This window comes from Pseudomonas sp. LAMO17WK12:I10 (assembly GCF_900215185.1).
GTDB lineage: Bacteria > Pseudomonadota > Gammaproteobacteria > Pseudomonadales > Pseudomonadaceae > Aquipseudomonas > Aquipseudomonas chlororaphis.
The window spans coordinates 1-56,365 of the sequence record NZ_OBDX01000006.1 but is presented as its reverse complement, the minus strand read 5'-3'; the positions used below and the strand labels follow the sequence as shown (position 1 = coordinate 56,365).

Genomic DNA, 56,365 nt, shown 5'->3' with positions numbered 1-56,365 from the left:
CCGGCCACCTCCTCGGCAAAGGCCCGGGCATTGGAGGTGACGACCCCGCGACCGCAGGCATTGGCCCAGGACAGGGCGCCGCTGGTGCCGCGCATCTGGCCGAGCCAGGCGAGTTTTTTCGATTCCCGGTACGGCAGCACCATCACATGGTGGGCCTGGATGGTGCGGGCGATCTCGGCGGACGGCAGGTCCAGTTGCCAGTCCACCACATCGTCCAGCTGCAATTCGCGAATGCGCTGGCGCAGGCCGTCGAGGTAGTTGCCGGCCGGGTCGAAGGTCATTTCCGGGGCGGTGCCGCCGGCCAGGGTCAGGCGGACCTGGCCACGGCACTGGGGGTTGGCGGCCAGGGTGCGGGCCAGGGCTTCGATCAGGTCCTCGATGCCCTTGCCGCGGTAGATGAAGCCGAAGTACAGCAGGCGCAACGGCACCAGCGGCGGCAGTTCGGCCGCGGGGATCGGCAGGTTGCCGTGGGCGATCACCGCCACCTGTTGCGGTCGCAGGCCCATGCGCTGGCGCAGGCAGTCGCCGCCCAGCCGGGTCAGGGTTATCAGCCGGCGCATGCCACGGGCCAGGCGCCGTTCTTCGCGCAGGGTCAGCGGGTCGGCGAGCAGCGCCGCGGCTTGCGGCAGCGGGTGCGGCAGGCGTTCGAGCAGGGTCAGTGGCCAGAACAGCCGGGCGCGCCGCCAGATCAGGCGTTCCGGGTCATGCACGGTGGCCGTGCGCGGGATCCGTGGTTGTTCGCTGCTCAGGTAGTCGAGCGCCTGGAACTCGCCGAAGCGACCACCGCCGAGTTCAGCGTGCACCAGGTCGACGCTCGTCCAATCGAAGGCGCGCAGGCGCGTCAGTTGCTCCGCGGGATCGTGACAGCCAGCCAGCGGCGTCAGCACTTCGATGCCGAGGCCGCGCAGTGCATTGCTGAAATGCGCGGCGTAGTCGGCGATACCGGTCTGTTCCGGCGGCAGCGGGGCCAGCAAGGCGATACGCATCAGGCGGCACCGCGCCAGCTGTTGATCCGCTCCAGCACCCTGGACGGTACTTCGAAGCGGCGACGGTTGAGGATCAGCCCGTCGACCTTGCCGAAGGCGGTAGTCAGCAACGACAGCGCATTTTCGATCATCGGCACGGTGCTGGTCCGGGCCTCGATCACCAGGGCGATCAGGTCGGCGCGGCGCAGGATCAGGAAGGCCTCCTGGTTCGACAGCAGGGCCGAGGCATCCAGCAGCAGGACTTCACCGGGCTGGGCCGGCGCGCTGTCGTTGACCCGCACGCGCTGGCCGCGCTCTTCCAGCAGGCGGCGCAGGCGTTCGAGGATGAAACTCACGCCTTCGCCATGGCGCGCCGAGGTCAGGCCCAGGGTCAGGCCCTGGCTCTCGATGCGGTCCATGGGCAACAGGCTGTAGAGCCGGTAGATGCTCGCGGTCATGGCGGCGGGCGTGGCGTCCTCGAGGTCCGGCACGCTGCCCCACAGCGGCACCTGGAACAGCTCCGGCAGGCGCGAGGCGTCGTGGATGCGCTGGTCCAGCAGGTAGCAGACATAGATGGTCAGCAGACCCACGGCGATGCCCGCGGGAATGGCGAACAGCAGGATCAGCAGGCTCTTGGGGAAGACTCGCGCCGGGTTGAAGGTGGCGTGCTCGATGATCGCGATGTTGCTGATCTGGCTGCTGTCGAGCTCGTGGTCGATACGCGCCTGTTCCAGGTTTTCCGAGTACAGCGCGTAGCTCTTTTCCGCGGTGCGCAACTGCTGGGTCAAGCGGTTGAGTTCGGGCTCGTCGGTCAGTACCCGGTCGCGCTCGGTACGCAGGGCAGCCAGGGTCTTGTCGTAGTTCTCGATCTGCCCGGTCAGCCGGCGCTGTTGCAGCTGGGCGTCGATGACCTGCTGCTTGACGTTGGTCACCAGGCTATTGGGCGCAATGTTCTTCGAGCGTTCCAGGCGGGTCTCTTCCTGTTCGCTGAGGGCCTGCAGGTCGTGGATGTTCTGTTCGATCTGCTTGACCGCCGGCGCCTCGGGCAAATAGGTGCGCAGCAAGCGCGCGCGCTCCACCTGCAGGGTGTTGAGCTGGCGTTTGAGGTCGAGCTGGGTCGGGTTGAGGCTGGTCTCGCGACTGGTCACCACTTCGACAGGCTGATCCTGGATCTGCTGGCGGGCGTTGATCAGGAAGCTGCTGATCCCGGACAGCTGGTTCTGCGCATTGACCCGGGCATCGGTCAGCCGGTCGATCTGGCTGGTGAGGTTTTCCAGGCGGGCATCGACGCTGATCGAATCGATCTGCTTCAGGCGGCCCTGCAACTGTTCCTTGAGGCTGAGGATCTGCGCGGCCACCTTGTTGCCTTCGCCTTCATAGAAGGCATAGAGGCTCTTGCGACCGAGCACCCGGGCGCGCTCCTCGAGGAAGGTGTCGACCCAGATCTTCACCACCTGCTGTGCGACTTCCGGGTCGTCCCAGGTAAAGCTGATATCGATCACCGACGAACCCGCTTCGTGGCTGGCCTGGAAGTTCTTTTCCAGGCGGGTCGCCAGGCGGTCCAGCGGGCTCTGCGGCTCCGACAGACCGACCAGTTGCAGCAGGCTGCGCAGCGCATCGATGGCCGTGCCCATGGCCTTTTTGGCGTAGAACTTGAGGGTTTTCCAGAAACCCTGGGGTTCGGCGGCCGCGCTCAGTTCCAGGTAGCGCTGGGCGACGATGTGCACGATGGGTCGACCGGTGAGCATCTTCTCCTCATCGACGATCGGGTCGTGCTGGGTGCTGGGCGAGATCAGCGTCTGGCGATTGCCGGCTTCGATCGGCACCGTGGTGCTGTCGCGCCCGGGCTTGACCAGCAGGCGCGCGTCCGACTCGTAGCGCGTCGGCAGCAGGAAGGCGCCCAGCACCGCGACCACGATAGTGGTGATGACCGCCAGCTTGAACTCGCGGCGGAAGATGAAGAACAGACGCAACAGGTCGCGTAGAGAGCGTATTTCGATCACGGGATCACTCCGTTGAAAGTACTTGTAGCAGTGGCTGATGGAGGCCGATCAAACGTATCGATCCTGTTTAGCGCCCCGTCCCGGTACCGGTGGAACTGCTGGTGAAGTTGTTGATGGTGTTACCGCTGTTTTTCACGTCCTGGCTGTTGAGGTCATAGTTGAAGCCGACACCAATCCCCTTGTTGATCGGGAACAGCTTGGTGAAGTACATGTCCACCGCTTCCACTGTGCTGCCGATGGTCGATTGCGGCACGTAGATCAGGTCGCCGCGCTGCAGGGCGACCAGCGGATGATCGGGGTTGCTGAGCATGTTGCTGAGGTCGACGAAGTACATCTTGTACTTGCCGTCGGGACCGGTCCTGAGCAGGGCGATGTTGGAGCTGTCGGCCGACGGCAGCACGCCGCCGGAGCTGAGCAGGGCCTGCTCCACCGACACGGTGCCGGCGAGGTTGAAGAACGACGGGTTGGCCACCGCGCCGCCGATGAACACCCGGTTGCTCGGGGCAATGGCGATGTTCACGGTCACTTCGGGCTCGCGGTAGACACGGGTGTAGCGTTTGGTGATTTCCTTGCCCAGGTCTTCCGGGGTCAGCAGCGCGGCCTTGATCCGGCCGATGTTGGGCATCGAGATGAAACCGTCCGGTCGCACCACGAACATCGTCATGTCGTCGGAGCTGGCCGGCTCCTGGGCATCGCGCACGATGCGCAGGGTGTCGCCGCTCTGGATCAGCACCTGGGCGGGCGGCAGGTCGGCCAGGGTCAGTGCCGCCGCGTGGCGGGCCTTGAGGGTGTCGCTGTCGGGGAGCGCGACATGGGCGGGGGTCGAGCAGCCGCCCAGCCACAGGGTGGCGGTCAGGATGCTCAACAGACAAAGCCGGGAAGGTCGGTTAATAGTCATCATGACAGCTCAGGTCCAGTAGTTTGAGAACATGCTCAAGCGACGCTTGAGCGGTGTCGGCAGATGCTGTTCGGCGTGGCCGAGGCGATAGCCCAACAGTTTCAGCGCGCTGCGCAGCAGCACTTCGGGTACACGTTGCAACTGGCCGGCGTCACGCAAGGCGCGCAACTCGGCCTGGACGTAACGCTTGCCTTCTCCGCCCGCGCTGCCAAAGGCTTCGCGGATCCAGGGCTCGCGGCCATAAAACACGCCGATATCGAAATAACGGCGGAACTCCTGCATCAGACTGTAGCTGTGCGAATGCTGTACGCACGCGCTGGCGGCGTAGCGCACCAGATAACCGTTGAGCAGCATGCGTGCCGCGACGTGGGCGTCCTCGCTGCCGATGACGTCCTCAGGAAAGCCGCCCACCGCTTGCAGGGCGCTGCGCCGGTAGACGGAAAACGAGTCCGAACTGAAGCAGGTCTTGATCCCCAGCTCCCCGGCGTCGGCCAGGCTTTTGCTGCGGCTCTGGGGGCTGTAGTTGAAGTGGCGCGACTGCGCCTCGAGAATCCCGGCGCCGGGATGCGGCAGTTGACGACCATAGGCGAGGCCGATCCGTGGGTCTTCTTCCAGTTCCTGGATCAGGTTGGCGAAGGTCTGGGGCGTGGCCGGAATCGCATCCTGGGTCAGCAGGATCAGCGCGTCGGCATCCACTTGCTCGCTCGCCCAGCGGCGGGTGCCGCCATGGTTGAACTGCTGGGCGGCGATGACCTCCACCCGGGCACCGAACTGCCGGAAGCGGCTGACGGTGTCGTCCGTCGAGCTGCTGTCGACCACCAGCACCGTGTCCGGTTGCAGCGTCTGCGCGGCCAGCGCCGGGAGCAACCGATCGAGGTGCGGTGCGGCGTTGCGGGCGGGAATGATCAGCGCCACTTTCATCATGGTTTTACCTGCGCCGGGGCACGGCCGTAGACGTCTTCGAAACGCACGATGTCGTCTTCGCCCAGGTACTCGCCGCTTTGCACTTCGATCATCACCAGGTCGATGATCCCGGGGTTGCTCAGGCGGTGTTTATGGCCGGCGGGGATATAGGTGGATTCGTTGCTGTTGAGCAGGACCTCCAGGTCGCCGTTGGTGATCAGGGCCGCGCCGCTGACCACTATCCAGTGCTCGCTGCGGTGATGATGCATCTGCAACGACAGCGATTCCTTGGGCTTGACCATGATGCGCTTGATCTTGAAGCGGCTGCTTTCCTCCAGCACGGTGTAGGTCCCCCAAGGGCGGGTGACCGTGCGGTGCAGGCTGTAGGCACTGTGGCCCAGGCGCTTGAGCTCGGTGACGATATGGCGCACGTCCTGGGTCCGCGAGGCATCGGCCACCAGCAGCGCGTCGGGGGTGTCGACGATGATCAGGTCGCTGACGCCGACGGCCCCCAGAACCCGCTTGGGCGAATCGATATAGCAATTGCGCACGTCATGCAGGATGGCTTCGCCGTTGACCTGGTTACCGGCGGCGTCGCTCGGGGTCAGCTGGCGCAGCGCATCCCAGGAGCCGATGTCACTCCAGCCGAGGTCGCAGGGCACCACGGCGACCCGCTCGGAGCGCTCCATCAGGGCCACGTCGATCGAAATGTCCGGGGCGAGGGCCAGGCTGTCGGCGTCGAGTTCACGCTGGCGGCAGTGCTTGTTGTCCAGGGTCATGCCTTGTTCCAGGCAGGCCTGGGCGGCGCTCAGCACCTCGGGAGCATGCAGGGTCAGCTCTTGCAGCAGGGTATCGGCGCGGAAGCAGAACATACCGGCGTTCCACAAGTAGTTGCCGCTGTCGACGTAGGCCTGGGCGGTGGCCAGGTTGGGTTTCTCGACGAAGCGCGCGACCTGGAAACCTTCCTTCAGCGCCGGGCCCTGTTCGATGTAGCCAAAACCGGTCTCGGGTTTGTCGGGCTGAATGCCGAAGGTCGCCAGATAACCTGCTTCGGCAAGGCTGCGCGCCTTGCCCACGGCTGCGGCGAAGGCCTCCTGGTCGAGGATCAGGTGGTCGGCCGGAAGGATCAGCAACTGCGCCTCGTCGCCCCAGTACTCGCGCACATGCAGGGCCGCCACGGCGATGGCCACGGCGGTGTTGCGCCCGAACGGCTCGAGCAGCAGGTCGAGCCCCAGCTTGCCCTGATTGACATTGCGGTACTCGTCCAGCGAGCGGAACAGCAGCTCGCGGTTGGTCACCGTGACCACGCAGCTGACGTCCGCCAGGCTGCTGGCGCGAACGAAGGTCTTTTGCAGCAGGCTCTGCCCATCGCGCATGCGGATGAATGGCTTGGGCATGTTCTGCCGAGAGACGGGCCACAGGCGCGAGCCGGAGCCGCCGGAAATAATGCAGGGGATCAATCCAGTGAATGCGCTCATCAGTAGACTTCCTTCGTCGAGAGGACGGCCGGAACCGTCATGAAAACGATGTACAGATCCAGCCAGACCGACCACTTGGAGATGTAATCGAGGTCGTACTCCACTCGTTTCTGGATTTTCTGCAGGGTGTCGGTTTCTCCCCGGTAGCCATTGATCTGCGCCCAGCCGGTGATCCCGGGCTTGACCCGATGGCGCGAGCTGTATTCGCGCACCGCCTGTTCGAACGGCACTCCCGCCGCCTTGGTGGCGGTGGCGTGTGGGCGAGGCCCGACAATCGACATGTTGCCCATCAGCACGTTGAACAGCTGGGGCAGCTCATCGATGCTGGTCTTGCGAATGAAGCGTCCGACCCGGGTGATCCTCGGGTCTTCCCGGGTGGTCTGCCGTTCGGCGTTGAGGTCCGCTTGCTCGACATACATCGAGCGGAACTTGAACACGCGGATCAGCCGGTCGTTGTAGCCGTAGCGCTTTTGCCGGAACAGCACGGGGCCCTTGGAGTCGAGTTTCACCGCCACGGCAGTGGCCAGCAGCACAGGGGACAACAGGACCAGGCCCAGCAGGGCGAGCACGATGTCCTCGCAGCGCTTGATCAGCGGCGCCCAGCCGCGCAATGGCAGCTCGGACGTGTTGAACATCAGGATGCCGCCGACATCGGTCATGCGGTTGTGGCCAAAGCGCAGGGTGGTGATGTCGGGCACCAGGGCGACATTCACCGACAACTGCCGCAGCCGTTGCACCAGCTCGCCGATGCGCGCGTGCGCGGCCCAGGGCAGGGCGATCAGGACCTGATTGACCTGCTCGGAACGGATCAGCTCTTCCAGGTTCTGGGTATTGCCCAGAAAGGGCAGGTCGCAGAAGGCCTTGGGCACGCGGTCGCTGCGATCGTCGATGAAACCGATCAGGCCGGAGCGGATATCGCCGTGGCGCTGCATGTGTTCGGCAAGGAACAGCGCGCTCTCGCTGAAGCCGAGGATCACCGTGCGTTGCAGGTATTTGCCCCTGGCCATCCACGAATGGAACAGGCGCAGCAGAAACAGACGCTCGATGCCAAACAGCACGAGGCTGGCGATGAACCAGACAGCCAGGTCCCGCAGGCTGAAGACCGGCAGCAGATGCAGCCCCAGGTACATGACCAGCAGGATGCAGAAGGCGGAGGTCCAGGCCACCAGCATCGTGCGCAGGCGCAGGCGATTGCTGAAGAACTCTTCGGAGTAGACCCCCTGGGCCTGGAACAGGATGACGGTGATGACGGCAAAGAACAGCAGCAGGCCAAGTACGGTTGGCCAGATATCCGCACTGGCGGATTCAAGACTCAGGAGCAGCAGGATTCCAGGCAGGGCGGCGGACAGGGCGTGCGTCAGTTTTACCCCCGAAATGAAGAGTTCCATGAATCCGGTTCGGGTCAGGAACCTGCTATCAATCGATTTCGTAAGCATCGAATCCCGTCGTTGCCAGGTAAAGACCCAGCTCTGTTAAGGGTAAAGCCACTACAGAGGCAGGCTGAAAAACTAAGGCTTACTGCAAAAAAGTCTGTTTTTTGGCGGCCTGTGATGGCCAAACAATACTATTCTTCTGCTTTGATGGTCAACTAATTGACTAATTCTGTCAGGTTAACCTTTTTTTTGCATTATGCATCGGTTTTTTGACGGTTTGGCGCATCCAGGACGAACGGAAGCCTGGGCGTGTGTCACGAAGTTGGCTCATTCGTGAGCGGGGGCGTGACGGATAAATGGAGTGTTGTTCAGGGGTCGACTCTTGTCCAACCGGTGGCGATTTATTCCCTTTCGCCCGTGATTGCGGGGTTCTTGATGGCTGGCGCGGCCCTCGGGCGAGGCGCTCTGGCGGTGTAGACTGGACGCTGCGAACTTACCGAAGGAAGGGGAAGAAGCTGTGAAGTATTGGTCATTGCTGTTGCTGGGTTGCGTGCCATTGCTGGCGCACGCGGTGGAGGTTGGCGAGCGTCTGGCGCCCTGGACCTTGCTCGATCAATTCGATCAGGCCTATAGCCTCGACGGGCAGGCACGGACGCTGCTGGTGGCGCGCAGCATGGACGGCGCCAAGCTGGTCAACACCGCCTTGCAGGATCGTCCTGCGGGGTATCTGGAAGCGCGACACACGGTATTTGTCGCGGACATCCAGCGCATGCCGGCGGTGATCGCCAGGATGTTCGCGGTGCCGGCGATGCGTGATTATGGCTACCGGGTCATGCTCGACCGTGATGGGCGGGTGGCGCCACGCTACGCCGGGGCTGTGGATAAAGTCCTGTGGCTGCAGCTCGACGATGGCCGGTTGGTGGCTCAACGGGAGTACGGCACGGCTGCCGAACTGCGCGCAGCGCTGGAGCAGGCGCAACCATGATCAGTGCCGCGCTGCTGTCGCCGCTCACTCTCGGCGTCGGCTGGCTGATCTATGTGCCAGTGCTGGTCTGGGCCGCCTGGCGCGCGCCCTGGGTCGAGCTGTTCAGCGACAGCCGGCGTCAGCATCTGCTGTTCGGTACGGTGTTCGCGTTGTTCATGTTGTGGCTGGTGCGCCGGGATTTCGATACCGGGGTGTCCTATCACTTCATCGGCATGACGGCAGTGACCCTGTTGCTGGACTGGCCGCTGGCGATCATCGGCGGCCTGATTGCCCAGGTAGGGCTGGTCGCGCTGGGCCGCCAGGACCTGGCGGCGGTCGGCATCAACGGCGCCTTGCTGATCCTGCTGCCGGTGCTGGTCACCGAATGCTGCGCGATCCTGGTGGAGCGCGCGCAGCCGCGTAATCCCTTTGTGTATATCTTCTGTTCCGGTTTTTTTGCTGCCGCCCTGTCGGCCTTGTTGTGCCTGCTGGTGGGCCTGGGGCTGCTGTGGTTCGACGGGCGTTTTGCCATGCCGGAATGGCTGGAGGACTTCATCGGCTACCTGTGGCTGATCATCTTCCCCGAGGCCTTCATCAACGGCATGGTGGTCAGCGCCCTGGTGGTGTTCTGCCCCGAATGGCTGGAAACCTTCAACCGCACCCGTTACCTGTCGGCGCCGTGGAAGGATGACGATCCGCGTTCTTGATCCATATCAAACACGTTCGGCAGGCACGGTCCCATGCTCGGCAAAAACCGTTCGGGAGCAGGGTCATGAGTGTGTATGAATGGGCGCGGCAGGAAGTACGCAAGAGTCTGGATACTGCGCAGCAAGAGGGTTTCGAACCGGGCTTGAGCCTGCGCGCCCTGCTCAGCGCGGTGGTGCAGGAGAGTCGGCGGGTACGCAGCGGCGAGGATCTGGCCGACGAGTTGCAGTTTCTCGCGGAGAACCTCGACGATACGCAGGACTACGGTTTCATGCGGCCTTGAGGCTATTAGTGGGCGCGCGGCGGCAGATCGTCGGAAAACAGATCGTCCTCGGCATCCGGGCTGACCGGAATCTTGTGTTCTTCGGCAGCCCAGGCGCCGAGGTCGATCAGTTTGCAGCGGTCCGAGCAGAACGGACGGTTGACGTTGCTCGCGGTCCATTCCACGGGCGCACCGCAGGTTGGACATTCCACGGTCAGGGGTTGGCTCATGACTGGCCTCCACGCAAGGTAAGGTAAAAGTGATGCAGGCGTTCGACCTCGCTGTGCAGCCAGGCGAGATCGCGGTCGTTGACCAGCACATCGTCGGCATGGCTCAGGCGATCTTCGCGGGTCGCCTGAGCCTTGAGAATCGCCTGGATCTGCTGTTCGCTGATCCGGTCGCGTTGCAGGGTCCGCTCGATCTGCAGTTGCTGCGGCACATCGATCACCAGGATCCGCTGGGTCATCGCGTATTGCCCGGATTCGATCAACAGCGGTGACACCAGAATCGCGTAGGGCGACTCGGCGCGGGCCAGGTGGGCGGCGATTTCATCGGCAATCAACGGATGCAGCAAGGCTTCCAGCCAGAGGCGTTGTTGCGGCACCTCGAAGATCAGCTTGCGCAGCGCGGCGCGGTCCAGTTGGCCATCGGCCTGCAGCACGCTGTCGCCGAAATGTTCGGCAATGCGGGCCAGGGCCGGGCGGCCGGGTTCCACCACCCAGCGGGCGGCGTGATCGGCATCCACCACATGGATGCCCAGGTCGATGAAGTGCTGGGCCGCGGCACTTTTGCCACTGCCGATACCGCCGGTAAGGCCGAGGATCCAGGGTTTGAAAACAGGCTTGGTCATCTGAAACCGACAAACTGCAAATAGGAGTCGGTTATTTGACCACCCCAGAGCAAGGCAATCCAGCCGGCAATGGCCAGAAAGGGACCGAAAGGGATAGGCGTGGACATTTGCGCGCGGTTGCGGCGCAGCATGGCGACTCCGGCCACGGCTCCGGTCAGTGAGGCCAGCAGCAGGGTCATCGGCAGAATCTGCCAGCCGCCCCAGGCGCCGAACATGGCCAATAGCTTGAAATCGCCGTGCCCCATGCCTTCCTTGCCGGTCAGCAGCTTGAACAACCAGTACACCGACCACAGGCACAGGTAGCCGGCCACGGCGCCCCACAGCGCATCGTGGAGGCTGACGAACAGCTCGAAGCCATTGACGATCAGGCCCAGCCACAACAGGGGCAGCACCAGCACGTCGGGCAACAGTTGATGATCGGCATCGATCAGGCTCATCGCCAACAGGCCCCAGCTCAGGAACAGCATCAAGCCGGCCTGCCAGCCGAAGCCGAAATGCCAGGCCACGAATGCCGAGGCCAGGCTGCAGGTCAGCTCCACCAGAGGGTAGCGCCGGCCGATCGGGGCCTGGCACGCGGAGCAGCGTCCGCGCAGCAGCAGGTAGCTGAACAGCGGGATGTTTTCCCAGATGCGGATCGGGTGCGCGCAGTGCGGGCACTGGGAGTGCGGGAGCAACAGGTTATAGGTCGGCCCGGCAGGCTCGTCGGGCAGCCCGAGGATATCGCGGGCCTGGGCGTGCCAGTCGCGCTCGAGCATCTTTGGCAGCCGCCAGATCAGCACGTTGAGAAAGCTGCCGACAATCAGGCCCAGGACCAGCACCGATGCTACGAAGACCAGCGGGTAGCTGGCCAGGACCTCAGTCAATGACATGTTCAGATCGCTGTGCCGAGTTGGAAGATGGGTAAGTACATGGCGACCACCAGGCCGCCGACGAGGGTGCCCAAAACTACCATGATCACGGGTTCCATGAGACTGCTCAGGGTGTCGACCAGGGTATCGACCTCTTCCTCATAATGGATCGCGACCTTTTCCAGCATGCCGTCCAGGGCCCCGGACTCTTCGCCGATGGCGGTCATCTGGATGGCCATGCCGGGAAAGATGCCGGACGCGCGCATGGAAAAATGCAACTGCATGCCGGTCGCCACGTCCTGCCTGATGCGATTCACCGCTTGCTTGAACACCTGGTTGCCGGTGGCCCCGGCCACCGAGCTCAGGGCCTCCACCAGCGGCACTCCGGCGGCGAAGGTGGTGGACAAGGTGCGGGCGTAGCGGGCCACCGCGGACTTGTACATCAGTGGCGCTACCAACGGCAGTTTCAGCAGGCCCACGTCCAGCCAGTGGCGAAAGCGCGGTGAGCGCCGGCGGGCATGGCGCAGGCCGAACACACTGAGCAACAGTGCGCCCGCCAGCAGCCACCACCAGTGCTGCACGAATTCCGAGAGGGCGATGACCAGTTGCGTGAACATGGGCAATTGCGCGCCGAAGCCCTGGAACATCGACTGGAACTGCGGCACCACCTTGACCAGCAGGATCCCCGTGACCACCAGCGCCACGCAGATCACCGCCAGGGGATAGGTCATGGCCTTGCGGATTCGCGTCTTGAGGTTTTCGCTTTTTTCCTTGTAGGTCGCTACCCGCTCCAGCAGGGTTTCCAGGGCCCCGGCCTGTTCGCCGGCATCCACCAGGCTGCAGTACAGCTCGTCGAAGTACCGCGGCCTCTTGCGCAGCGCGCTGCTGAAGCTGCTGCCGGCGGCGATGTCCTGTTTCAGCTCGCCCATCAGTTTGCGCATGTTCGGGTTGTCGAAGCCCTCGGCAATGATGTCGAACGATTGCAGCAGCGGTACGCCGGCCTTGATCAGGGTCGCCAGTTGCCGGGTGAACAGGCTGATGTCGCGGGCTTTGATCGGGGGCGTGCGCTGCAACAGCGAGCTGGGTTTCTTCCTGACCCTGGCCGGGTTGATGCCTTGCTTGCGCAACTGGGCCCTGATCAGCGAGGGGGTATGGCCGCTCAATTCGCCGCGCAGTTTGCTGCCTTGCCTGTCGGTGCCTTCCCACAGGTAAACACTGACTTTTGCTGCTTTGACCGCCATGGTGTCGAGTCCCGGGTTGTGATGGATGTCCTCAGGGCCGGCAATGCCCTGTGCGTTAGCGAGTGGACCGCTGCGCGGGGCGCGGCGTCCGGCTCATAGAGTTTGAATGGCCCGATACGTTCCTTGGATGGGGCGGGCAGTGAATGCAATCGGTGATCGAATGATAGCGTAGCCCGTCACGACGACCGGCCGAGGGCACTTGGCTGACCAAAAGTGTCAGATAGTGCGACTTCTGGCGCTCACTACCGCAGCTTCGCGCCGCTAAAGCCCCGTTCGGCTGGGGCGCAGACGCTGGCACAGGCTGTGCTATGGCTGTGTGGTGAGTACCCAGACCCTTGGATATCCCCTGCTTGGAGCAGATAAATGAAGTATCAGAAAGGTTTTACCTTGATCGAGCTGTTGGTCGTCGTGGCGATCATCGGCATCCTGGCCACCTTTGCCATGCCGCTGTATTCCAAATACCAGGCGCGGGCCAAGGTCACCGCGGCGTTGGCCGAAGCCTCGGCGCTGAAGGTCAACTTCGAGGACGTCTTGAACCAGGGCAGCGATCCGACCCTGGAGCTGGTGGGGGGCAAGGCGGCGACGTCGAACTGCACCATGACCGCCGCGGGTTCGGCCTCGACCGGAGCGGGAACAATCGGCTGTACCATCCTCAATGCACCGGCGCCGGTGCTGAACAAGACCGTCACCCTGACCCGCACCACGGCCGATGGCTGGGTCTGCACCACCACAGTCCCCGCGGACTACTCCCCCAAAGGCTGCACCGCCAGCGGCAGCTGAGTCCGGTTCTCGCTTGCTTGGCGCGTGAAACGCCACGCGCCGGCGCGCCTTTGGGGAAAGTATCGAGAATTCAGGAAGTTAGCTCGCCGGGAAGTGCAACTTGCATGCAGGTTATTCGCCGGTCATGCATTTTGCATGACTGCGAGTGCTTGGATGATTTTGTAATTCATTGATATTTAAGGAGTTTATTGTTTTTCTGAACTTGGCATAACGCCTGCAATCTACTTAAGTAACCCTGCTGCCAGGACTTGGAGCAGGTTTTCCAGAAGAACAGGAGTTACTCGTATGAAGAAGTTCGCTATCGCTGCTGCAACTGCTACCGCTCTGACCCTGACCATGGCTAACGTCGCATTTGCCCAGACCACTCAAGCTACTCAGGCGCCAATGGTGCTCGCGGCGGGTGAAGTGACCAAGGCCAAGGAAGCCACTTCCGACACCTGGATCACCACCAAAGTCAAAGCGGATCTCGTAACTGAAAAAGGCATTCCTGGTACCGACATCAAGGTCGAAACCAACAAGGGGGTGGTTTCCCTGTCCTCCACCACTGCTCTGACCGCGGCGCAGAAAGAAACCGCAGTCAACATCGCCAAGCACATCAAAGGCGTGAAGGCAGTATCGGCTGACGGTTTGAAAACCGACTAAGCCTCAAGCTTCTTTCCTGGACAGGGAGAAGATGCGGTAGAGGATTCATCTACCGCTTCCTTGACGGTTCATGCGAATGGCCACAGGGAAGTGACTCCTTTGGTAAACAGAACAGGCCCCGGCACAGTGTGTCGGGGCCTGTTCTATTCATGGCAGGAAAACCGCCGGGCCGATCCGTTTCCGGGGCGGCGGGGAGGGTGGTTATTCGGCGTCCAGGTGCATGGGGGTAATGACCCGACCATCGCTTTCGGCCTGGCCAAGGTTGGCATCGATGAAGTAGACCCGATCGTCCGCCAGTTGACCCTTGTCCACCAGGAAGTCCTTGATGCTGCTGGCCCGTTCCTGGCCCAACTGGCGCAACAGCACATCGCTGCCACTCCAGAACTTGATCACGCCTTCACGCATTTTCGCGGTGCGCTCTTCCTTGCCCAGGTCCTTCCATTCGGCCGGTGGCTGGGTCTTGAGGCGCGTGCGATAAATGCCCTCCAGCAGCGGGGCTTTTTCTTTCTCCGGTACTTCCAGCAGCGACGCCTGGGCCGGCACCTTGTCGCCGCGGCGCTGGAGCATCTTGTAGTAGTTGTACTGGTATTCCCGCTCCAGGCGTTGCTCGGCGATCAGCGGGCCATCGCTGCTCTGCGCGGCGGTGCCTTCGATCTCCAGGCGCAGGGTCGGACGTTCCTTGAGCGCATTGGACAGCTTGACCAGCGCCGCTTCCGATTCCGGGCTCAAGTCACTCGAACCCGGGGCGAACGAGACACTGCCCAAGTCTTCCGAACCGCCACCCGCGACCAGCCCGCCAATCAGTTTGAACGGTGCCGCGGCAGCCTTGACGATCAGGTTGCGCAGGGTCTGCCAGACAATCGGCATGACGCTGAACTGCGGGTTGTTCAGATCGCCCGTCACCGGCAGTTCGATGGATATCTTGCCGTCGACATCCTTGAGCAAGGCGACCGCCAGTTTCAGTGGCAGGCTCACGGCATCCGGGCTGTCGACTTTTTCCCCCAGCTCCAGTTGTTCGACCACCACTTTGTTTTCGGCCTTGAGCTGGCCGTTGGTGATGACGTAGTGCAGGTCGAGGTTGAGCCGGCCCTTGCGGATGCGGTAGCCGGCGAACTTGCCGGAGTAGGGGGTCAGGTTGGTCAGTTCGACGCGTTTGAAGCTGGTGGCGATGTCCAGTGCGGCCATCGGATCGAAAGGGTTCACGCTGCCCTTGATGGTGACCGGCGCATAACGATCGACCTTGCCCTTGATATCGACGTTGGCCGGTTTTGCCTGGCGGCTGTCGATGGTGCCGATCTGGCCATTGAGTTGCTGGACGGCCGTGGCGAAATTGGGGGTCAAGCTGAAGTCGGCGAAGTTGGCCGAACCGTCGTTGATGGCGATCTGGCCGATATGGATGCCCAGGGGCTTTTCCTTGGCGGCCGGCTTGGCTGCGCCTTTCGGCGCGCTGTCGGCCGGTTGCGGGATCAGCAGGTCATCGATGTTGGTGGTGCGGTCATCGTTGATCATGAAGCGCGCATAGGGCTGCATCAGGTTGACCTTGTTGATCGTCAGGCTGTCGCCGTGCTGATAGTTCAGGCCTTCGAGCACCAGTTGCTGCCATTTCACGAAATCGCGGGTTTTCAGGGTGTCCAGGGTGTGCAACTGGTCGACCTGGGCGCGGCCAGTCACGCTGAATGTCAGGGGATCGATGTTTTTCAGGTCCACCGCCAGGTCGCTGCCGAGCATGCCGCTGCGCAGCTCCAGGCGAATGAACGGGCTGATGTAGGACTGGGCGACCCGCAGGTCGATGTCCTTGGTCTGCACCGCCAGCTTGGCGGTCACCGGTTGCAGGTTGACTACGCCGTTGGCGAGGATCTTGCCCTGTTTGCCCACTCCGGTGTCGAGCTTGAGGTTGAAAGGCGACTGGTTGAGGCTGTCGAAGTTCTGCACGTCGACGTTCAGCGGGCCGACCTCCAGGGCCACGGCCGGCTTGGCCTGACGGTCCGCCAGGTGCACCTGGTAATTGCGCAGTTGCACGTCCTTGAGCAGCACCTGCCAGGGTTTGCTCGGCGCCGGAGCGGGAGCCGGCGGAGTATCGGCGGCGGCCGGAGCGGGCTTGGCAGCCGGTTTGGCCGGCTGGCTGGCAAACAGTTTCTGCCAGTCCAGTTGGCCATCGGCCTCCAGGGCGGCCCAGGTTTCCAGTTTCTGGCTGCGGATCTTGCCGACCACCACTTGCTGCTTGGCCAGGTCGACCGTGGTTTCACTGACGTCCAGGCGCTCCAGGCGGGCCAGTGGCCGACCGTCGGGGGTCTTGATAGCGAAGGGCGCGACGCTGACCGAGGCATCGCTGAGCAGCAGCTCGGTTTCCTTGGCCAGGTTCAGCTTGTAGCGGGTGTTGAGGTTCAGTACGCCGTCTTCCAGGACCAGGGGCAGCGCGTCACGGACATAGGGCCACCAGACTTTCATCTTGCCGTCGGTGACTTTCAGGGTGCCTTCGGACGCGATGGGGACCAGGCTGAAGTTGCCGCTCCAGTCGATCTGGCCACCCTCGGGCCCGGCGGCGACCAGGGTCATGTCGGCATTGTCGTCGGGCAGGGTGCTGAGGTTCTTCAGTTCGAAATCGAGCTTGTCGTACAGGAACTCGATGGGCTCGCTGGGCCGCGCGTCCTGGAAGTGCACATAACCACCGGCCAGCTTGATGCGCTCGATACGCAGGGGGAACGGTTTGGCCTCGGGGTCGTCCGGAGTGGGTTCGCTGGCGGGCAGGTTGAACAGGCCCAGCAGGTTGAGCTTGCCGTCCTTGGCGAACAGGATCTCGCTCTTGGGTTTGTCCAGCTCGATATCGGCCAGGTGCAGTGCGCGGGTCCAGAGGCTGTCCAGTTGCAGGTTGGCGTAGAGACGCTCGAAGGCCACTTGCTCCTTGCCCGGCTCACCGATATTCAGGCCCCAGAGTGTCAGTTCAAGACTGAACGGGTTGAGTTCGATGCGCTGGATCTTTGCCGGTACCGTCGCGTAGTTGGCCAACTGTTGATTGGCCACTCGCAAGGCGATGCCCGGCAAAATCAGAAAGCCCAACAGGCTGTACAGGGCGAGAGCGGTCAACAAGGCGCCGATAGCGCGGATCAATCCTTTGGACATGCGAGGCTTCATCTATCTGAATCGGAAGTGCGTTGGAGTATGGCATGCGTTTCCGGTTCCGAAACAATCCCATCACGGTCGCAAACAGGATTGTTCAGATTCCTCGCGAGAGATCACAGATGCAGGATCAGGGTCTTGAGCGGCGGTTGCTGGTCCATGGACGGGAAGTCGCGAGCGGGTGTCAGCACCTGCCATTCGCGTACCGGGCGACCGGCTTTTTCGGCACAGCGCAGTACCTGTTCGCGCCAGTCGTCCAGCGTGACTTTCGCCAGGTTGTTGCAGCAGATCAGCACGCCATTGTCGGCGGTGGCCAGCAGGGCAGGCTTGAGCAGACTTTGATAGTCGCGCAGCAGGTCGACGGTGCCGAATGCGCTCTTGGCCCAGGCCGGCGGGTCGAGCAGCACCAGGTCGTACTGGCGCTGTTCCAGGCGTGGGTAGCTGGGCAGCTTTTGCCCACGGCGCTGGCTGATGGGCAGGCCGGCCAGTTGCCGGATCGCCGGGAAGTAATCCGATTGCACGAACTGCATGGCCGGCAATTGCGGGTTGAGCTGACCGTTCTCGCGGCCGACCGCCAGGTTGCCCTCGGCGAAATCCAGGTTGCATACCTCGCGGGCACCGCCTGCCGCGGCACTCAGGCCGACACCGCAGGTATAGGCGAATAGGTTCAGCACGCTCTTGTCGGCGCTGTGGGCCTTGACCCAGCCACGGGCGTTGCGCAGGTCGAGAAACAGCAGCGGGTCCTGGCCGGCATGGCGACCACGTACCCGGTAGTTCAAGCCCCATTCGTGGCCAACCAGGTCTTTGAGCGCCTCTTCTTCGGCGCGGTAAACCGAGTCCTCGCGGTCGATGCGTGAGTTGCCCCGGGAGCGGTCGTTGTAGACCAGCAGGGTGTCCAGGCCCAGTCGCTGCTGGACGGTCTCGTGCAATTGCAGCAAGGCATCGCGCTCCAGCGTCTGGTGAAAGCTTTGCACCAGCAGCTGCGGGCCGTAACGGTCGATGGTCAGGCCCCCGGCGCCTTCCTGGCTGCCATGGAACAGCCGATAGCAGTCGGTGCCTTGCTGATGCAGCTCGACGAGCAGGTCCTGGCGATGATCGAGGGCGGCGCGCAGCGCCTGATTCAAGGAAGACATGCGGGCGCCTTGCGGATGATTGGGCGGGGCAGTTTACCAGCTTCGGCCACCCCCTGTAGGAGCAGCCGGTCGACGCTCGATTGCCCGCGAAACAAACGTCATGGCGCCGCAGTGTTACAGGCATGGCGCGTCATCGTTGACGATTTATCGCGGGCAAGTCTCGCTCTTACAGGAAGGGCGCTGGCTCAGCGTTCGATGGCCAGCGCCACGCCCTGGCCGCCACCGATGCACAGGGTGGCCAGGCCTTTCTTGGCATCGCGCTTGAGCATTTCGTGCAGCAGGGTCACCAGCACCCGGCAGCCCGAGGCGCCGATCGGGTGGCCGAGGGCGATGGCGCCGCCGTTGACGTTGACCTTGTTCGCATCCCAACCCAGTTCCTTGCCCACCGACAGCGCCTGGGCGGCGAAGGCTTCGTTGGCCTCGATCAGGTCCAGTTGCTCCAGGGACCAGCCGGCCTTGTCCAGGCAGCGGCGGGTCGCCGACACCGGACCGATGCCCATGATCGCCGGGTCGACCCCAGCGTTGGCGTAGGCGGCGATCTTCGCCAGCACCGGCAGGCCCAGGGCCCGGGCTTTGGCAGCGCTCATCAGGATCACCGCGGCGGCGCCGTCGTTCAGCGACGAGGCGTTGCCGGCGGTGACCGTGCCGTCTTTCTTGAAGGCCGGCTTGAGCTTGCCCAGGGATTCGGCGGTGGTGCCGGCGCGCGGCTGCTCGTCGGTGGCGAAGGCCACCGGGTCGCCCTTGCGCTGGGGAATCAGGATCGGGGTGATCTCATCGACAAAACGCCCGCCTTCGATGGCGGCCACGGCCTTCTGCTGCGAGGCGGCGGCGAAGGCATCCTGGGCTTCGCGGCTGATGGCGTATTTGTCCACCAGGTTCTCGGCGGTGATGCCCATGTGGTAGTCGTTGAAGGCGTCCCACAGGCCATCGCTGATCATGCTGTCGATCATCTGGCTGTGGCCCATGCGCAGGCCGGTGCGGGCACCGGGCAGCACATAGTTGGCCAGGCTCATGTTCTCCTGGCCGCCGGCGATGATCACCTCGGCGTCGCCGCAGCGGATCGCCTGGGCGCCCAGGTGCAGGGCCTTGAGGCCGGAGCCGCAGACCTTGTTCAGGGTCAGCGCCGGCACCGCGTGGGGCAGGCCGGCCTTGATCGCGGCCTGGCGCGCCGGGTTCTGCCCGGCGCCGGCGGTGAGCACCTGGCCCATGATCACTTCATCGACCTGGGCGCCGTCCAGGCCGGTCTGGGCCAGCAGCTGGCGGATCACCGCGGCCCCCAGGTCGACCGCGGGAATGTTCGCCAGCGAACCCTGGAAACTGCCGACCGCGGTGCGGGTGGCGGCAACGATTACGACGTCTTGCATGGCGCGAATCCTCATCGTTATTGACAGCATCGGTCGGCGGCATTGGCAGGTGACCGGTGCGCGAGAACTTGGAAAATCATGGTTGCATAGAAGGTCGCGACGCCGCCAATCGCGAACCGGTGGGTCGCGTTCTGTTCGCCCGGTCGGGTATTACAGGCCCATGCGCCGGCGTGCGCGATGTATCGAGCCGTTGCGTACCGCCCAGCGCAGCATCGGCGCACTGCGGTTGACGCTGGCACGGATCAGCTGGCGTTGCAGCAGACCCTGGTTGACGCCGAGCATGTCGCTGGCCCAGTCGGGCAACAGGTCGATGCCGGCCTGCATCATCAACGAGCCAAATGGCTTGGCCAGGCGGCTTGGGGCAGGTGCCGCCAAGAGCAAACGCAGCACTTCACGGCTGCGTTCATCGCAGAGCAGCTGGGGGCGCGTCCGTGCCAGGTAATCCGCCACGGCCCGGCGCGAGCGCGGTACATCAGTGGCGCCAAGACGCTCGGCGATCAGCGCGACTTCTCCGTAGTAACGGTCCTGGTCGGCAGGCGACAGGTGCGGGTTGCGATAACGCAGGTGCGCCGCCAGAAAGCTGCTGACCTCGGCCACATGCACCCAGGTCAGCAGTTGCGGATCGCTGGCGGCGTATGGCCGACCGTCTGGTGCATGGCCGACGATCTGCAGGTGAATGGTGCGCACCTTGTCGATCAGCCATTCGGCATCCTGGCGCGAGCCGAAGGTGGTGCCGGAAATGAACTGCGCGGTGCGCCGCAGGCGCCCGATCATGTCTTCCCGGAAGTTCGAGTGATCCCAGACCCCAGCCAGGGCCAGCGGGTGCAGGGCCTGCATCAGCAAGGCGCTGATGCCGCCGATCAGCATGCTGCTGAAATCGCCATGCACCTGCCAGCAGATGGCGTCCGGGCCGAACAGGCCCGGGTCGCCCTTGGGGTTGTCCAGGTCGAGCTGACCCAGCGACAGGCCACCCAGGCTCATGACCTGGGTTTCGATACGACTGCGAATGAATTCCATACCGCTTGGCTGTTCCTTGGTTGAGGCCCGAGGCCCGCTCAGAGGTTCAGGCGCTTATCGATCAGGCCCTCGACCACGCTCGGGTCGGCCAGGGTCGAGGTATCGCCCAGGCTGTCGAGCTCATTGCAGGCGATCTTACGCAGGATACGCCGCATGATCTTGCCCGAACGGGTTTTCGGCAAGGCCGGCGCCCACTGGATCAGTTCCGGCTTGGCGAAACTGCCGATCTCGCGACTGACCAGGCTCAACAGTTCCTTTTTCAGCTCATCGCTGGGCTCGACGCCATTCATCGGGGTGACAAAGGCATAGATGCCCTGGCCCTTGACGTCATGGGGATAGCCGACCACCGCGGCCTCGGCGATGCTGTCGTGCAGGACCAGGGCGCTCTCGACTTCGGCGGTGCCGATGCGATGCCCGGACACATTGATCACGTCGTCGATGCGTCCGGTGATCCAGTAATCGCCGTCTTCATCGCGCCGTGCGCCGTCGCCGGTGAAGTAGTAGCCCGGGTAGGGTTTGAAATAGGTCTCGACCATGCGCTGCGGGTCGCCGTAGACGCTGCGGATCTGCGCCGGCCAGCTGGCCTTGATCGCCAGGATGCCGCTGCCGGCGCCGCTGATTTCCTTGCCGTGCTCATCCAGCAGCACCGGTTGCACGCCGAACATCGGGCGGGTGGCGCAGCCCGGCTTGATGTAACTGGCGCTGACCAGCGGGCTGAGCATGATGCCGCCGGTTTCGGTCTGCCACCAGGTGTCGACGATCGGGCAGCGCTGCTCGCCGACGCTATTGAAATACCATTCCCAGGCTTCCGGGTTGATCGGCTCGCCGACAGTGCCCAGCAGGCGCAGGCTGCTGCGCGAGGTGTGCTGCAGCGGCTCGGGGCCTTCGCGCATCAGCGCCCGCAATGCGGTGGGAGCGGTGTAGAAAATGTTCACCCGGTGCTTGTCGATGACCTCCCAGAAGCGCGAGCTGCTCGGATAACTGGGCACGCCCTCGAAGATCAGGGTGGTCGCGCCATTGGCCAGAGGGCCGTAGACGATGTAACTGTGGCCGGTGACCCAGCCGACGTCGGCGGTGCACCAGAAGACTTCGCCTTCGCGGTAGTCCAGTACGTATTTGAAGGTCATCGCCGCTTGCAGCAAGTAGCCACCGGTGGTGTGCAGCACGCCTTTGGGTTTACCGGTGCTGCCGGAGGTGTAGAGGATGAACAGCGGGTCCTCGGCGTCCATCGGTTGCGGCGGGCAGTCGTTTTCGACGCCGCGCAAGGCCTGGTGATACCAGAGGTCGCGGCCTTCGACCCAGTTCACCGGGTTCTGGGTGCGCTCGACCACCACCACGGTGCTGACGTTCGGGCAGCTTTGCAGGGCCTTGTCGACGTTGTTTTTCAAGGGTATGAACTTGCCGCCGCGCACCCCTTCGTCAGCGGTGATCACGGTGCGGCAGTCGGCGTCGAGAATGCGGTCGCGCAACGCGTCCGGGGAAAATCCGCCAAAGACCACCGAGTGCACCGCACCGATACGGGTGCAGGCGAGCATGGCGTAGGCCGCCTCGGGGATCATCGGCATGTAGATGCACACCCGGTCGCCTTTTTTCACGCCGCGGCTTTTCAGGACATTGGCCAGGCGGCAGACGTAGTGATGGAGTTTCTTGTAGGTGATTTGCAGCGATTCGGCCGGGTCGTCGCCTTCCCAGATGATCGCTACCTGATCGCCGCGTTTTTCCAGATGGCGGTCGATGCAGTTGTAGCTGACGTTCAACTGGCCGCCGGCGAACCAGCTGGCGGCGCCGGTCTTCAGGTCATAGCGCTGCACGGTTTGCCAGGGAGCGCTCCAGTCGAGAAAGCGGGTGGCCTGTTCGGCCCAGAAGGTACTGGGGTGTTCGATGGATTCGCGGTACAGCCGCTGGTAGTCGTCCTGACTCAATTGTGCGGCCCGGCGGACGGCATCGGCTTGGGGGAACATGCTGATATCGAACATGACGGTTCCTTATTCTTGTTTTAGCGACAAGTAATAAAGATGCGCCTTGATCGGAAGGGGTTCAAGGGGAGGGCGGTCTTGGGCGACCGATCGCGAACCGGCCCGCTGCTATGCAATGGTTTGCACAGCAGTGGGCCGGTTCGCGAAGGAGGATTTCAGCGGGCTATCAGCCGCGGTGGCGACCGCGGAAATAGTTGATCAGGCCCTGGGTCGAAGCATCCTCGGCCGGGGTTTCTTCGCTGCCGACCAGGCGGTTGTAGACGCCCTTGCCCAGCTCCTTGCCCAGTTCCACGCCCCATTGGTCGAAGGCGTTGATGCCCCAGATCACGCTCTGCACGAAGACCTTATGTTCGTACATCGCCACCAGCGCGCCCAGGCGGCGCGGGCTGATGCGCTCGACCACCAGGGTGTTGCTCGGGCGGTTGCCGGGGATCACCTTGTGCGGTGCCAGCTTCTGGACTTCGGCCTCGCTCAGGCCTTTTTCACGCAGCTCGGCCTCGGCCTCGGCGCGCGTCTTGCCGAGCATCAGCGCCTGGCTTTGCGACAGGCAGTTGGCGTACAGCCACTGGTGATGGTCGGCGACCGGGTTGAAGCTGACGATCGGCACGATGAAGTCGGCCGGAATCAGCTGGGTGCCCTGGTGCAACAACTGGTGGTACGCGTGCTGGCCGTTGCAGCCCACGCCACCCCAGATCACTGGACCGGTGTCGGTGGAAACCGGCGTGCCGTCCTGGCGTACGCTCTTGCCGTTGGATTCCATGTCCAGTTGCTGCAAGTGCTTGGTGATGTTGCGCAGGTAGTGGTCGTACGGCAGGATCGCGTGGCTTTGCGCGCCCCAGAAGTTGCCGTACCACACGCCCAGCAGGGCCAGGAGAACCGGCATGTTCTGCTCGAACGGCGCGGTCTGGAAGTGCTGGTCCATGGTGTAGGCACCGGACAGCAGTTCCTTGAAGTTGGACATGCCAATGGCCAGGGCGATCGGCAGGCCGATGGCCGACCACAGCGAGTAACGCCCGCCGACCCAGTCCCACATCGGAAAGATGTTCTCTTCGCGGATGCCGAAGGCCACCGCGGCGGCGTTGTTGCTCGACACTGCGATGAAGTGGCGATACAGCTCGGCCTCGGAGCCGCCCTGAGCCAGGTACCAGGCGCGTGCGGCCTGGGCGTTCTTCAGGGTTTCCAGGGTATTGAAGGATTTCGACGAGACGATGAACAGCGTGGTTTCGGCGCGGATCTTCGAGGACAGCTCGTGGAACTCGCTGCCGTCGATATTGGCCAGGTAATGGCAACGCACGCCTTTCTGGGCGTAGGACAGCAGTGCTTCGGACACCAGCTCCGGGCCGAGGAAGGAACCGCCGATGCCGATGTTCACCACGTCGGTGATCGGCTTTTCGGTGTAGCCACGCCACAGGCCGTCATGGATGCGCCCGACCAGCTCGGTGATCTGGTTCAGCACCTTGTGCACTTCCGGCATCACGTTGACGCCGTTGACCGACAGCTTGTCGCCCACCGGGCGGCGCAGGGCGGTATGCAGGGCCGGACGGCCTTCGGAAGAGTTGACCAGCTCACCGGCGAACAACGCCTTGATCGCGTCCTGCAGGCCGGCTTCATTGGCCAGGCCCACCAGCAGGTTGCGGGTTTCGGAGGTGATCAGGTTCTTCGAGTAATCGAGAAAAAGCCCACAGCCGCTGAGGCTGAATTGATGAAAGCGCTGCGGGTCGGTATTGAAGGCCTCGCGCATGCTGAAATCCTGCATGGCCTGGCGGTGGTCATTCAACGCTTGCCAGGCGGGCAGAGCGGTAACGTCGTGAGGAGTGCGGTAGTACGCCATCGCTGCGGTTTTCCTTTTACTTGAACTGCCTGTTGGACACTGAAAAGCCCGGAACGTCCTGCTCGAAGAATAACGTTCGGTCAAACCTGCGCTGACACGATTAAGCACGCAGGGCGATAACAGTAACTCTCGCGTGCTGATCTGTCTTGGCTTTGTCTGACCTGCGGCCGGTACTTTTTTATACCGGCGCCTCAGAGCCGCGCACGAACGGGATTTCAGGGCTGAGAATGACTGGGGTTCAGGCGACCTGAACCGGGATGGCATGGCTGGTGTGGCTCAGCTCGTTGCCCGGCGCCATATAGAGCATGCGTGGCTTGAAGTTGAGCAGTTCGGCTTCGCTGTAGTGAGCGTAAGCGCAGATGATCACCCGGTCGCCGACCTTGGCCTTGTGCGCGGCGGCGCCGTTGACCGAGATCATGCGCGAGCCTTCCTCACCACGAATGGCATAGGTGGTGAAGCGTTCGCCATTGTCGACGTTGTAGATCTGGATCTGTTCGTACTCACGGATACCGGACAAGTCCAGCCATTCGCCGTCGATGGCGCAGGAGCCTTCGTAGTCGAGCACAGCGTGGGTGACTTCGGCGCGATGCAGCTTGGCCTTGAGCATGATGGCGTGCATGAGTGGTTCTCTCGGTCGGATCCTCGAACAGGGCCCGCAGCATCGCTGCAGGCCCCGGGCGGCGGCAGTTTGCCCGAAGGTCGGGCTTCGGGCAATCAGCCTTTGGGACCTAGGCGTCGAGGTCCAGATGCAGGTTGTCGATCAGGCGGGTAGCACCCAGATAGGCCGCCGCCAGGATTACCAGGTCGCGGTCTTGCGCGGTGGCCGGGCGCAGGGTCCGGGCGTGGCGGATTTCCAGGTAATCGGGGCGAAAACCTGCGGCTTCGAGCACTCGTTTTTGCTCATCCAGCAGCTTTGGATAGTCCCGCTCGCCCTGGCTGATGGCCTCGGCGATCTGAGTCAGGCCACGATAGATCGCGGGGGCGATGGCACGTTGTTCCTCGCTCAGGTAGCCGTTGCGCGACGACAGCGCGAGGCCGTCGGCGGCCCGCACGGTGGGCTCGCCGATGATCTGGATCGGCATGTTCAGGTCATGCACCAGGGCGCGGATCACCGCCAGTTGCTGGAAGTCCTTCTGGCCGAAGACCGCAAGGTCCGGCTGCACCATGTTGAACAGCTTGCTGACCACCGTGGCCACTCCTTCGAAATGCCCGGGACGGCTGGCGCCGCACAGGCCTTCGGAGAGCTGCGGCACGCTGACCCGGGTCTGGCCGTCCATGCCGTCGGGGTACATCTCTTCGACGGTCGGGGCGAACAGCAGATGGCAACCGGCTTGCAGGAGTTTTTCCTGGTCGGCGGCCAGGGTCCGCGGGTACTTGTCGAGGTCTTCGCCGGCGCCGAACTGCAGCGGGTTGACGAAAATGCTCGCCACTACGAAATCCACCCGCTGGGCCGCCTTGGTCACCAGGGCCGCATGACCGCTGTGCAGGTTGCCCATGGTCGGTACGAAGCCGATGCGCTTGCCCTCGCTGCGGGCACGGGCCACAGCGGCACGCAGTTCACGTACGGTTTTGACAGTATTCATGCAGAAAACCCGTGGTCGGCGCCTGGGAAGGTCACGGCCTTGACTTCATTGACGTAGGCGCTCAGGGCCGCTTGGATGCTTTCCTGGCCGGCCATGAAGTTCTTCACGAACTTCGGCGCGCGACCACTCAGGGACAGGCCCAGCATGTCGTGCAGGACCAGCACCTGACCGTCGGTGCCGCTGCCGGCACCGATGCCGATCACCGGAATCTTCACCGCCTGGGTGATTTCCGCCGCCAGTTCGCTCGGCACGCATTCGAGCAGCAGCATCGCTGCGCCGGCCGCTTCCAGGGCAATGGCGTCGGCACGCATCTGCCGGGCCTGGTTTTCGTTACGCCCCTGGACCTTGTAGCCGCCGAGGATGTTCACCGATTGCGGGGTCAGGCCCATGTGGGCGCAGACCGGGATACCGCGTTCGGCCAGCAGGCGGATGGACTCCGCCAGCCAGAGCGCGCCTTCGACCTTGATCATGTGCGCACCGGCCTGCATCAACTGGGCGCTGTTGTTCAGGGCCTGTTCGGTGGTGGCGTAGGCCATGAACGGCAGATCGGCGAGGATCAGCGCGCCACTGTTACCGCGTTTGACCGCGGCGACGTGGTAGGCCATCTCGGCGGTAGTGACTGGCAGTGTGCTGTCGTGCCCTTGCAAGACCATGCCGAGGGAGTCGCCCACCAGCAGTACTTCAACGCCAGCCTGGCAACAGGTGTGGGCGAAGGTCGCGTCATAGCAGGTCAGCATGGTGATTTTTTCACCTTTCTGCTTGAGGCCTTGCAGGGTGGTCAGGGTAATGTCTGGCATGAAAAAGGGTCCTCATTCAGGCGCTCTGGAAACTGCTGCGAGTAACGCGCGTGATTCTTTATCTATGCAGGCGCACGGTCTGTTGTCGTGCTTATAAGGCCTGGCCCAAGCTATGTGAAAGCTACTGCGCTCGGTAATCCTGCGTTAAAAACAGGCTCGGGCTGCTCATTTACAGCACGTAAACTCCGCTCCCTCGCCTGTTTTTGCCTGGTCTTACCTTCGCTCGCTACGCTTTCACACAGCTTGGAATGCGCCCTGTAACGCCGTGTTGGCGGCAACGGGACGCCTATAGTCGTGAGGAGGACCCGGGAAGTCAATTGCATGTGTTACCGCATTGTTACGGCGTGAGTGTTACCGCCGTAACTGATGCGTTTCAGCAGTCAGGCCAGACGTTCCAGGCCGACAAATGGGCAGGCGGCGAGCAGAGCGCGCAGGTGGCGGCCGTCGGCCAGTTGCAGGTCGGCGGGGGCCAGTTCGGCCAGGGGATAGAGGACAAAGGCCCGGGCCTGCATATGGTAATGCGGGACCTTGAGTCGCGGTTCGTCGATCAGGCGATCGCCGAACAGCAGGATGTCCAGGTCCAGGGTCCGCGGTCCCCAACGCTCGAGACGCTCGCGGCCCTGGCCGTTTTCGATGGCTTGCAGCGCGTCCAGCAGTTCGAGGGGCGCGAGGCTGCTGTCCAGGGCGGCCACGGCGTTGGTGTAACGCGGTTGGCCGGGCAGCAGGGAGTCGCTTTGATAGAAGGCCGAGACCCCCGCCAGTTGGCTGTGCGGCAACTGCGCCAGGGCGTCGATCGCGCTGCGCAATTGCTCTGCCGGGGCAGCCAGGTTGCTGCCCATGCCGATGTAGATGCGTTCCATCGGGTTATTCGCCGGAAGCGCTCGGTGCGCCGGCGGTGGCGCGTTTGCGTTTGGCGCCACTGCTGCGACGACGCTTGCGCGGACCTGTGCCGGCTTCGTCCTTGCCACTCAGATCGCGAATCATGTCGCGGCGACCGGCTTCGTTGGCGTCCTGATAGTCGGTCCACCATTCGCCCAGGCCATCGGTCTGTTCGCCGGCGCTTTCGCGCAGCAGCAGGAAGTCATAGCCGGCGCGGAACCGCGGGTTGTCCAGCAACTGGTCGGCGCGCTTGCCGCTGCGGCGTGGCAGACGTTCCTGCATGTCCCAGATTTCGCGGATCGGCATGGTGAAGCGTTTTGGAATGGCGATGCGCTGGCACTGTTCGCTGATCAATTCGTGAGCGGCTTCCTGCATCGCCGGAATTGGCGGCATGCCGCGTTCCTGAAGGCGCAGCACGCGAGCCGGCAAGGCAGGCCACAGCAGCGCGGCGAACAGGAAGGCCGGGGTAACCGGCTTGTTCTGCTTGATGCGTAGGTCGGTATTGACCAGGGCTTCGCTGATCAGCGTATGGGTGTAGGTCGGGTTGTACTCCAGCGCCTCGGCGCTGGCCGGGAACAGCGGATCGAACAGTTGCAGGTCGACCAGCATCTCGAATGTGTCGGCGGCATGGCCGGACAGGAACAGCTTGAGCACTTCCTCGAACAGGCGCGCCGAGGGGATTTCCCGCAGCATGGGGGCCAGGTCGCGGATCGGTGTGGCAGTGTGTTTCTCGATGCCGAAATCCAGCTTGGCGGCGAAGCGCACGGCCCGCAGCATGCGTACCGGGTCCTCCTGGTAGCGCTGGCGTGGGTCGCCGATCAGGCGGACCAGGTGATTGCGAATGTCGTGCACGCCGTTGGCGTAATCGAGGATGCGTTCGCTGACCGGATCGTAATACAGGGCGTTGATAGTGAAGTCGCGGCGCTGGGCGTCCTCTTCGAGGGTGCCGTACACGTTGTCGCGCAGGATGCGCCCGCTTTCGTTGCGCGAGGACTGGTTGCTGTCTTCCTCTTCATCGTTTTGCGGGTGATTGGCGCGGAAGGTCGCGACCTCGATGATTTCGCGGCCGAAGTGGATATGCACCAGCTTGAACCGACGGCCGATGATCCGTGCGTTGCGGAATTCGGCCCGCACCTGTTCCGGTGTGGCGCTGGTGGCGACGTCGAAATCCTTGGGGGTGATATTGAGCAACATGTCGCGCACGCAACCGCCGACCAGGTAGGCCTGGTAGCCGGCGTTCTGCAGGCGTTCGACGATGTTCACCGCATAACGGCTGAACTGGGCGCGTTGCAGCGAATGTTGGCTGCTGTTGAGCACTTCAGGCGTGCTGCGTTTGTGTTGCGTACGACGCAAGGGAGAACGGAATGACTGGAACAACTTCTTCAGCATGGGATGCACTGTTTGAAGGAATGTTCGGCCATAACGAAGAATGACCGCATGATGGGCGGGGATTCTAGCATTTAGTCGGGGGATGGTGTAGGAAGCTGCGGCGAGTCGTGCGCGGGGCTTTGGAACGCGGGTTGGCGGGGCTTTGCGTCAGTAAAGTCGCAATCGCGGAAACCACAAGGGGAGCCGAAGCTCCCCCAGAAGTGTTTGCGTGCTCTATTTTTATTATTGGTTTCGGGCTTCTTGTTTTTGTTTAACGCCCTTGTCACCTGGTTAACCCAGATGACCCTCCCAATCGGGAGCCAAGAGCAAACGGATTGCTTTGGTCGCTGTGTTGCAATGATCGATGATCCAACCAGTTCAGGCTCTGCCTTAGGGCAGTTTTTGTTGTTCTCGGCCTGGTTGTGGGGCAAGCCCCAATGACAACGCCTCTCCAAAAGAATCAGTTAGCTGCGCCTCCGCCGTGTTGTTTTTATTGTGCGTGAGTCGATTCGTCTTATTTTTATTGTCTTATGCATTGCTTGTTATTGTTCTTGTATCAAACATATAGCAGGTGCCGTGCCAACTTTTGTGAGGCCCAGTAAAACAAGGGGTTAGGCGTGGTGTTGAGGTTTTCGCGGGCGAAAAAAAGCCGGGGCTTCGTTACCTTAAGCCCCGGCTTGTGTTACGTGAAATGACTGAGGTAACAGTTTTTTCACAAGGTCGCGTGTTACCCGCAACCCGTTACCGCCGAACTTCAGCTTTCGCTGGCGACTCCGGTCTTGCGCCGTGGGATGCCCAGGCGCTGGCGGCGTTCCCACAGGCATTTGCGGCTGACGCCCAGTTTGCGCGCCAGTTCGGTTTCGGTCATATGGTCCTGGTGCTCGAGAACGAAATGCTGGAAGTAGTCTTCCAGCGACAGGTCTTCGGTCGGCTCGTGGCTGCTGTTGTTGGCGTTGACGGCCTGGGGCGCCAGGCCGATGAATTCGTCGTCTTCCAGATCGCTCAGTTCGATATCGATACCCAGCAGCTCGGCAGAGATTTCCGGGCTTTCGCACAGGATGACCGAGCGCTCGACGGCGTTTTCCAGTTCGCGAACGTTACCTGGCCACGAGTAGTGACGAATGGCTTGCTCGGCGTCCGGAGCGAACTTCAGGTCAGTACGGCCCACGCGTGCGCTTTGACGGGCGAGGAAGGCATTGGCGATTTCGTTGACGTCGGCGCCGCGTTCGCGCAGGGCTGGCAGTTTCAGGGCAATCACGTGCAGGCGGTAATACAGGTCTTCACGGAACTGGCCGATCTTGGCCAGGCTCTTGAGATCGCGGTGGGTCGCGGCGATCAGGCGCACATCGACCTTCTGCGATTGCACCGAACCAACCCGGCGAATCTCGCCTTCCTGCAGCACGCGCAACAGGCGGGCCTGGGCTTCGAGCGGCAATTCGCCGATTTCATCGAGGAACAGGGTGCCGCCGTCCGCCGCTTCCACCAGGCCGGCGCGCCCGGCGCTGGCACCGGTGAAGGCGCCTTTTTCATGACCGAACAGCTCGGACTCGATCAGGGTTTCCGGAATGGCCGCGCAGTTCACCGAGATCATCGGTGCCTTGGCGCGCTTGGACAGGTTGTGCAGGGCGCGGGCCACCAGTTCCTTGCCGGTCCCGGATTCACCCTGGATCAGTACATTGGAGTCTGTCGGGGCGACCTTGCGGATCTTGCTGTACAGGTCCTGCATCGGTGGGCAGGAACCGATGATGCCGATTTCGCCGTTGCTGGCACTGGCGCCAGCCTTGTCCGCGCCGTTGCCCGGCTTGGCGGCCGGCCGCTCGTTGGGGCTGCTTTGCGCAGTCTGGCGGTCGCGCAGGATGCGCGCCACGGCCTGGAGCATTTCGTCGTGGTCGAAAGGCTTGGCGATGTAGTCCACCGCGCCCATCTTCATCGAGTCGACCGCCGAGCGCAGGCTGGCGTAGCTGGTCATAATCAGCACCGGGGTGCCCTGGCCGAGCTTGATCAGTTCGGTGCCGGGGGCGCCTGGCAGGCGCAGGTCGCTGACGATCAGGTCGAACGTGGGAATGCTGAAACGCTCTTGTGCTTCCTGCACGGAACCGGCTTCGCTGACCTGGTACTGGTTGCGTTCCAGCAGGCGGCGCAAGGCGGAGCGGATAATTGTTTCGTCTTCGACGATCAAAATGTGCGGCATTGATTCGATTCTCTCGACGGTCTCAGTTCACAGCGGACGTCGCTTCGACATGACGCGGTAAGGTCACCCGGATACGGGTGCCGCGTTGGCTTTCGGTGTCAGCCGGGCTGTCGATGGTGATTTGTCCATAATGCTCTTCAACGATGGAATAGACCAGTGCAAGGCCCAGTCCGGTGCCCTCGCCAGGATCCTTGGTGGTGAAGAAGGGTTCGAACAGCCGATCCATGATGCTCGTGGGGATGCCGCTGCCTTCGTCTTCGACGATCAGGTCGATCGTGTGTTCGCCGGCCTCGCTCTTGACCCGTACCGCGCTGCCCGCCGGTGAGGCGTCGCGGGCATTGGATAGCAGGTTGATCAGTACCTGGGCGAGCCGCTGCGGGTCGCCATCGACCCAGTGGTCCGGATCGCACAGGTTGAAGAATTGCACTTCGAAGTTGCGCCGGTTCAGCGCCAGCAGACCAATGGCGTCCTGCGCCACCTCGGCCAGGCACACGGCTTCGTCGTTGTGCTGGTGGCTGCCGGCGTGGGCGAAGCTCATCAGCGACTGGACGATGCGCGATACGCGCTTGGTCTGCTCGAGGATCTGGCCGCTGATTTCGGTGAGTTCGCCGTCTTCTTCGCGCTCTTCGCGCAGGTTCTGCGCCAGACAGGCGATACCGGTGATCGGGTTGCCGATTTCGTGGGCCACGCCGGCGGCCAGGCGGCCGATGCTGGCCAGCCGCTCGGAATGCACCAGCTTGTCTTCGAGCATCTGGGTTTCGGTCAGGTCTTCTACCAGCAGCACCAGGCCGCTGTTGCCCGGGGCCAGGGGTTCGTCGATGGCGGCCTTGTGCAGGTTCAGCCAGCGGGTCTGGCCGTCGAGGGCCAGGTGCTGTTTATGCAGATGTTCATCGGGGATGTTGATGAAGCCTTGCAGCAGCTCTCTCCAGGGATCGGCGATGGTGCTCAGGCGCGAACCGACCACATGCTGCGCCGGAATGCTGGTGAGCTCTTCCATGGCCTTGTTCCACATGAGGATTTCCTGGTCCTTGGCCAGGGAGCAGACACCCATCGGCAGTTCCTGCAAGGTCTGGCGGTGGTAGCGGCGCAAGGCATCGAGCTCGGCGGCCAGGCCGGTCAGGCGCGAGTGGTAGTCCTCGAGCCGGCTTTCGATGAAGTGAATGTCTTCGGTCACATAGTTTTCGCCGCCGGCCTTGTAGGGCAGGAAGGTTTCCACCATGTCCTGGGCCACGCTGGGGCCCATCAGGCCGGACAGGTTGGCCTCGATACGGTCGCGCAAGCGGCGCAGGGCATAGGGGCGGCGCTCGTCGAAGGGCAGGTAGAGGTCGCGCAGCGCCTGCTCGACTTCCTTCTGCGCGGCCTTGGCGCCCAGGGGCTTGGCCAGCTGGGTGGCGAACTCCTGGGGCGAGGCAGCATGCAGTTCGCGACGTTGCGGCCGGCGCACGTTGTCCACCGCGCAGGCTTCGGCGGCGCTGGCTTCTTCGGAGCTGGCGTTGGTGAACAGCGAAATCAGGGTGAACATCAGGACGTTGGCGGCCAGCGAGGCGATGGCCGCCATGTGCCAACTGGTGTCGTCCAGCACGTAGATCATGTTCAGCAGCGGTATATAGAAGCCCTGCAAGTTGCCGATCAGCGGCAGCAACATGGTCACCAGCCACACCAGCGTCCCGGCCATCAGCCCGGCGATGAAGCCGCGCCGGTTGGCTGTCGGCCAGTACAGCACCGAGAGCACACCGGGGAGGAACTGCAGGGTCGCGACAAAGGCCACGATGCCGAGGTTGGCCAGGTCCTGTTCGGCCCCCAGCAGCAGGTAGAAGGCATAGCCGGCCATGATGATGGCCACGATCAGCGCGCGGCGGGTCCATTTCAGCCAGCGGTAGATGTTGCCTTCGGCCGGTGGCTGATACAGCGGCAGCACCAGATGGTTGAGGGCCATCCCCGACAGCGCCAGGGTGGTGACGATGATCAGGCCGCTGGCGGCGGAAAGCCCACCGATATAGGCCATCAAGGCCAATGCCGGTTTGTTGGCGGCGATGCCGATGCCAAGGGTGAAGTATTCGGGGTTGGTGGTGGCGCCCAGTTTCAAGCCGGCCCAGAGGATCAGCGGCACCGCCAGGCTCATCAGCAACAGGAACAGCGGCAGGCCCCAGCTGGCGCTGACCAGCGAGCGCGGGTTGAGGTTTTCGGTGAAGGTCATGTGGTACATGTGCGGCATCACGATCGCCGAGGCGAAGAACACCAGCAGCAGGGTGCGCCACGGCCCTTCCTGCAATGGCGTGTGCAGGGCGGCGAGGGCGGTCTGGTTCTGCAGCAGCCAGAGTTCCAGCTGTTGCGGGCCATCGAACACACCGTACAGGGCATAGAGACCGACGCCGCCGATGGCGATGAGCTTGATCACCGACTCGAAGGCGATGGCGAACACCAGGCCTTCGTGTTTTTCCCGGGTGGCGATGTGCCGGGAGCCGAAGAAGATGGTGAACAGGGTGATCAGCGCGCAGAAACTCAGGGCCACCCGGTGCTGCACCGGCTCGCGGGTGAGGATACCGATGGAGTCCGCGACTGCCTGGATCTGCAAGGCCAGCAGCGGCAATACCCCGACCAGCATGATCACCGTGGTCAGCGCGCCGGCCCAGGTGCTGCGAAAACGGAAGGCGAACAGGTCGGCCAGCGACGACAGTTGGTAGGTGCGGGTGATTTTCAGGATCGGGTAAAGCAGCACCGGCGCCAGCAGGAAGGCGCCGGAAACCCCGAGATAACTGGAAAGGAAACCGTAGCCGTACTGATAGGCCAGGCCGACCGTGCCATAAAAGGCCCAGGCGCTGGCGTAGACCCCGAGGGACAGGGTGTAGGTCAGCGGGTGGCGGATGATCGAGCGCGGGATCATGCCGCGTTCGCTGATCCAGGCCACCCCGAACAGCACCAGCAGGTACGCGGCGCTGATCAGGATCATCTGGGTCAGGCTAAAGCTCATCGGCATCTTTTTGGCTCTGCAGGATGAAGGTCACGACGATCAGGATCAGCCAGAGCAGATACGGGCGATACCAGGCGCCCGTAGCATCGATCCACCAATCCATGATGGCTGGGGAGAATAGATAGATCCCCACTACCAGCAGCAGGACCAAGCGATAGATGTACATCTCGGCCTCTCTTTATTGTGTGCGTGCCCGAAAACGTGCGGCGATGGTAACGGATGGGCGCCAACCTGCAAGGGGCGTCAGCGGATTTGCGCTTCGGGCACGCTCAGTGTGCGTGGGATCAGTAAAGCATCCCAGTGTTCGATGCCCCAACTCAGCACTTCCCGAGGGCTGGCATGGGCCATTTGGCTGTCGGTTTTCTGCCCCAGGGCGCGCAGGGCACGCAACAGCAGTGGTGTGGCCTGGTCCGCGGCCAGCGGCGGGGAGCGGTAGGACTTGCCCAGTTTATGCCCATCCGGCTGGGTGATCAGCGGCACATGCAGGTAGCGCGGCTGTGGCAGGCCGAGCAGCTCCTGCAGGTACAGCTGGCGCGGGGTGGAGTCCAGCAGGTCGGCGCCGCGGACGATATCGGTCACCCCTTGCCAGGCGTCGTCGAGCACCACCGCCAGTTGATAGGCGTAGAGGCCGTCGCGGCGGCGGATCACGAAGTCGCCCACATCCCGTCCCAGGTGCTGGCGGAATTCGCCCTGGACCCGATCGGTGAAACGATATTCCAGCTCCGGTACGCGCAAGCGGATGGCGCCATCTTCCTGGTCATGTCCGGCATTGCGGCACAGGCCTGGATAAATGCCGTGGTAGGGTTCCAGCTGTTTGCGCGAGCAGGTGCAGGCGTAAGCCAGGCCTTGGTTGAACAGACGGTTGAGGACTTCGGCGTAGGCCGCGTGCCGCTCGCTTTGGCGGACCATTTCGCCGTCCCACTCGAAGCCGTAGCTTTCCAGGGCCTTGAGAATGGCCGCCTGGGCGCCGGGCTCTTCCCGGGGTGGATCGAGGTCTTCCATGCGTAACAACCAGCGGCCGCCGACGGCGCGGGCATCGAGGTAGGAGGCCAGGGCGGCGACCAGCGAGCCGAAATGCAGGTGCCCGCTGGGGGTTGGGGCAAAGCGCCCGATGTAGGAAGAGGCGTGAGAGACAGTCATGGAGAGGATGTTACTTCGTTCGGTCCCAAGGTGACGATGGCGTCTGGCGGATCGCCATCGCGAGCAAGCTCGCTCCTACAGGGGGTGAGGCGCCGGAAACAAAAACGGAGCGTTCGCACGCTCCGTTTTTCATGCAAGCCAGCGATTATTTGCCGACTTGTTTTTCCTTGATTTCCGCCAGAGTCTTGCAGTCGACACACATGTCGGCGGTAGGGCGGGCTTCCAGGCGGCGAATACCGATCTCGACGCCGCAGGATTCGCACCAGCCGTATTCTTCGTCTTCGATCAGTTGCAGCGTCTTGTCGATCTTCTTGATCAGCTTGCGCTCACGGTCGCGGGCGCGCAGTTCCAGGCTGAACTCTTCCTCCTGGCTGGCACGGTCGGCCGGATCGGGGAAGTTGGCTGCTTCGTCTTTCATGTGATCAACAGTGCGATCGACTTCCTGCATCAAGTCCTGTTTCCACTTGTTCAGGATCTTGGTGAAGTGCTCGCGCATGGGCTTGCCCATGTACTCTTCGCCTGCGGTTTCAACATAAGGCTCGAAGCCGCTGATCGATTGATTCTGTTGCTTTGCTTGGGTGGGCATGAAATGGACCGCCTCTACTCATGTAATCCATTGCGCAGGATTGCTCCATCACCGACACATGCCGGCCCTGCGACTGCAAGCGGGCGAACTTACCAGATCAAATCGGACGGCGCTACTCCCGGTTGTCGAGCCCGCGTCCCGCGGCGCTTGCAAAGGTCGATGCCGCCTGGCCTGGTCTGTTCGGGGGCCTGGTCAATTAATGATTTTAGCCAAGCCTGGGCCTGGTGTCGGTCTTCTTTAACGGGTTGGATGGCGGGGGCTCAAAGGCTTTGGGCTCTCCCTTGTCTCCCGGGGTTGGGTAGAATCGGTTTTTTGCTCACTTCAATGAAGGAAGGCTAATGGCTCAGCCCTACAGTGCGCGCAGCCGCGCTATCGAACCTTTCCACGTGATGGCCCTGCTGGCCCGTGCCAATGAGCTGCAAGCGGCCGGGCACGATGTGATTCACCTGGAAATCGGTGAACCGGACTTCACCACGGCTGAGCCGATCATCAAGGCCGGGCAGGCCGCGCTGGAGGCAGGCAGGACCCGCTACACCGCCGCCCGCGGGATTCCCGAGCTGCGCACGGCCATCTCCGGATTCTATCGGCAGCGTTACGGGCTGGACATCGACCCCGAGCGCATCATGATCACGCCCGGTGGTTCCGGCGCGTTGCTGCTGACCAGCAGCTTGCTGGTCGACCCCGGCAAGCACTGGCTGCTGGCGGACCCAGGCTACCCCTGCAACCGGCACTTCCTGCGTCTGGTGGAAGGCGCGGCGCAACTGGTGCCGGTCGGTCCGGACGTGCGTTATCAGCTGACACCGGATCTGGTGGAGCGTTATTGGGATCAGGACAGCGTCGGCGCGCTGGTGGCATCGCCGGCCAATCCCACCGGGACCTTGCTTTCCCGCGACGAACTGGCGGGGCTGTCGGCCGCGGTGAAGGCGCGTAACGGTCATCTGGTGGTGGACGAGATCTACCACGGCCTGACCTACGGCAGCGATGCCGCCAGCGTGCTGGAAGTCGATGACAGTGCCTTTGTCCTTAATAGCTTTTCCAAATATTTCGGCATGACCGGCTGGCGCCTGGGTTGGCTGGTGGCGCCGCAGGCGGCGGTCGGCGAGTTGGAGAAGCTGGCGCAGAACCTCTACATCAGTGCCCCGAGCATGGCCCAGTACGCTGCGCTGGCCTGCTTCGAGCCAGACACCATCAGTATTCTCGAAGAGCGTCGCAACGAGTTTCAGCGGCGCCGCGACTTCCTCCTGCCAGCCCTGCGCGAGTTGGGTTTTGGCATTGCGGTAGAGCCGGAAGGGGCGTTCTACCTGTATGCCAATATCAGCGCTTTCGGCGGCGATGCCTTTGCCTTCTGCCGGCATTTCCTCGAGACCGAGCATATTGCCTTTACCCCGGGGCTGGATTTCGGTCGCCATCAGGCCGGGCACCATGTCCGGTTCGCCTACACCCAGAGCCTGCCGCGCCTGCAGGAAGCGGTGGAGCGGATTGCCCGTGGCCTGCGGAGCTGGCAAGGCTGATGCGTTTTCATCCCCCCCTCGAAGAAGGTCGCCTGGTCCGTCGTTACAAGCGTTTTCTCGCCGATATCGAGACCATTGGCGGCGAGTTGCTGACCATTCACTGTCCCAGCACCGGTTCCATGTTCAATTGCATGGTCGAGGGCGGGCAGGTCTGGTTCAGCCGTTCCAATGACCCCAAGCGCAAATTGCCCGGGACCTGGGAAATCAGCGAAACGCCCCAGGGGCGGCTGGCTTGCGTCAATACGGCGCGGGCCAACACGCTGGTGGAAGAAGCCCTGCACGCCGGGGTGATCGCTGAGTTGAACGGTTTTACCGCCCTCAAGCGGGAAGTGCCCTATGGCCAGGAAAACAGCCGTATCGACTTCCGCCTGGACTATCTGGGCGGCCCGGCTTTCGTCGAGGTCAAAAGCGTCACCCTGGGCTTTGACGGCTCCGCGGTCGCGGCCTTCCCGGATGCGGTGACCCTGCGTGGCGCCAAGCATTTGCGGGAGTTGGCCTGTCTGGCGCGTGACGGTATTCGGGCGGTGCAGTTGTATTGCGTCAACCTGTCGGGTGTCGAAGCGGTGCGGCCGGCCGAAGAGATCGACCCCGGTTATGCCGCGGCGTTGCGCGAGGCGGTGGCGTCCGGGGTTGAAGTACTGGCCTACGGGGTGCGCTTGACCGCCGAGGAAGTGTGCATCGACCGTCGTCTGGACGTATTGCTCAACGGCTAAAGCTGAACCCAGATGCCCTGGCTGTCTTCCCGGCAGGGGATGGCCGTCAGGGATTGCCCGGCACAGGGGCCGGCGACGCATTCACCGTTTTCGATCAGAAACAGCGCACCATGGGTGGCGCACTGAATCAGGCTGGCGCTGGGATCGAGGAACTGGTCGGCTTGCCACTCCAGAGCGACCCCGCGGTGGGGGCAGCGGTTGGTATAGACGTAGACCTGTCGATCGCGGCGCACCGCGAAAAGTGGCTGGCCTTCGAGGTTGAAACCTCGGCTGGAAGCCTCTGGCAGATCGCCGGGGGGGCAAAGAAACTTCATGTCTATCCTCGGTAACCAACGGATCTGGGCTCAGGCTGTCACAGTTTTCCTGTGGGCGCTTGGTGAAACATGTCTGTGCTTGACGGTCAAATGCAAACAATTATCAAATGGCCGCTTCGCCTGTGGGGCGCTTGCTCATTTCGATGCCTGGGTTGCAGGGCATGTCACATGTACGGCGGTTTCCGTGGGCCCACTCTCTGAAGGAAATACCTTTATGCGTTCGAGTGCCCGCGCAATCGCGCTCTGTGTCGGACTTCTGGCTAGTCATGCCGCTGCGGCGGCCGAGCCACCACAACGCTGGGTGAGCGCCGGAGGCGCCTTGTCCGAATGGGTGAGCGTGCTGGGCGCCGAATCGAAGTTGGTGGGCGTGGACACCACCAGCCAGCATCCCGAATCCCTGAAGAGCCTGCCGAGTATCGGTTATCAGCGTCAGTTGTCGGCGGAAGGCATTCTCAGCCTGCGCCCGCAGATTCTGGTGGGTACCGAAGAGATGGGGCCGCCGCCAGTGCTCTCGCAGGTGCGCGGCGCCGGGGTGCAGGTCGAGCTGTTCTCGGCCCAGGCCGACCTGCCGACCCTGCGGGGCAACCTGCAGCATCTGGGCAAGCTGCTGGGTAGCGAAGACAAGGCGACGCAACTGTTCGAGCAATACCAGCAGCAGCTGGAGCAGCAGCAGGCCTGGATCGGCCAGGCCCAGAAGAAACAGGCCGCGCCGGGTGTGTTGCTGTTGCTCGGGCATGCAGGTGGCAAACCTCTGATTGCCGGTAAGGATACTGCCGCCGACTGGCTGCTGCAGCAGGCGGGCGGACGCAATCTTGCGACCCACACGGGTTACAAGCCCTTTTCCAATGAGTCGTTGGCCGAACTCAACCCCGAGGTGCTGGTGTTTGCCGATCGCAGCCTGAGTGGTGAGGTGGCCCGCGCTGCGCTGTTCAAGGAGAACCCGATTCTCGCCTCCAGCGGCGCAGCCAAGGCCGGCCGGGTCTTCGAGATTGATCCGACCTTGCTGGTGGGAGGCCTGGGGCCGCGCTTGCCACAGAGCCTGAAAAGGCTGTCGGCCGGTTTCTATCCAGCCGAGTCGGGCCAGGCCAGCACCGCCCAATGACCCCTTTGCTTAAACCTCGCACGTTGTTCATTGGCCTGAGCCTGCTGTGTCTGTTGGCGATCTGGCTGTCCCTGGCGCTCGGGCCGGTCAGCCTGCCGTTGCTCGACACCCTGCGTGCCGCCCTGCGTTTGCTGGGCCTGCCCATTGCGGGGCAGGGGCTGGAGCAGGCCGAACTGATCCTCGGGCAGATTCGCCTGCCACGCACCTTGCTGGGGCTGGCCGTAGGGGGCGTCCTGGCCCTGTCCGGCGTGGCGATGCAGGGGCTGTTTCGCAATCCCCTGGCTGATCCGGGGCTGGTAGGCGTCTCCAGTGGCGCGGCGCTGGGCGCGGCCTTTGCCATCGTCGGTGGCTCGTTACTGGGCGGCGTGCCGGAAGCGATCGGTCCTTACCTGCTGTCGTTCTGCGCCTTCCTCGGTGGGTTGATGGTGGCGTGGCTGGTCTATCGCTTGGGACGGCGCAACGGCCAGACCCATGTGGCGACCATGCTGTTGGCCGGGATTGCGTTGACGGCATTGGCCAGCTCGGCGGTGGGCCTGTTCACCTACCTGGCCGACGACGCGACCCTGCGCACCCTGACGTTCTGGAACCTGGGCAGTCTCAACGGCGCCAGTTATTCGAGGTTGTGGCCGCTGCTGCTGATCAGCGCGGCTGTGGCATTGTGGCTGCCACGCCGGGCCAGGGCCTTGAATGCCTTGCTGCTGGGTGAATCTGAAGCCGGCCACCTGGGGATCGATGTCGAACGGCTGAAGCGTGAGCTGGTGTGCTGTACTGCGCTGGGGGTCGGCGCGGCTGTCGCCGTTGCCGGGCTGATCGGCTTTGTCGGGCTGGTGGTACCCCATCTGGTGCGACTGCTGGCGGGACCTGACCACCGGACCTTGTTGCCGGCGTCGATACTGGCCGGCGCCAGCCTGCTGTTGCTGGCGGATCTGGTGGCGCGCCTGGCGCTGGCGCCTGCGGAGTTGCCCATCGGCATCGTGACTGCCTTTATCGGTGCGCCATTCTTTCTGTTTTTGTTATTGCGAGGGCGCGCCTGATGCTGCGAGCGGAAAACCTGGCGGTGCGCCGTGGCAGGAAAACCGTGCTGGAAGGGATCGACCTTGTGCTCAAGCCCGGGGAAGTGCTGGGAGTGCTAGGGCCCAATGGCGCGGGCAAAAGCACCTTGCTGGCGGCCTTGTGCGGCGAGCTGAAACCCGATCAGGGTCAGGTCTGGCTGGATCAGCGTGAGCTCTCTAGGTGGGACGGCGGGCAAAAGGCGCAAAGGCTGGCAGTGTTGCCGCAAAGTTCGACGCTCGAGTTCGCCTTCCGGGTCGAAGAAGTCGTCGGCCTGGGGCGCCTGCCTTATCAAAGCGGCCGGGCGCGGGATGAGGAGATTGTCATGCAGGCCCTGCAAGCGGCGGATGCCGGGCACCTGCACGGTCGCAGCTATGTGGCCTTGTCGGGTGGCGAGCGTCAGCGTGTGCATCTGGCCCGGGTGTTGGCGCAGCTGTGGCCGGGCGCGGTCGGCCAGACCCTGTTGCTTGATGAGCCGACTTCGGCCCTCGACCCTTTGCATCAACATGTCACTTTGCAGGCCATCCGCGAGTTTGCCGATCGTGGGGTCGCGGTCCTGGTGATCCTGCATGATCTGAACCTCGCCGCGCGATATTGTGATCGCCTGTTGCTGCTCGAAGGCGGGCGGCCTCACTCGCTGGACAGCCCGGCACAGGTGCTGCTGCCCGAACCGCTCAAGGCGGTGTTCGGACTGGAGGTGTTGGTGCAGGCGCACCCCGAGCGCGGCCACCCTTTGATCATCGCCCGCTGAGGCGATTCGCGGAGACGCCACATGCGTGTGTTATTGATCCTGAGTGTGTTGCTGCTGGTTGCCTGCGAGGGCGTGCCGGTCATGCCTGAACTTCCGGTCCAGGCTGAAAGCGGGGCGATTCAGGACCTGCGCAGTGGAAAGCTCCTGACTCCAGAGGAGCTGGTCATTCGTCTGGCCCGGGCGCCGCGGGTGATTGTCGGCGAGCAGCATGACCACCCCGAGCATCACGCCTTGCAGCTGTGGTTGTTGCAGGTGATGGCGACCCAGCGCACGCAAGGCAGCCTGCTATTGGAAATGCTCACGCCGGAGCAGCAGCCGCGGGTCGACGCGCTCCGCCAGCACAAGGCGGCGCAGGGCTTGCCCGATGATCTGCCAGGTGCACTGGCCTGGTCGCCGGGTTGGGATTGGGCGCTGTACGGACCTGTCGTGCGCTATGCGTTGCTCCAGCCTTATCCGTTGCTGGCCGCCAATCTGGATAGCTCTGAAGTTCACGGCATCTATCGCCAGGCACCAGCCTTGAGTGGCGAGCACTCGAATGCCGCCTTGGTGCGCAATGAGTTGCTGCAGCAAGTTCGTGATTCCCATTGTGGCCTGCTGCCCGAAAGCCAGATGCCGGCGATGCTGGCGGTTCAGCAGCAGCGCGACCGACGCATGGCCGAGCGCTTGCTGGCGGCACCGACGCCGGCGCTGCTGTTTGCCGGGGCCTTTCATGCACGCAAGGATGTCGGGGTACCGGTTCACCTACTGGACCTCGACGCATCGAACGGCACCGTGGTGCTGATGCTGGCGCAGAAGGGCACGCAGGTACCGCCGCAAAGCGCGGATTACGTGTGGTACAGCGCGCGGCTGCCGGAGAAGGACTACTGCGCCCAGATGCGCCAGTAGGCTTTTTTCAGGCAAAAAAAAGACCCGGCAAGAGCCGGGTCAAATAACCGTGATTAGCCTGATGAGGAGATAATCTGAGAGTCCGAACCACTGGTCTTCCAGGTTATCGACTGATCTCGCGACCAGCTGTTATAATCATAACGATTCTCATTTCCAAGTCAACAAGGTTTTTCCTGTTTCTGCGAATTCCGCCAAACGCTCGTTTGGATTGCCCGTAAGTACGGGGCTTTAAAGGTTGGTGCCCAGGCTGTGCAGGCGGCTGACTTCCTTGTTCAACAAGTCGATTCGCCGCGCCATGCTTTCGATCAGGCTATGGGCGATACGTGGATTGCTCTGAGTCAGGCTGAGAAACTGGCTCTTGGGGATCAGCATCAGGGTGGATGGCTCGCTGGCAATCACGCTGGCGTTGCGTTTCTCCCCGGTGAAAATGGCCATCGCACCAAAGATCTCGTCCTTGGGCACGTCTCCGACCTTGTGTCCGTCGACAAAGGCTTCGGCGTGCCCTTCGATAATGACGAACACATGATCGGCGTCGTCGCCCTGGCGAATTAGCACCTCGCCCTTGGCCACGCGTTGAAAGCCGTTGCTGTTGCGCAACTCGGGCTGCTTGAGGCGGGCGACGGCATCGGAGAGCAGGGCGGTTTGTCCGATCAGGTACTGTAGAAACAGTTCGGAACGCTGTTCGTCGGCATACAGATGCTGGAACACTGCGGAACGCTGATAGGGGATCAGGCTCAATGGCTGCTCGCTGCTGAGTTGCCAGTGCGGCAGGTCCACGCCTCGGCGCAGTCCGAGCAGATCGCCTTCATGCAGATAAAACAGTGGGCGCTCATCGACGCTGGCTTGTACCTGGCCGCTTTCGAGCAGGAACAACTGGCTGTCGGCAAGGCTGCTGGAGAGGTCTTTGGAAGGGGCCATTTCCAACACGTCGCCGGACGGCAGCAGGCCTTCCAGCAGGCGCGGCGGGATGCTCTGCAGCCGATTGATCAAGGCATCGGCGTAAGCCGGTTGTTCCCCCAGTAAATACATAAAAAGCCTGCCAGGTCAGTTCTTTTGGCGTGAAGAAATGGCATCCAGCTGTTTGTTGAGTGCTTCCTTGCGTTCTGCCGGAATGTCATTCCAGTGCACATCCATCAGTGCGCCTTCAATGGCGTACAACAGCACCTTCGAGGCTCGAAACCCTCGGGTCCGCACGGCCCGATAGGCATCCACCGCCCCCAGGCGGCGCAAGTCCGAAGCGCTATGGATGCCCACCGCATGCAGCCATTGTGCCGACGTCTTGCCAAGGTTCTTCAGGTGTTGCAATTCATCATTCATCAAGCCTCCTTGCGACGGCCGAATGGTGCGTGGGCAAGTCTCAAAGGAGTGTAGCGCTCAGTAGGAAAAGCGCTGTTCTTTGGTCGGTTTTGGCGCAAAAGCTTCTAAGGCGACAGAGGAAGGTACGCCAGAAACAGAGGGAAGAGGGGGAAGGAGAAGACCAAGTCCAGCGTAAGGCAGAAAGCGCCGGACCTCGGAGCAAAAAGGAGCGATTACTTGGTGCGGTAGCGCAGACGAGTGCCGAAATTGACGGACATCAGGATCTCATCGGCAGTCAGTTCGGGAGGAAAGTAGGCGCCGGAGATTTGCGCATGGGCCAGGCTGGCGCCTTCCATGGAGGAATTGCGCAGGTCGAGGCCGCGCAGGTCGGCAGAGCGGAAGTAGGCGTCGGTGAAGTCGATGCCGTCGGCATTCAGTTCACGCAGGTCGAGCCCACGGAAATCGCCGCCGCGCATGTCGACAGTCTGGTCTTTCGGGCGCTCCCGGTTAAAGCCGTCGATGTCGTCTTTGTGCAGCAAAGCGTAAAGGGGAGTATCGAGAAGTTTGGGCTGACTCATGGGGCGTCACCTGCTGGAATTATGACGCCAGTATAGTGCCACTATTTTTCAGCCGTGAAGCCTTTGCGGTTTCACGGCTGAAATAGTTGATTACAAGCCTGGGAGACGCTGGCGAATGTTCGCGACCAGGCTGTCGAGGCTCCCGCTTTCATTGGTCTCGACGCGCTTGCTGCGCAGCACTTCCTCAGCGCTCAGGGCTTCGCGATTGGCTTGCTGCTGTTCGATTACGGCCAGGGTCGCGTCCGACGGGTCGTTGCGATCGGCCTGGCGTTGCGCCAGCCAGCTGGCAATGACGGCCTGCGGGGCATTGCAGTCGATGATCAGGCAAGGCGTGCCGGTCGCTTCGGCAACCTTGGCCGCGGCATCACGCTGGTCGCGCTTGAGGTAGGTGGCGTCGATGACCACCGGGAAACCGGCGCGCAGGACGATACCGGCAAGTTCATGCAGGCGGTCATAGGTCGCGGTATTGGCTTGGGCATTATAAATGCCGGCATTCGGATCGTTCTGTACCTGCTGCTCGCCGAACAGGCGTTTGCGCTCGACATCGGAGCGCAGGCGAACGGCGCCCAGGGCTTCCACCAGACGCATGGCTACATGGCTTTTGCCAACGGCGGAAACGCCAGAAGTAATCGCCAGGAAGCGCGATGGAATGGTGCTGTAGCTTTCTGCCAGGTTGGCGTAGTTGCGGTACTGGCGCAGAGCCGTGGCGCGCTGCATCGGACTGGCGTCGGCCGGCATGCTGAACAGGGCGACCTTGGCGCGTACCAGGGCGCGATAGGCTTTGTAGAAATTCAACAGCTCCAGGCCCTGATAGTCACCGGTCTGTTCCAGGTACTGGCTGATGAAGCGGCGTGCCAGGCATTTCAGGCCGCGGTCTTCCAGGTCCATGGCGAGGAAACCGGCGTCGGCATAGACGTCAGTGAAGCGGAACGGTTCGTTGAACTCGATGCAATCGAAGATCACCACCTTGCCATCGATAAGCGTTGCGTTACCCAGGTGAATGTCGCCGTGGCATTCGCGGATGAAGCCCTCGGCCTTACGCTGGGCAAGGAGTGGCTTGAGGCGTTCAAAGCTGCTTTCGGCCCAGGCTTGCAGGGCTTCGAGCTGTTGCAGGTCGGCCTTGTCGCTGAGGAATGGGCGGATCTGCTCGAAGTTCTGACGCACCGGCTCCATGACGCTTTCCGGGGTGCCGGCTTCGTGGGCTGCCGGGACCCGCGGGGCTTCGAGGTGGAACCTGGCAATCTGCCGGGCCATTTCGTCGATGTGCGCGGTGGTCAGTTCGCCATTGGCTTGCAGCGTACTGAGCAGCTGGCTTTGCGGAAACTGGCGCATTTTCAGGGCGTATTCGATAACCGGGCCGTCACCCGCGATCTGCGGCGCTTCGGCACTGCCGGTGATCGGCAACACTTCCAGATACAAATCATCGGTCAGGCGCTGGTTGAGACGCAGCTCTTCGCCGCAGAAGTGCCCGCGCGCTTCAAGGCCGGTGAAATCGAGAAAGCCGAAGTTGACCGGCTTTTTCAGCTTATAGGCATAGGGACCGGTGAGCAGGACCCAGGAAATATGGGTCTCGATGACCTGGAAACCGTCTACGGGATGCGGGTAGAGGGCCGGGTTTTGCAGGGCGGCGATCAGGGATTGGCTCACAGGCGATCCTTCAGAGTCGGGGAAAATTCAAGGGCGTCATTATGGCCGCTGACAGGGCTAACGCAAACCTCGGGCGGCTCCTGTTGACGATGAATAAAGTGCGTATAATCCGCCGCCATGACTCGTACTCGATCCCCCCGTTCCGCTAAAAAACGTCCGTCTAGTGGCCCGCGCCCCTGGCTGGGCTGGGCCTTGAAGCTCGGTCTGGTCGCTCTGGTGGTGCTCGCCGGCTTTGCGGTTTATCTCGACGCCGTGGTCCAGGAGAAATTCTCCGGCAAGCGCTGGACCATTCCGGCCAAGGTCTATGCGCGCCCGCTGGAGCTGTTCGTCGGACAGAAGCTCAGCAAGGACGATTTCCTCACCGAACTCGACGCACTCGGCTATCGCCGCGAAAGTGTGGTCAATGGCCCTGGTGCTGCGTCGGTCAGTGGTAACACCGTTGAACTCAATACCCGCGGTTTCCAGTTCTATGAAGGCATGGAACAGGCGCAACCGGTGCGGGTGCGTTTTTCCGGTGACTACGTGGCCGAGCTGTCAGGTAGCAAAGGCTCGAAACTGGCCGTGGTACGCCTGGAGCCGCTGCTGATCGGCGGCCTGTATCCGAAGAATCTCGAAGACCGGATCCTGATCAAGATCGATCAGGTGCCTCCTTATCTGCTGGAAACCCTGGTGGCGGTCGAGGACCGGGATTTCTACAGCCACTTTGGCGTGTCGCCCAAGTCGATCGCACGGGCGGTGTGGGTCAATACCTCGTCCGGCGCCATGCGCCAGGGCGGCAGTACCCTGACCCAGCAGTTGGTCAAGAATTTCTACCTGACCAACGAACGCAGCCTGAGCCGCAAGCTCACCGAAGCGATGATGGCCCTGCTGCTTGAGCTGCATTACGACAAGCGCGAGATCCTTGAGGCGTACCTCAACGAGGTCTTCGTCGGCCAGGATGGCCAGCGTGCCGTGCACGGTTTCGGCCTGGCCAGCCAGTTCTTCTTCAGCCAGCCGCTGGCCGAACTCAAGTTGCATCAGATCGCCTTGCTGGTGGGGATGGTCAAGGGGCCGTCCTATTACAACCCGCGTCGTTATCCGGAGCGCGCGCTGGAGCGGCGTAACCTGGTGCTCGATCTACTGGCACAGCAGGGTGTGGCGACTCCGGAGCAGGTCGAAGCGGCGAAGAAAATGCCCTTGGGCGTGACCAAACGCGGCAGTCTGGCGGACAGCTCGTTCCCGGGCTTCCTGGATCTGGTGAAGCGTCAGCTGCGTGAGGATTACCGCGACGAAGATTTGACCGAGGAAGGCCTGCGGATCTTCACCAGCTTCGACCCGATTCTGCAGATGAAGGCCGAGGCTTCGGTCGGGGATACCTTCAAGCGCCTGGCCGGGCGCAAGGGATCGGATGAAGTCGAAGCAGCGATGGTGGTGACCAACCCGGAAACCGGCGAAGTCCAGGCCATGATCGGCAGCCGCCAGGCCGGTTTTGCCGGTTTCAACCGGGCGCTGGATGCGGTGCGGCCGATCGGCTCCCTGATCAAGCCCGCAGTTTACCTGACGGCGCTGGAGAAACCCAGCCAATACACACTGACCAGTTGGCTCTCCGACGAGGCGTTCTCGGTGAAGGGGGGCGACGGGCAGGTGTGGAAACCCCAGAACTACGACCGTCGTTCCCACGGCACGGTCTTCCTTTATCAGGGGCTGGCCCATTCCTATAACCTGTCGACCGCGCGCCTGGGCCTGGAAGTCGGTGTGCCGAATGTGCTGAAAACCCTGGGGCGCCTTGGTGTCACCCGCGAATTCCCGGCGTTCCCTTCGATGCTGCTGGGGGCGGGGGGCTTGAGCCCGATGGAAGTCGCCACCATGTATCAGACCCTGGCCAACGGCGGTTTCAATACCCCGATGCGCGGGATCCGTAGCGTGCTGACCGCTGAGGGCGAACCGCTGAAGCGTTATCCGTTCCAGATCCAGCAACGTTTCGACCCGGGTTCGATCTACCTGATCCAGAGCGCGATGCAGCGCGTCATGCGCGAAGGTACCGGCAGTTCGGTCTACAACGTGCTGCCGCGCTCCCTGGCGCTGGCGGGCAAGACCGGCACCAGTAACGATTCCCGCGACAGCTGGTTCGCCGGTTTCAGCCAGGATCTGCTGGCTGTGGTCTGGCTGGGGCGTGATGACAACGGCAAGACACCGTTCACCGGCGCCACCGGTGCGCTGCAGGTCTGGACCAGTTTCATGCGCAAGGCCGACCCGTTGCCATTGGATATGCCACAACCGGATAACGTGGTGCAGGCCTGGGTCGACTCGCGGACCGGGCAAGGCTCGGATGCCAACTGTCCGGGCGCGGTACAGATGCCGTATATTCGCGGCAGCGAACCTCCTCCCGGTCCGGCATGCGGTGGCGAAAGCCCGGCGTCCGGCGAGTCGGTGATGGATTGGGTCAAGGGCTGGATGAATTAAGCGAAGAGGGTTTGACGTGAACAAGTGGTGGATTCCAGCTATTACAGCTCTGGCTTTGCTCAATGGTTGCGCCAGCGTGCAGCGTGGCTCGATTCCGGTGGTGGACTCCGGTACCGCGGTGTCCAACAGCGAACGCATTTCGGCCAATGGCGGCTTCCGTCAGACGACCGTCAAGCGTCCTGCGCAAGCTCAGACTCAAAGCATTCCCCAGGACTCGGGCGTGGTGGTGATGGTGCCGGGCGGGGCTGCGGCCACTGCCGCGCCGATCAGCAGCGCGCCGATTACCCCGGGCCCGATCACCCCAGGTCCTATCGATACCGCGCCGATCCAGTCCGCGCCGATCAATCAGGGCAGCTACAGCCTGCCGCCGACGCCGAGCGGGGTGCCTTCGGCCAGCTCCGGCGGGCTGTCCGCCGATGAGCAGCTGGACGGTCCAGTGCTGGCCCTGTTGACCACCGCTCAGCAGCAACAGGCGAGTGGTGATCTGAACGGCGCTTCCTCCAGTCTTGAGCGCGCCCAGCGTGTCGCGCCGCGTGAGCCGCAGGTGCTGTATCGCCTGGCCCAGGTACGCATGGCCCAGGGCGATGCCCCGCAGGCTGAACAGTTTGCCCGTCGCGGCCTGAGTTTCGCCAACGGTCGTCCGGATCTGCAGGCCAGCCTGTGGGCATTGATTGCCCAGGCACGCGAGAAACAGGGCGATGCCGCCGGTGCCGCTCAGGCCCGGCAAAAAGCCAAGGTGTCGCTCTGATGGATGCACGTTTTCCAAAGATTGCCGATCAGTTGCTGTTGATCGAGCGTGAGATGCGGTTACAGGGGTTGTGGGATGACACTCCGCCGAGTGCCGAAGCACTGGCCAGTGTCGAGCCATTTGCCGTGGATACGCTGGAGTTCGAGCAGTGGCTGCAGTGGATCTTCCTGCCGCGGATGAAGGCGATTCTTGAACAGGATCTGCCTTTGCCCAACGCCTCGGGTATCCAGGAAATGGCCGAAGTGGTATTTGCCGGTCGCTCGATGCAAGGCCGGGACCTTCAGTTGCAGATCCTGCTCAAGGAGTTTGACCAACTGATCGGCGGCGCCCGCTAAACCTTCTGCAACCACTGCCTAGCGGCAGTTGTTGTCTATCACCTTCTGCGTTTCCGCGATGCGCTGCTGCCGTTGTTCCTCGGTCAGGCGGCGCATTCCACCCTCTGTGTTCTCGCTCAGGCGCGGGTTGTTCTGCAACTGCGCCAGGCTAGCCCGTGCCTGTGTGCAAAAACGCCTGCGTTCGGCTTCCTGCCTGGCGAGCTGCTGCTTGACCTGATTGTCCATGACTTGTTGCTGAGGGCCCGGCTTGTCGGGCGGCGGAGTACTGCTCGCACCTTTCGGCGCTTTTGGCAGGGTGATGGCAGTACTGGCTACGCCTTGGGGTGGCTGGGCGTCGAAATGGGTGACTCCCTGGGCGTCGACCCATTTGTAAATCTGGCCGGCCTGGCACGGGAGGCTCATGGCGAGCAGCAGGCCAGCGGTCATGGCGAAGGTTCGCATTTTTGAATTCCTTATCCAGGATTGCGCAATTGAAGCGCAGACACTCGCGGTTTACAGGTTTTTTCTTGCGTTCTCATGCGCTTAGTTCGAATAAAGCACATTGACGTCTTGACTTGCAGAGGGCGAAACAGAAGAATCCAAAGTCCGCTGTAGAGGGACTGCCAGAAGCAGACCCACTCGGCAGAACATGAGGCGCACATCCGCGCCGACCTGCTACACCCGCAACGCGTTACCTCGCGCTGGGTGGGAAAACCCCGCAACACTTGGGGCACTCCCAATACTTGCTCAGTCAGTGCTGACGTAGTCGGCGACCACCGTCGCTCATGCTCTGCTGAGAAGTAAACCTATTAAGACCCGTCCCCTTTCAAGAGGGCGGTATTCTGGCGTTTTAGAGGTGAACAACGTGGAGCTTTTATCTGGCGGTGAGATGCTCGTCCGCTTTTTGCGTGACGAAGGCGTCAAATATATCTATGGGTACCCGGGTGGTGCTCTCCTTCATGTTTACGATGCCCTGTTCAAAGAACCGGAAGTGACCCACATCCTGGTTCGTCACGAGCAAGCGGCTACCCATATGGCTGACGGCTACGCCCGTGCCACCGGCAAGGCCGGCGTGGTACTGGTGACTTCCGGCCCTGGCGCGACCAATGCCATCACCGGTATTGCCACTGCCTATATGGACTCCATTCCAATGGTGATCATTTCCGGTCAGGTGCCTAGCACCATGGTCGGTACCGACGCGTTCCAGGAAACCGACATGATCGGTATCTCCCGGCCGATCGTGAAGCACAGCTTCATGATCAAGCATGCTTCGGAAATCCCGGAAGTCATGAAGAAGGCGTTCTACCTGGCGCAATCCGGTCGTCCGGGTCCAGTCGTGGTCGATGTCCCTAAGGACATGACCAATCCGGCTGAAAAGTTCGAATACGTTTTCCCTAAAAAAGCGAAGCTGCGCTCCTACAGCCCAGCTGTTCGTGGTCACTCCGGGCAAATCCGCAAGGCGGCAGAAATGCTCCTGGCGGCCAAGCGTCCTGTGCTGTACGCAGGCGGCGGGGTGATCCTCGGTGGCGGTTCCGCGCCGCTGACCGAATTGGCACAAATGCTTAACCTGCCGGTCACCAATACCCTGATGGGCTTGGGTGCCTATCCTGGCACCGATCGTCAGTTCGTCGGCATGCTCGGCATGCACGGCAGCTACACCGCCAACCTGACCATGCACCATGCCGATGTGATCCTGGCAGTCGGCGCGCGTTTCGACGACCGTGTTATCAACGGCCCGGCGAAATTCTGCCCGAACGCCAAGATCATCCATGTCGACATCGACCCGGCGTCCATCTCCAAGACCATCAAGGCAGACGTGCCGATCGTGGGTCCGGTAGAGAGCGTCCTGACCGAAATGGTCGCGGCCCTCAAGGAAATCGGCGAAACCCCGAACAAGGACACAGTCGCCAGCTGGTGGAAGCAGATCGAGGAGTGGCGCGGTGATCGTGGCCTGTTCCCTTACGACAAGGGCGACGGCAGCATCATCAAGCCGCAGACCGTGATCGAGACCCTCTGCGAAGTGACCAAGGGCGACGCCTATGTGACCTCCGACGTGGGTCAGCACCAGATGTTCGCGGCGCAGTACTACCGGTTCAACAAACCCAATCGCTGGATCAACTCCGGTGGCCTGGGCACGATGGGCTTCGGTTTCCCTGCGGCCATGGGCGTCAAGTTGAGTTTCCCTGATGCTGACGTTGCCTGTGTAACGGGCGAGGGCAGTATCCAGATGAACATTCAGGAGCTGTCGACCTGCCTGCAGTACGACCTGCCGGTCAAGATCATCAACCTGAACAACGGTGCGCTGGGTATGGTGCGGCAGTGGCAGGACATGAACTACGGTAGCCGTCACTCGCATTCCTACATGGAATCGCTGCCTGATTTCGTCAAGCTGGCCGAGGCCTATGGGCACGTGGGCATTCGCGTCACGGACCTGAAGGATCTGAAGCCGAAGATGGAAGAAGCGTTCGCCATGAAAGATCGCCTGGTGTTCCTCGACATCCAGGTCGATACCAGCGAGCACGTCTACCCGATGCAGATCAAAGACGGCTCCATGCGCGATATGTGGCTGAGCAAGACGGAGCGTACTTAATCATGCGGCACATTATCTCCTTGCTTCTGGAAAACGAACCGGGCGCCTTGTCTCGTGTGGTTGGCCTGTTTTCGCAGCGCAACTACAACATCGAAAGCCTGACCGTGGCGCCGACCGAAGACCCGACCCTGTCGCGTCTGACGCTGACCACCGTGGGGCACGATGAAATCATCGAGCAGATCACCAAGAACCTGAACAAGCTGGTTGAAGTGGTCAAGCTGGTCGATCTGTCGGAAAGCGCTCACATCGAACGCGAGCTGATGCTGGTCAAGGTCAAGGCCACCGGCGCCCAGCGCGCCGAGGTCAAGCGCACCACCGATATTTACCGTGGGCAGATCGTCGATGTCAGTGCCAGCGTGTATACCGTTCAATTGACCGGTACCAGCGACAAGCTCGACAGTTTCATCCAGTCGATCGGCACCGCCTCGATTCTGGAAACCGTACGCAGTGGCGTCACCGGCATTGCCCGTGGCGATAAAGTACTCAGCATCTAACTCAAATTAGCGAACGGCCTGAACGGCCTGATATAGGGGAAATTCATGAAAGTTTTCTACGATAAAGACTGCGACCTCTCGATCATCCAGGGCAAGAAAGTTGCCATCATCGGTTACGGCTCCCAGGGCCACGCTCAAGCGTGCAACCTGAAAGACTCCGGCGTTGATGTCACCGTTGGCCTGCGTAAAGGTTCGTCCACCGTTGCCAAGGCTGAAGCCCATGGCCTGAAAGTGACCGACGTAGCCGCTGCCGTTGCCGGCGCCGACCTGGTCATGATCCTGACCCCGGACGAGTTCCAGTCCCAGCTGTACAAGAACGAAATCGAGCCGAACATCAAGAAGGGCGCCACCCTGGCCTTCTCCCACGGCTTCGCGATCCACTACAACCAGGTCGTTCCGCGTGCCGACCTCGACGTGATCATGATCGCGCCGAAGGCCCCAGGCCACACCGTACGTTCCGAGTTCGTCAAGGGCGGCGGTATCCCTGACCTGATCGCTATCTACCAGGACGCTTCCGGCAACGCCAAGAACGTTGCTTTGTCCTACGCGGCAGGCGTGGGCGGCGGCCGTACCGGTATCATCGAAACCACCTTCAAGGACGAGACTGAAACCGACCTGTTCGGCGAACAGGCTGTTCTGTGTGGCGGTACCGTCGAGCTGGTCAAGGCCGGTTTCGAAACCCTGGTCGAAGCTGGCTACGCGCCGGAAATGGCTTACTTCGAGTGCTTGCACGAACTGAAACTGATCGTTGACCTCATGTACGAAGGCGGTATCGCCAACATGAACTACTCGATCTCCAACAACGCCGAATACGGCGAGTACGTGACCGGCCCTGAAGTGATCAACGCCGAATCCCGTCAGGCCATGCGCAACGCCCTGAAGCGCATTCAGGACGGCGAGTACGCCAAGATGTTCATCAGCGAAGGTGCTACCGGCTACCCATCGATGACCGCCAAGCGTCGTAACAACGCCGCTCACGGTATCGAAATCATCGGTGAGCAACTGCGCTCGATGATGCCGTGGATCGGTGCCAACAAAATCGTCGACAAAGCCAAGAACTAAGTTCGAGTCTTGTCAGGGAAAAACGCGGCCTAGGCCGCGTTTTTTCGTTTGGATAGACAGGTTCTGGTATAAAGCTGGATCCTTTGTGGTCCAATCGTGACCCTGGGTATCGTCGAAACTTTTCACACCGTTGCAAGGTAATGTCCATGAGCGAACGTCCCGAAGAGCCAAACCAGGCCTCTGACGCCGAAAGCCTGCTACCCATCGATGAGCATGTCGAAGAAGGGCATGACGCTGAAGGCCGTAAAGTCCGGCATCGTGGTATCTATCTGCTGCCGAATCTCTTCACCACCGCGAACCTGTTCGCCGGTTTCTACTCGATCATCAACTCCATGAGTGCCCAGAGCGCATTGAGCGCCGGGGACGCGGCAGGAGCGAGCAAGTATTTCGCGTTCGCGGCCATCGCGATTTTTGTCGCCATGGTGCTCGACGGTCTGGATGGGCGCGTGGCCCGTATGACCAATACCCAGAGCGCTTTTGGCGCCGAGTATGACTCGCTGTCCGACATGGTTGCCTTCGGCGTTGCGCCTGCCTTGCTGGCATTCGGTTGGGCGTTGGGCGACATGGGTAAGGTCGGCTGGATGGTCGCCTTCATCTATGTAGCTGGCGCGGCGCTGCGTCTGGCTCGCTTCAACACCCAGGTGGGGACTGCCGACAAGCGTTACTTCATCGGCCTGGCCAGTCCGGCCGCGGCGGGTGTGGTGGCCGGTATTGTCTGGGCGTTCAGCGATTACGGCATCCAGGGTTCGAAGATGTCGTTCCTGGTGGCGCTGATGGTGGCGGCGGCCGGCATGCTGATGGTCAGCAATATCAAGTACAACAGCTTCAAGGAGCTGGACCTGAAGGGGCGTGTACCTTTCGTGGCGATTCTCGCCGTGGTTCTGGTATTCGCCGTGGTCTTCAGTGATCCGCCGCGGATTCTGCTGTTGGTTTTCCTCGCTTATGCGGCGTCCGGTCCAGTGCAATACCTGCTGCGTCTTCGTCGACGCAAAACGTTGCCTTAATGTAATTTCCCCCATACTCCGCAGTCTATTGGTGCATCAGTCCTCCAATACTGCGGAGTTGCCATGTTGATCAAAATCCCCAAGTCGTCTGACTGCAAAGAGTCGGACGTCACGCCTGAATCTCTTTATTTCTCTCGCCGTAGCCTGTTGGGTGGGGCCATTGCTGGCCTGGCTGCCAGTGCGCTGCCGCGTTGGGCCAGTGCCGAAGACGCTGGGCGCTATCCAGATGTCGAGCCTGGCAAGGCGCCGTCATGGTTTGCGCAGAAGCTGCCGGAAACCAAATGGCAGGCGGTCAACATCAAGGATGAGGCGATCACTCCATTCAAGGATGCTACCCACTACAACAACTTCTATGAGTTCGGTGCCGACAAGGGCGACCCGGCTGCCAATGCCGGCGCGCTGAAAACCGAGCCCTGGAGCGTGGTGGTGGACGGGGAGGTGGGCAAGCCAGGGCGTTATGCGCTGGAAGACTTCATGAAGCCTTATCAGTTGGAGGAGCGGATCTACCGGCTGCGTTGTGTCGAGGCCTGGTCCATGGTGATTCCCTGGATCGGTTTCCCGATCTCCGAGTTGCTCAAGCAGGTCGAGCCAACCTCCAAGGCCAGGTTCATCCGCTTCGAAACTCTTCAGGATCCTAAAAGCATGCCCGGCCAGCGTTCGGGTTTTGCCTTGATCGATTGGCCTTATGTAGAAGGGCTGCGCCTGGATGAGGCGATGCATCCCTTGGCGATTCTTGCCGTGGGGATGTATGGCCGCGAGCTGCCTAACCAGAATGGCGCGCCGTTGCGTTTAGTGGTGCCGTGGAAGTACGGCTTCAAGAGCATCAAGTCGATCGTGCGCATCAGTCTGGTGGAGGAGCAGCCGAAAACCACCTGGCAAAGCATCGCTGCCAATGAGTACGGTTTTTACGCGAACGTGAATCCTACGGTTGATCATCCTCGCTGGACTCAGGCACGCGAACGTCGATTGCCTAGCGGCCTGTTCAGTCCCAACGTGCGTGAGACACAGATGTTCAATGGCTACGCGGATGAAGTCGCTTCTTTATATACCGGCCTGGATCTGCGGAAGAATTACTGATGCGCTACCCACTCTGGCGCCTTGGCGTCTTCATCGTTGCTGCTATCTGGCCTTTGCTTTGGTTGTACCAGGCTTGGGCCTCCGCCCTCGGGCCCGACCCGGGAAAGGTACTGGTCGATCGGTTGGGGCTGGGGACACTGATCTTTTTGCTGATCACTCTGAGTATGACGCCCCTGCAGAAACTCACGGGATGGGCGGGATGGATCGCGGTACGACGCCAGCTCGGTTTGTGGTGCTTTGCTTATGTAGTGCTGCATTTAAGTGCTTACGCTGTATTTATCCTCGGGCTCGACTGGTCGCAGTTGGGCGTGGAGTTGCGTAAGCGGCCCTACATTATTGTAGGAAGCCTGGGCTTTCTCGGATTGTTGGCCTTGGCGGTGACTTCCAATCGATACAGTCAGCGTCGTCTGGGCAGTCGTTGGAAGAAGTTGCATCGGATGGCGTATCTCATTCTCGGGCTGGGTTTACTGCATATGCTCTGGATTGTTCGGGCTGATCTTAAAGAGTGGGCTATCTACGCCTCTATTGGCGGGTTGTTGTTATTGCTGCGGGTGCCGCCGGTGACACGGCGAATCCCGCGTTTAGTGGGGAAAAACCATCTTTTGCAACAAAAGCGTAATTAGGGGTTGACGGCAGATTCTGGAAGTCTATAATTCGCCCCACTTCCGGCGCAGTCGAAACGGAAAACTCCTTGAGATTCAACGAGTTACGCGGTTTTCGACAGCGGTCACGCTTCAGTTCATCGAAGCCCGAAGGAGTTGGTTCGGCAGTCAGTTTTCGCCGAATTAACGATTCGATCTTCTCGGTCGAAAGCGGAGAAAAAGAGGTGTTGACAGCAGCGTGTAACGCTGTAGAATTCGCCTCCCGCTGACGAGAGATCGGAGGCGCAAGTGGTTGAAGTTGCAAAGGAAACTTTGAAAAC

At 62.1% G+C, this 56,365-nt stretch carries 52 protein-coding genes (1 of these 52 cut by a window edge); 20 read left to right on the top strand and 32 right to left on the bottom strand.

All coding sequences use genetic code 11. The features are described 5' to 3' along the window. The 6 genes from CRO75_RS09120 to CRO75_RS09095 form a co-directional block, all read right to left on the bottom strand. Positions 1-986, bottom strand: partial view of a glycosyltransferase gene (locus CRO75_RS09120; protein WP_097135045.1) — the 5' portion only. The gene continues 196 nt to the left of window position 1, outside the view; 986 of the gene's 1,182 nt are visible here — the first part of the coding sequence; it begins with the start codon at positions 984-986; the stop codon falls past the left edge of the window. Continuing rightward, positions 986-2,968 (bottom strand): GumC family protein, encoded by a 1,983-nt coding sequence (locus CRO75_RS09115; protein ID WP_097135044.1) that lies wholly within the window; start codon positions 2,966-2,968, stop codon positions 986-988. Before CRO75_RS09115 ends, CRO75_RS09120 begins: the two co-directional genes overlap by 1 nt. A gap of 67 nt (positions 2,969-3,035) precedes the next feature. Continuing rightward, complete coding sequence (locus CRO75_RS09110) at positions 3,036-3,869, bottom strand: polysaccharide biosynthesis/export family protein (RefSeq protein WP_097135043.1); 834 nt, start codon at positions 3,867-3,869, stop codon at positions 3,036-3,038. A 6-nt stretch (positions 3,870-3,875) separates the two neighbouring features. Beyond that, the gene (locus CRO75_RS09105; RefSeq protein WP_085534664.1) at positions 3,876-4,787 is read right to left on the bottom strand and encodes a glycosyltransferase; all 912 of its coding nucleotides are present in this window, start codon (positions 4,785-4,787) and stop codon (positions 3,876-3,878) included. Further along, complete coding sequence (locus CRO75_RS09100) at positions 4,787-6,247, bottom strand: mannose-1-phosphate guanylyltransferase/mannose-6-phosphate isomerase (RefSeq protein ID WP_097135042.1); 1,461 nt, start codon at positions 6,245-6,247, stop codon at positions 4,787-4,789. The genes CRO75_RS09105 and CRO75_RS09100 overlap by 1 nt, the downstream gene beginning before the upstream one ends. Continuing rightward, positions 6,247-7,683, bottom strand: coding sequence for an undecaprenyl-phosphate glucose phosphotransferase (locus CRO75_RS09095; RefSeq protein WP_092420803.1), 1,437 nt, complete (start codon positions 7,681-7,683; stop codon positions 6,247-6,249). Before CRO75_RS09095 ends, CRO75_RS09100 begins: the two co-directional genes overlap by 1 nt. A 454-nt stretch (positions 7,684-8,137) precedes the next feature. Between CRO75_RS09095 and CRO75_RS09090 the strand changes: the two genes are divergently transcribed. The 3 genes from CRO75_RS09090 to CRO75_RS09080 all read left to right on the top strand — a co-directional run bounded on the left by CRO75_RS09090 (position 8,138) and on the right by CRO75_RS09080 (position 9,572). Further along, on the top strand, positions 8,138-8,605 hold the full coding sequence (locus CRO75_RS09090; RefSeq protein ID WP_085534670.1) for an FAD/FMN-containing dehydrogenase: 468 nt from the start codon (positions 8,138-8,140) through the stop codon (positions 8,603-8,605). Next, entirely contained in the window at positions 8,602-9,291 is a 690-nt protein-coding gene (locus tag CRO75_RS09085; protein WP_085534672.1) for an energy-coupling factor ABC transporter permease, read from the top strand. Before CRO75_RS09090 ends, CRO75_RS09085 begins: the two co-directional genes overlap by 4 nt. A gap of 65 nt (positions 9,292-9,356) precedes the next feature. Further along, positions 9,357-9,572, top strand: a complete 216-nt coding sequence (locus tag CRO75_RS09080) for a hypothetical protein (RefSeq protein WP_009045671.1) — start codon at positions 9,357-9,359, stop codon at positions 9,570-9,572. A gap of 5 nt (positions 9,573-9,577) precedes the next feature. On the opposite strand, the gene yacG is transcribed toward CRO75_RS09080, so the two are convergent. Genes yacG through CRO75_RS09060 form a run of 4 tightly spaced genes read right to left on the bottom strand, consistent with a single transcriptional unit; the run spans position 9,578 to position 12,490 of the window. Beyond that, positions 9,578-9,781 carry a DNA gyrase inhibitor YacG gene (gene yacG, locus CRO75_RS09075; protein WP_009045670.1) on the bottom strand — a complete coding sequence of 68 codons (204 nt, stop codon included), beginning with the start codon at positions 9,779-9,781 and terminating at the stop codon, positions 9,578-9,580. Beyond that, positions 9,778-10,401: a dephospho-CoA kinase gene (gene coaE / locus CRO75_RS09070; protein WP_009045669.1), complete on the bottom strand. Its 624-nt coding sequence runs from the start codon at positions 10,399-10,401 to the stop codon at positions 9,778-9,780. The genes yacG and coaE overlap by 4 nt, the downstream gene beginning before the upstream one ends. Then, entirely contained in the window at positions 10,398-11,270 is an 873-nt protein-coding gene (locus CRO75_RS09065; protein ID WP_097135041.1) for an A24 family peptidase, read from the bottom strand. Before CRO75_RS09065 ends, coaE begins: the two co-directional genes overlap by 4 nt. Before the next feature lie 2 nt (positions 11,271-11,272). Next, entirely contained in the window at positions 11,273-12,490 is a 1,218-nt protein-coding gene (locus CRO75_RS09060) for a type II secretion system F family protein (RefSeq protein WP_097135040.1), read from the bottom strand. A gap of 363 nt (positions 12,491-12,853) precedes the next feature. Between CRO75_RS09060 and CRO75_RS09055 the strand changes: the two genes are divergently transcribed. Together CRO75_RS09055 and CRO75_RS09050 are read left to right on the top strand one after the other, a co-directional pair. Beyond that, the gene (locus tag CRO75_RS09055) at positions 12,854-13,270 is read left to right on the top strand and encodes a pilin (protein ID WP_007924673.1); all 417 of its coding nucleotides are present in this window, start codon (positions 12,854-12,856) and stop codon (positions 13,268-13,270) included. 285 nt (positions 13,271-13,555) lie between these two features. After that, a complete protein-coding gene (locus tag CRO75_RS09050) occupies positions 13,556-13,912 on the top strand; it encodes a BON domain-containing protein (RefSeq protein WP_097135039.1) in 357 nt (118 codons plus the stop codon). Between the two features lie 201 nt (positions 13,913-14,113). On the opposite strand, the gene CRO75_RS09045 is transcribed toward CRO75_RS09050, so the two are convergent. From CRO75_RS09045 to dksA, 16 genes are all read right to left on the bottom strand, one after another. Next, positions 14,114-17,032, bottom strand: coding sequence for a DUF748 domain-containing protein (locus tag CRO75_RS09045; RefSeq protein WP_097135038.1), 2,919 nt, complete (start codon positions 17,030-17,032; stop codon positions 14,114-14,116). A 113-nt stretch (positions 17,033-17,145) separates the two neighbouring features. Then, complete coding sequence (locus tag CRO75_RS09040; RefSeq protein WP_097135037.1) at positions 17,146-18,162, bottom strand: class I SAM-dependent methyltransferase; 1,017 nt, start codon at positions 18,160-18,162, stop codon at positions 17,146-17,148. Positions 18,163-18,347: 185 nt separating this feature from the next. Beyond that, positions 18,348-19,526 (bottom strand): acetyl-CoA C-acetyltransferase, encoded by a 1,179-nt coding sequence (locus CRO75_RS09035; protein WP_097135036.1) that lies wholly within the window; start codon positions 19,524-19,526, stop codon positions 18,348-18,350. A gap of 150 nt (positions 19,527-19,676) precedes the next feature. Continuing rightward, entirely contained in the window at positions 19,677-20,543 is an 867-nt protein-coding gene (locus tag CRO75_RS09030; RefSeq protein WP_097135035.1) for an oxygenase MpaB family protein, read from the bottom strand. Positions 20,544-20,581: 38 nt separating this feature from the next. Continuing rightward, a complete protein-coding gene (gene acs, locus CRO75_RS09025; RefSeq protein ID WP_097135034.1) occupies positions 20,582-22,519 on the bottom strand; it encodes an acetate--CoA ligase in 1,938 nt (645 codons plus the stop codon). A gap of 166 nt (positions 22,520-22,685) precedes the next feature. Then, positions 22,686-24,350 carry a glucose-6-phosphate isomerase gene (pgi, locus tag CRO75_RS09020; protein ID WP_097135033.1) on the bottom strand — a complete coding sequence of 555 codons (1,665 nt, stop codon included), beginning with the start codon at positions 24,348-24,350 and terminating at the stop codon, positions 22,686-22,688. Between the two features lie 238 nt (positions 24,351-24,588). Further along, a complete protein-coding gene (gene panD / locus CRO75_RS09015) occupies positions 24,589-24,969 on the bottom strand; it encodes an aspartate 1-decarboxylase (protein WP_007924662.1) in 381 nt (126 codons plus the stop codon). Between the two features lie 109 nt (positions 24,970-25,078). After that, positions 25,079-25,933, bottom strand: a complete 855-nt coding sequence (panC, locus tag CRO75_RS09010) for a pantoate--beta-alanine ligase (RefSeq protein ID WP_097135032.1) — start codon at positions 25,931-25,933, stop codon at positions 25,079-25,081. After that, on the bottom strand, positions 25,930-26,730 hold the full coding sequence (gene panB / locus CRO75_RS09005; RefSeq protein ID WP_097135031.1) for a 3-methyl-2-oxobutanoate hydroxymethyltransferase: 801 nt from the start codon (positions 26,728-26,730) through the stop codon (positions 25,930-25,932). Before panB ends, panC begins: the two co-directional genes overlap by 4 nt. 380 nt (positions 26,731-27,110) lie before the next feature. Then, positions 27,111-27,590: a 2-amino-4-hydroxy-6-hydroxymethyldihydropteridine diphosphokinase gene (gene folK, locus CRO75_RS09000; protein WP_097135030.1), complete on the bottom strand. Its 480-nt coding sequence runs from the start codon at positions 27,588-27,590 to the stop codon at positions 27,111-27,113. 4 nt (positions 27,591-27,594) lie between these two features. Then, positions 27,595-28,998 carry a polynucleotide adenylyltransferase PcnB gene (locus CRO75_RS08995; protein ID WP_009045657.1) on the bottom strand — a complete coding sequence of 468 codons (1,404 nt, stop codon included), beginning with the start codon at positions 28,996-28,998 and terminating at the stop codon, positions 27,595-27,597. Between the two features lie 733 nt (positions 28,999-29,731). Next, complete coding sequence (locus tag CRO75_RS08985; RefSeq protein WP_097135028.1) at positions 29,732-31,168, bottom strand: sigma-54 dependent transcriptional regulator; 1,437 nt, start codon at positions 31,166-31,168, stop codon at positions 29,732-29,734. A 22-nt stretch (positions 31,169-31,190) separates the two neighbouring features. Next, entirely contained in the window at positions 31,191-34,145 is a 2,955-nt protein-coding gene (locus tag CRO75_RS08980; protein ID WP_177409737.1) for a sensor histidine kinase, read from the bottom strand. Beyond that, positions 34,129-34,305 (bottom strand): hypothetical protein, encoded by a 177-nt coding sequence (locus CRO75_RS08975; protein WP_003176118.1) that lies wholly within the window; start codon positions 34,303-34,305, stop codon positions 34,129-34,131. The genes CRO75_RS08980 and CRO75_RS08975 overlap by 17 nt, the downstream gene beginning before the upstream one ends. A 77-nt stretch (positions 34,306-34,382) precedes the next feature. Beyond that, a complete protein-coding gene (gene gluQRS, locus CRO75_RS08970) occupies positions 34,383-35,279 on the bottom strand; it encodes a tRNA glutamyl-Q(34) synthetase GluQRS (protein WP_097135026.1) in 897 nt (298 codons plus the stop codon). Between the two features lie 145 nt (positions 35,280-35,424). Beyond that, on the bottom strand, positions 35,425-35,865 hold the full coding sequence (gene dksA / locus CRO75_RS08965) for an RNA polymerase-binding protein DksA (RefSeq protein ID WP_007924645.1): 441 nt from the start codon (positions 35,863-35,865) through the stop codon (positions 35,425-35,427). Between the two features lie 338 nt (positions 35,866-36,203). Between dksA and CRO75_RS08960 the strand changes: the two genes are divergently transcribed. Then, positions 36,204-37,376 (top strand): pyridoxal phosphate-dependent aminotransferase, encoded by a 1,173-nt coding sequence (locus tag CRO75_RS08960; RefSeq protein ID WP_097135025.1) that lies wholly within the window; start codon positions 36,204-36,206, stop codon positions 37,374-37,376. Next, positions 37,376-38,089 carry a DNA/RNA nuclease SfsA gene (gene sfsA / locus CRO75_RS08955; protein ID WP_097135024.1) on the top strand — a complete coding sequence of 238 codons (714 nt, stop codon included), beginning with the start codon at positions 37,376-37,378 and terminating at the stop codon, positions 38,087-38,089. The genes CRO75_RS08960 and sfsA overlap by 1 nt, the downstream gene beginning before the upstream one ends. On the opposite strand, the gene CRO75_RS08950 is transcribed toward sfsA, so the two are convergent. Beyond that, a complete protein-coding gene (locus CRO75_RS08950; RefSeq protein ID WP_097135023.1) occupies positions 38,086-38,403 on the bottom strand; it encodes a Rieske (2Fe-2S) protein in 318 nt (105 codons plus the stop codon). The two genes, sfsA and CRO75_RS08950, sit on opposite strands and share 4 nt — an antisense overlap. A gap of 214 nt (positions 38,404-38,617) precedes the next feature. Between CRO75_RS08950 and CRO75_RS08945 the strand changes: the two genes are divergently transcribed. Genes CRO75_RS08945 through CRO75_RS08930 form a run of 4 tightly spaced genes read left to right on the top strand, consistent with a single transcriptional unit; the run spans position 38,618 to position 42,191 of the window. Further along, complete coding sequence (locus CRO75_RS08945; RefSeq protein WP_097135022.1) at positions 38,618-39,505, top strand: ABC transporter substrate-binding protein; 888 nt, start codon at positions 38,618-38,620, stop codon at positions 39,503-39,505. 50 nt (positions 39,506-39,555) lie between these two features. Then, a complete protein-coding gene (locus tag CRO75_RS08940) occupies positions 39,556-40,539 on the top strand; it encodes an iron ABC transporter permease (RefSeq protein WP_177409739.1) in 984 nt (327 codons plus the stop codon). Continuing rightward, positions 40,539-41,306 carry a heme ABC transporter ATP-binding protein gene (locus CRO75_RS08935; protein WP_097135020.1) on the top strand — a complete coding sequence of 256 codons (768 nt, stop codon included), beginning with the start codon at positions 40,539-40,541 and terminating at the stop codon, positions 41,304-41,306. Before CRO75_RS08940 ends, CRO75_RS08935 begins: the two co-directional genes overlap by 1 nt. Positions 41,307-41,327: 21 nt before the next feature. Next, positions 41,328-42,191 (top strand): ChaN family lipoprotein, encoded by an 864-nt coding sequence (locus CRO75_RS08930; protein WP_097135019.1) that lies wholly within the window; start codon positions 41,328-41,330, stop codon positions 42,189-42,191. Between the two features lie 228 nt (positions 42,192-42,419). Here the strand turns inward: CRO75_RS08930 and CRO75_RS08925 are convergent, their stop codons facing one another. The 4 genes from CRO75_RS08925 to CRO75_RS08910 all read right to left on the bottom strand — a co-directional run bounded on the left by CRO75_RS08925 (position 42,420) and on the right by CRO75_RS08910 (position 45,712). Further along, positions 42,420-43,220: a cyclic nucleotide-binding domain-containing protein gene (locus CRO75_RS08925; protein WP_097135018.1), complete on the bottom strand. Its 801-nt coding sequence runs from the start codon at positions 43,218-43,220 to the stop codon at positions 42,420-42,422. Between the two features lie 15 nt (positions 43,221-43,235). Continuing rightward, the gene (locus CRO75_RS08920; RefSeq protein WP_007924634.1) at positions 43,236-43,508 is read right to left on the bottom strand and encodes a TfoX/Sxy family protein; all 273 of its coding nucleotides are present in this window, start codon (positions 43,506-43,508) and stop codon (positions 43,236-43,238) included. A gap of 212 nt (positions 43,509-43,720) precedes the next feature. Then, entirely contained in the window at positions 43,721-44,065 is a 345-nt protein-coding gene (locus tag CRO75_RS08915) for a pentapeptide repeat-containing protein (RefSeq protein WP_007924632.1), read from the bottom strand. A 90-nt stretch (positions 44,066-44,155) separates the two neighbouring features. Then, entirely contained in the window at positions 44,156-45,712 is a 1,557-nt protein-coding gene (locus CRO75_RS08910; protein ID WP_097135017.1) for a bifunctional aminoglycoside phosphotransferase/ATP-binding protein, read from the bottom strand. A gap of 117 nt (positions 45,713-45,829) precedes the next feature. On the opposite strand from CRO75_RS08910, the gene mrcB reads away from it, so the two are divergent. The 3 genes from mrcB to CRO75_RS08895 are packed head-to-tail and all read left to right on the top strand — an operon-like array spanning position 45,830 to position 49,237. After that, positions 45,830-48,154 (top strand): penicillin-binding protein 1B, encoded by a 2,325-nt coding sequence (gene mrcB / locus CRO75_RS08905; RefSeq protein ID WP_007924629.1) that lies wholly within the window; start codon positions 45,830-45,832, stop codon positions 48,152-48,154. 16 nt (positions 48,155-48,170) lie between these two features. Further along, on the top strand, positions 48,171-48,902 hold the full coding sequence (locus CRO75_RS08900) for a tetratricopeptide repeat protein (protein ID WP_062824586.1): 732 nt from the start codon (positions 48,171-48,173) through the stop codon (positions 48,900-48,902). Next, on the top strand, positions 48,902-49,237 hold the full coding sequence (locus CRO75_RS08895) for a YqcC family protein (protein WP_053262686.1): 336 nt from the start codon (positions 48,902-48,904) through the stop codon (positions 49,235-49,237). Before CRO75_RS08900 ends, CRO75_RS08895 begins: the two co-directional genes overlap by 1 nt. An 18-nt stretch (positions 49,238-49,255) precedes the next feature. On the opposite strand, the gene CRO75_RS08890 is transcribed toward CRO75_RS08895, so the two are convergent. Then, complete coding sequence (locus tag CRO75_RS08890; RefSeq protein WP_097135016.1) at positions 49,256-49,678, bottom strand: DUF4124 domain-containing protein; 423 nt, start codon at positions 49,676-49,678, stop codon at positions 49,256-49,258. A 403-nt stretch (positions 49,679-50,081) separates the two neighbouring features. Between CRO75_RS08890 and CRO75_RS08885 the strand changes: the two genes are divergently transcribed. The 6 genes from CRO75_RS08885 to msrQ all read left to right on the top strand — a co-directional run bounded on the left by CRO75_RS08885 (position 50,082) and on the right by msrQ (position 56,066). After that, entirely contained in the window at positions 50,082-51,806 is a 1,725-nt protein-coding gene (locus CRO75_RS08885; protein ID WP_007924621.1) for an acetolactate synthase 3 large subunit, read from the top strand. 2 nt (positions 51,807-51,808) lie between these two features. Continuing rightward, on the top strand, positions 51,809-52,300 hold the full coding sequence (gene ilvN, locus CRO75_RS08880; RefSeq protein ID WP_007924620.1) for an acetolactate synthase small subunit: 492 nt from the start codon (positions 51,809-51,811) through the stop codon (positions 52,298-52,300). A gap of 45 nt (positions 52,301-52,345) precedes the next feature. Beyond that, positions 52,346-53,362 (top strand): ketol-acid reductoisomerase, encoded by a 1,017-nt coding sequence (gene ilvC / locus CRO75_RS08875; protein ID WP_007924618.1) that lies wholly within the window; start codon positions 52,346-52,348, stop codon positions 53,360-53,362. A 146-nt stretch (positions 53,363-53,508) separates the two neighbouring features. Continuing rightward, positions 53,509-54,366 (top strand): CDP-diacylglycerol--serine O-phosphatidyltransferase, encoded by an 858-nt coding sequence (pssA, locus tag CRO75_RS08870; protein ID WP_009045643.1) that lies wholly within the window; start codon positions 53,509-53,511, stop codon positions 54,364-54,366. Positions 54,367-54,429: 63 nt separating this feature from the next. Next, positions 54,430-55,443, top strand: a complete 1,014-nt coding sequence (msrP, locus tag CRO75_RS08865) for a protein-methionine-sulfoxide reductase catalytic subunit MsrP (RefSeq protein WP_097135015.1) — start codon at positions 54,430-54,432, stop codon at positions 55,441-55,443. After that, entirely contained in the window at positions 55,443-56,066 is a 624-nt protein-coding gene (msrQ, locus tag CRO75_RS08860; protein WP_085534696.1) for a protein-methionine-sulfoxide reductase heme-binding subunit MsrQ, read from the top strand. The genes msrP and msrQ overlap by 1 nt, the downstream gene beginning before the upstream one ends. The last annotated feature ends 299 nt before the right edge of the window (positions 56,067-56,365 follow it).

Excerpts from the sequence above, each read along its gene's own strand:
- gluQRS (WP_097135026.1), bottom strand. The coding sequence starts at position 35,279 with ATGACTGTCTCTCACGCCTCTTCCTACATCGGGCGCTTTGCCCCAACC.
- ilvN (WP_007924620.1), top strand. The coding sequence starts at position 51,809 with ATGCGGCACATTATCTCCTTGCTTCTGGAAAACGAACCGGGCGCCTTG.
- CRO75_RS09035 (WP_097135036.1), bottom strand. The coding sequence starts at position 19,526 with ATGCAAGACGTCGTAATCGTTGCCGCCACCCGCACCGCGGTCGGCAGT.
- CRO75_RS08980 (WP_177409737.1), bottom strand. The coding sequence starts at position 34,145 with ATGCCGATGAGCTTTAGCCTGACCCAGATGATCCTGATCAGCGCCGCG.
- CRO75_RS09085 (WP_085534672.1), top strand. The coding sequence starts at position 8,602 with ATGATCAGTGCCGCGCTGCTGTCGCCGCTCACTCTCGGCGTCGGCTGG.
- CRO75_RS08975 (WP_003176118.1), bottom strand. The coding sequence starts at position 34,305 with ATGTACATCTATCGCTTGGTCCTGCTGCTGGTAGTGGGGATCTATCTA.
- panD (WP_007924662.1), bottom strand. The coding sequence starts at position 24,969 with ATGCACGCCATCATGCTCAAGGCCAAGCTGCATCGCGCCGAAGTCACC.
- pssA (WP_009045643.1), top strand. The coding sequence starts at position 53,509 with ATGAGCGAACGTCCCGAAGAGCCAAACCAGGCCTCTGACGCCGAAAGC.
- CRO75_RS09095 (WP_092420803.1), bottom strand. The coding sequence starts at position 7,683 with ATGCTTACGAAATCGATTGATAGCAGGTTCCTGACCCGAACCGGATTC.
- CRO75_RS08895 (WP_053262686.1), top strand. The coding sequence starts at position 48,902 with ATGGATGCACGTTTTCCAAAGATTGCCGATCAGTTGCTGTTGATCGAG.
- CRO75_RS08985 (WP_097135028.1), bottom strand. The coding sequence starts at position 31,168 with ATGCCGCACATTTTGATCGTCGAAGACGAAACAATTATCCGCTCCGCC.
- CRO75_RS08920 (WP_007924634.1), bottom strand. The coding sequence starts at position 43,508 with ATGAATGATGAATTGCAACACCTGAAGAACCTTGGCAAGACGTCGGCA.
- CRO75_RS08930 (WP_097135019.1), top strand. The coding sequence starts at position 41,328 with ATGCGTGTGTTATTGATCCTGAGTGTGTTGCTGCTGGTTGCCTGCGAG.
- CRO75_RS09060 (WP_097135040.1), bottom strand. The coding sequence starts at position 12,490 with ATGGCGGTCAAAGCAGCAAAAGTCAGTGTTTACCTGTGGGAAGGCACC.
- yacG (WP_009045670.1), bottom strand. The coding sequence starts at position 9,781 with ATGAGCCAACCCCTGACCGTGGAATGTCCAACCTGCGGTGCGCCCGTG.
- CRO75_RS09105 (WP_085534664.1), bottom strand. The coding sequence starts at position 4,787 with ATGAAAGTGGCGCTGATCATTCCCGCCCGCAACGCCGCACCGCACCTC.
- CRO75_RS09050 (WP_097135039.1), top strand. The coding sequence starts at position 13,556 with ATGAAGAAGTTCGCTATCGCTGCTGCAACTGCTACCGCTCTGACCCTG.
- CRO75_RS08960 (WP_097135025.1), top strand. The coding sequence starts at position 36,204 with ATGGCTCAGCCCTACAGTGCGCGCAGCCGCGCTATCGAACCTTTCCAC.
- msrP (WP_097135015.1), top strand. The coding sequence starts at position 54,430 with ATGTTGATCAAAATCCCCAAGTCGTCTGACTGCAAAGAGTCGGACGTC.
- CRO75_RS08945 (WP_097135022.1), top strand. The coding sequence starts at position 38,618 with ATGCGTTCGAGTGCCCGCGCAATCGCGCTCTGTGTCGGACTTCTGGCT.
- CRO75_RS09055 (WP_007924673.1), top strand. The coding sequence starts at position 12,854 with ATGAAGTATCAGAAAGGTTTTACCTTGATCGAGCTGTTGGTCGTCGTG.
- CRO75_RS08950 (WP_097135023.1), bottom strand. The coding sequence starts at position 38,403 with ATGAAGTTTCTTTGCCCCCCCGGCGATCTGCCAGAGGCTTCCAGCCGA.
- panB (WP_097135031.1), bottom strand. The coding sequence starts at position 26,730 with ATGCCAGACATTACCCTGACCACCCTGCAAGGCCTCAAGCAGAAAGGT.
- CRO75_RS09110 (WP_097135043.1), bottom strand. The coding sequence starts at position 3,869 with ATGATGACTATTAACCGACCTTCCCGGCTTTGTCTGTTGAGCATCCTG.
- panC (WP_097135032.1), bottom strand. The coding sequence starts at position 25,933 with ATGAATACTGTCAAAACCGTACGTGAACTGCGTGCCGCTGTGGCCCGT.
- CRO75_RS08925 (WP_097135018.1), bottom strand. The coding sequence starts at position 43,220 with ATGTATTTACTGGGGGAACAACCGGCTTACGCCGATGCCTTGATCAAT.
- folK (WP_097135030.1), bottom strand. The coding sequence starts at position 27,590 with ATGGAACGCATCTACATCGGCATGGGCAGCAACCTGGCTGCCCCGGCA.
- pgi (WP_097135033.1), bottom strand. The coding sequence starts at position 24,350 with ATGGCGTACTACCGCACTCCTCACGACGTTACCGCTCTGCCCGCCTGG.
- CRO75_RS09080 (WP_009045671.1), top strand. The coding sequence starts at position 9,357 with ATGAGTGTGTATGAATGGGCGCGGCAGGAAGTACGCAAGAGTCTGGAT.
- CRO75_RS09100 (WP_097135042.1), bottom strand. The coding sequence starts at position 6,247 with ATGAGCGCATTCACTGGATTGATCCCCTGCATTATTTCCGGCGGCTCC.
- CRO75_RS08935 (WP_097135020.1), top strand. The coding sequence starts at position 40,539 with ATGCTGCGAGCGGAAAACCTGGCGGTGCGCCGTGGCAGGAAAACCGTG.
- CRO75_RS09045 (WP_097135038.1), bottom strand. The coding sequence starts at position 17,032 with ATGTCCAAAGGATTGATCCGCGCTATCGGCGCCTTGTTGACCGCTCTC.
- acs (WP_097135034.1), bottom strand. The coding sequence starts at position 22,519 with ATGTTCGATATCAGCATGTTCCCCCAAGCCGATGCCGTCCGCCGGGCC.
- CRO75_RS09065 (WP_097135041.1), bottom strand. The coding sequence starts at position 11,270 with ATGTCATTGACTGAGGTCCTGGCCAGCTACCCGCTGGTCTTCGTAGCA.
- CRO75_RS08890 (WP_097135016.1), bottom strand. The coding sequence starts at position 49,678 with ATGCGAACCTTCGCCATGACCGCTGGCCTGCTGCTCGCCATGAGCCTC.
- CRO75_RS08995 (WP_009045657.1), bottom strand. The coding sequence starts at position 28,998 with ATGCTGAAGAAGTTGTTCCAGTCATTCCGTTCTCCCTTGCGTCGTACG.
- CRO75_RS09030 (WP_097135035.1), bottom strand. The coding sequence starts at position 20,543 with ATGGAATTCATTCGCAGTCGTATCGAAACCCAGGTCATGAGCCTGGGT.
- sfsA (WP_097135024.1), top strand. The coding sequence starts at position 37,376 with ATGCGTTTTCATCCCCCCCTCGAAGAAGGTCGCCTGGTCCGTCGTTAC.
- msrQ (WP_085534696.1), top strand. The coding sequence starts at position 55,443 with ATGCGCTACCCACTCTGGCGCCTTGGCGTCTTCATCGTTGCTGCTATC.
- CRO75_RS08915 (WP_007924632.1), bottom strand. The coding sequence starts at position 44,065 with ATGAGTCAGCCCAAACTTCTCGATACTCCCCTTTACGCTTTGCTGCAC.
- coaE (WP_009045669.1), bottom strand. The coding sequence starts at position 10,401 with ATGACCAAGCCTGTTTTCAAACCCTGGATCCTCGGCCTTACCGGCGGT.
- ilvC (WP_007924618.1), top strand. The coding sequence starts at position 52,346 with ATGAAAGTTTTCTACGATAAAGACTGCGACCTCTCGATCATCCAGGGC.
- mrcB (WP_007924629.1), top strand. The coding sequence starts at position 45,830 with ATGACTCGTACTCGATCCCCCCGTTCCGCTAAAAAACGTCCGTCTAGT.
- dksA (WP_007924645.1), bottom strand. The coding sequence starts at position 35,865 with ATGCCCACCCAAGCAAAGCAACAGAATCAATCGATCAGCGGCTTCGAG.
- CRO75_RS09040 (WP_097135037.1), bottom strand. The coding sequence starts at position 18,162 with ATGTCTTCCTTGAATCAGGCGCTGCGCGCCGCCCTCGATCATCGCCAG.